Here is a 56,333-nt window from a genome sequence, read left to right on the forward strand (position 1 = left end):
CTTGTCCAGCATCTGGCGGGCGCGGGTGGTGTCGTCGGCCTTGATCAGGCAGCGGATCAGCCCGGCATAGGCGGCGGCGTTCTCCGGCTCGGCCTGCAGGATCTCGCCGTAGATCTCCGACGCGGTCTGCACGTCGCCGGCCTCCAGCGCCTCCCTGGCGTGGGCCAGCGCCTCCTCCAGCATGTCGCCCTCGCCGCCGCCGGCCGAGCCGGCCAGCTTGACCAGCCGTTCGACGAAGGTCTTCACCTGCGACTCCGGCAGGGCGCCCATGAAGCCGTCGACCGGCCGGCCCTGGAAGAAGGCGTAGACCGCCGGGATCGACTGCACGCGGAGCTGCGAGGCGATCATCGGGTTCTGGTCGGTGTCGATCTTGACCAGCCGCACCGCGCCCTTGGCCGCCAGCACCACCTTTTCCAGGATGGGGCCGAGCTGCTTGCAGGGGCCGCACCAGGGCGCCCAGAAATCGACGATCACCGGAACCGACCGCGACGCCTCGATGACGTCGGCCATGAAGGCCCGGTCGGAGCTGTCCTTCACGAGGTCACCGGCACCGGCGGAAGCGGCGGCGGCGGACTTGGGGGCATTGGCGGGCGGAATGGAAAACATGGCGTGTTCGGTCCCGTTCAAGACAGCATCTCGGTCGTGCGGTCATAGATGAGCGTCAGCCGCGTCCGAAGCAAGCGTTCCCTGCGACTCCCCGTCCCGGCCGAACTCGGCCACCGCCGGTTCGTGGCCGCAGGCGCGGATGAAGCGCAGCAGGTCGTCGCGCCGGATGGCGGTGGTGCGGTCGTTGACCAGCGGGTGGTAGTTCAGCAGCTCGTGCTCCATCATCGCCTGCTGCAGCACGACGCGGACCTGCCGGCCGGTGTCGTTGACCAGGGCGAAGGGCGTCACCGAGCCGGGCCGCACCCCCAGGTACCGCCACAGCCGGTCGGCCGAGGCGAAGGACAGCCGGGCGGAGCCGATCACGCGGTCGAGCCGGTTCAGCTCGACCCGCGCATCCTCCAGCGCCACCACCAGCCAGTGCCGGTCCTTCTTGTCCTTCAGGAACAGGTTCTTGCAATGGCCGCCGGGCAAGGCGCCGCGCAGCGCCTTGCTCTCCTCCACCGTATGGAGCGGCGGATGGCGGTGGGTCACGGTGTCGATCCCCAGCTCCCGCAGTCGCGCGAGGAGCTGGTCGGGCGTGGTCGGCGGCTCGGCCGGGCCGGAGGTGTCGATCCTGTCCATGGGACTCCTTCTATGCGAGGGACCGCGTCCCGTCCAGACGGGCGGAGGGGGAGGCCGCGCCGGGGATTTCCGGACCCCGAAAATTTTTTGAACATGACGCTTGCATTGCGTCCGCCGATGAGTATAGTCCGCCGCACGCCGCCGGACGGACCGGCCGCCGAAGCAAAAAGCGTCGCGAAAGCGCAGCGGACAGCATCGGCAACCGGTTGAAACGGCAGCAGGAGCGCGGGCGTAGCTCAGGGGTAGAGCACAACCTTGCCAAGGTTGGGGTCGAGGGTTCGAATCCCTTCGCCCGCTCCATTCACCCTCCGGTCCGGCTGGACCGAGGAAGACAAGCGAACCAAAGGGCCGGGCCGAAAGGCGCCGGCCCTTCGCTTTTTCCGGCCTGCCGCCACCGCTTCCCTCCCCCGCGGATTTGCACCGTCCGGTTCTGCGGCGCGGTGACGCAGCGTTGTCGCAGTTGAGTTGCAAAAGCGTCATACCGACCACGACGGTATGCATTCCCGCTGAAGATTCCGTGACCTGTGGTTGCTTCGCGCACGGTTACGGCAAGTGTTCCCCCTCGACTTGCGCCCGCAAACCGGTTGCGACTCCTTACCTTTACCCGGTTTACGCACACATTTGTGGGCGACATCAGGCGCGCGGAGCGCCAATCGACGCGAGTTAAATTTACGGTTTGGCAACCTACTTGCGTATGACCGGCCATTTGGCTAAGCTTCAAATACGAAACAAATCATACGAACCCTTCCGGGAGTTGTGCGAGTGACCAGAACATCCGCGTGCGCGCGGGCCTGACCAGACGCCGTTCCCGGTAGAGGAGCGGCGCCACCGCCGCCTGCTCGCCGCCACCGCGCGCGAGACGGCGGCGAGACCCGATTCCGCCCGAACCGTCCCATCCGGCCGCCATCCGCCAGCCATCCCCCGGGGGGAGCGGCGGCCGGACATACGACCGACCCCCTTTCAGCCAACGCCGGCACACGAGGTTCCCCCATGGCCATGCAACGCGTATTGACCGATTTCCCGAGGCTCTCGTCCGATGTGCTCGACAAGTGGCGCAGCGTGCCGAGCAGCGTCGCTTCCGATTCGCAGAACCGCTGCCAGAGCATGGATGCGCGGATCAAGCCGATGGTTCCCGGCATGCGCATCTGCGGACAGGCCCGCACCGTCGTGCCGATGCCCGCCGACAACAGCATGGTCCACCACGCCGTGAGCTGCGCCGATCCCGGCGACGTGATCGTGGTGGCGGGCGGCGGCCTGGAGGACGTGGCCATGGCCGGAGAGTGGGTGGTCCGGTGCTGCAAGCGCCGCAATCTCGGCGGTCTCGTCGTCGACGGCACCGTGCGCGACCTGCACGAGATCCGGTCGCTCGGCGTGCCGGTGTTCGCCAAGGGCGCCGTCCCGCGGGGGCCGCACAAGAACTTCGGCGGCAAGATGGACGTCACCGCCTCGGTCGGCAACGTCCCGGTCAATCCCGGCGACATCATCCTCGGTGATGAGGACGGCATCGTCGTCGTGCCGCTGGCGCTCGCCGAGGAGACTCTCGCCCGGTCGCTGGCCCTGCTGGAGCGTGAACGGCAGTGGACTGCCGAGATCGAGGCCGGCCGCACGCTGGTGGAAGTGCTGGGCGTCCCGCCGCTGGAGATCATCGAGCGCGACCGCGCGTGACGAGGCGGCGGGCAGGACCGTTTCCCCGCCGCCTCACGCAGACCTTATCCGCGCCCAACAGCCCCGGACCACGGTAAGCCGCATGTCGCTCATCTTCCAGATCGTGTTGCCGATGTTCGCCCTGATCGCGCTCGGCTTCTGGGCCGCCCGCTATCGCGGCTTCAGCAACGCGATGGTCCAGGGGCTGTCCCGCTTCCTCGGCATCTACGCTCTGCCGGCACTGCTGTTCTCCAACATGGTGAAGGCGGACATACCGGAGCCGCTGGAGTGGGGATTCCTTGCTTCCTTCTACATCGCGGCCCTCGCCGTCTTCGCGTTCGGCAGCGCCGGCGTCTGGATGGCCGGCCGGCGCGAGTCCATGGCGCCGGTCGGCCTTGCGGGCTCCTTCTCCAACATTGCCCTGCTCGGGACGCCCGTGATCATGGAGGCCTACGGCCCGTCGGTGGCCGTGCCGGTCCTCCTCCTGATCGTCTTCCAGTCACCGCTCCTGTTCACGGTTGCGACGCTGCTGGCGGAATCCCAGCGTTCCTCCGGCGGACGGCCCATCCAGGCGGCGGTGACGGCGGTCAAGGCCACGGCGATGAGCCCGCTCGTCGTGTCCGTCCTGCTCGGGCTGGCGGTCAACCTCATCCACCTGCCGATGCCGGCGATGGTGATGAAAGGTCTGGGCCTGATGGCGCAGACGGTCCTGCCCTGTGCCTGCTTCACGCTCGGCGCCACTCTCGCCTTCAGCCCGGCCGGCGGCAGCGTGCTGCCGGCCCTCGTCGTTTCCGTGATGAAGACGGCCGTCCACCCGGCGTTGACCTGGCTCCTCGCCACCTATGTCTTCGATCTCCCACCGGACTGGGTGGCCCCGGCCGTCACTGCGGCCAGCCTGCCGATCGGCGTGAACGCCCATGTCTTTGCCGAACGCTACCAAGCGGGCCGCGACATCGTTTCGATGTCGCTGCTGATCTCCACGCTGCTCTCGCCGATCTCGATCTCGGTGGCGTTCATGGTCGCCCACGGCTGAGACTTCCGGCGCGCAGCGCTTATCCGAATACTGCCCGATACCGCACATCGACCATACGAGAGTGTGCGGCCATTTGGCGTTCTGCGGCTGATTGGTGGCCGATTGCAGCCCGTGCCCCCAGCGCCCCACGGCGCCTCCGGGCCACGGGATCGACGACGTTCGGGAGCATCCGACCCGTTTACGGCGATTGATACGCGATATGCGTCCTGATAGCCTCTACCTCCAGGACACGGGTCAACGGATCGTGAGTCCGGATAGGGGCGCCACGAACCGCTACGCCCCATGCCGCCGCCTCACCCTGCCCGTGCGGGCAGGACAGAACATCATCCCCGCACCTCTATGGTCGGGGCGACATATTCAAGTATGTAGCCAATCTTCCTCTATGGTCCACGAGTCATATTTAGGTATGCGACAATATCCCTCACCGCCGTCTCCTGCATTTGTTAATGATTGGCTGCTATACAACCGACGGACTTCCCACGCCCGCAGGATGAGCCTCGCCTGGGGAAAACCCGGCATCCGACCGGGGGAGGGGCAGGCGGACCCACCGATCTGGCAGAAAAGATAGAGAGAGCCGATGATCACTCGCAGCAAGTTCCTGGCAATCGCCGCCGGCGCGGTGGCGCTGGTCGCGCTCGGCACCGGAACCCCGGCCCAAGCCGCGTATCCCGAGAAGCCGATCACCCTCCTCGTCGCCTACGACGCGGGGGGGTCGACGGACGTGACGGCGCGCATACTGGCGCCCTTCATCGAGAAGTATCTCGGCGGCGGTACCCGCATCGAGGTCGTCAACAAGCCCGGCGCCGGCGGCGAGATCGGTTTCGCGGCCTTGGCGGACGCGGCGCCCGACGGCTACACCATCGGCTTCATCAACACGCCGAACGTCATCACGATCCCGATCGAGCGGCAGGCCCGCTTCAACATCGACCGGATCGATCCGCTGGCCAACATCGTCGACGACCCCGGCATCTGGACCGTTCACGCCGAGAGCCCCTTCAAGACGGTCAAGGACGTGATCGAACATGCCACCGCCAACCCGAACACGGTGACGGTCGGCAGCACCGGCGTGGGCTCCGACGACCAGCTCGCCATGCTGGTGGTGCAGCGCCAGGCCAAGGTCGCCTTCACCCACGTTCCCTTCTCCGGCTCCGCCGCCAACCAGAAGGCGATGCTGGCGAAGAAGATCCAGATCTGCGCGCAGAACCTGGGCGAGGGGTTGCGGGCGATGCAGACCGAGCCGGTCCGCATCCTGGGCGTGATGAGCAAGGAGCGCTGGAAGGCCGCCCCCGACCTGCAGACTTTTGCCGAACAGGGCTACCCGGCGCAGATGGCGTCGCTGCGCGGCATCGGGGCGCCGAAGGGCCTGCCGCCGGACATCCGGGCGAAGCTGGTGGAGGCGATCCTGGCCGCCGCCAAGGATCCGGAGTTCATCGCCAAGGCGGAGGCCAAGGAGACCTTCCAGCCCCTGCGCGTGCTGAACACCGAGCAGTTCGCCGCGGAGCTGAAGCAGATCGACGCCGACATGCGCAAGCTGTGGGCGGAGTCGCCCTGGCTGAAGTGACGCGCGCTTCGGCCGCGTCATGAGACCTGCCGCCGGCCCAGCCGGCGGCATCTTTCCGGTTCCCCGTTTCCGAGGCGCTCGCCAAGCCGCGCAACCTCTCCGGTTTCCGCTTCGATGCCACACCCGGCGGCCGTCGGTCGCCCAACGGCAGATGCAGGTGCTCCTATGACTCTCCTCAATCACTTCCACATCCCCACCAAGATGGGGATCCCGGCGGCCACGGCGATCATCGGGATGCTGGTGATCGCCATCCTCGGCTGGTCCGCCATCGGCGAGCAGTCCCGTCTGCTGGACACGCTGTTCAACCGGTCCTTCACGCGGGAAGCGGAGGTGCAGGCCCTGACGGACACCCTGACGGTGGCCCATGCGGGAATGTACCGGACGGTGATCCTGAGCAACGCCAACGCCTCCCCCAAGGCGGTCGAGGACGAGTCGAAGACCCTCACCTCCTTTCTGGCCAAGCTGAAGACCCAGGCCGACACGCTGAAGCAGTCCACCTCGGAGACCGACGAGGAGCGCAAGTTCCTGGAGCGGTTCGGCTCCGACACCGGCACCTATCTCGCCAAGGTCAACAGCTTCATGGACCTGCTGAAGATGGGGGTCGATCCGCTCGACTTCCTGCAGGAGGTCCAGGCCGCCTACACCCGGCTGCACGCCACCAGCCGCGAATACCTCGCCTATCAGCGCGGCCGATCCAACGACGCCTACAACCTGGTCAACGAATCGGTGGACAAGCTGACCCAGGCCTTCGCCATCGTGGCGGCGGCGGCCCTGGTCGTCACAATCGGCGTCGCCCTGTTCATCGGCATGAACATCGCCCGCCCGATCGTCCGGCTGACCGGGATGATGGAGGCCCTCGCGAAGGGCAACCTGGCGGTCGATATCCCGGGGGCCGACCGCGGCGACGAGATCGGCCAGATGGCCCGCACCGTCCAGGTCTTCAAGGAGAACGCGGTGCGCGTCCAGGAGCTGTCGCGCGAGCAGGAGATGCTGCGCGAACGCAACGAGCAGGAACGCCGCGCTGCCATGAACTCGCTGGCCGCCGACCTCGAAGCGTCGGTCAAGGCGATGATGGGCGAGGTGGTCCGCTCCGCCACCTCGATGCGCAACGAGGCCAACTCCATGGCCGAGAATGCCCGCCAGACCAGCCACCACAGCGACAGCGTCGCCCATTCGGTGCAGGAGGCGACGAGCGAGGTGGAGAGCGTCGCGGCGGGGGCCGAGCAGCTCCGCGCCTCGATCGACGAGATCACCCGCTCCATCACCCAGTCGGCGCAGCTCGCGCGCGGCGCGGTGGAGGAGGCCGGGCGCACCGACTCCATCGTCCAGGGCCTGAGCGAGGCCAGCCGCAAGATCGAGGAGGTCGTCGGGCTGATCCAGTCGATCGCCGGCCAGACCAACCTGCTGGCGCTGAACGCGACGATCGAGGCGGCCCGCGCCGGCGAGGCCGGAAAGGGCTTCGCCGTGGTGGCGCAGGAGGTGAAGAGCCTCGCCAACCAGACCGCCAAGGCCACCGAGGAGATCGGGGCGGAGATCGCGGCGGTGCAGGGGGCCACCCATGCGGCGGTCGCGGCGATCCGCGCCATCGTCGGCACCATCCGTCAGGTGGACGAGTCGCTGGGCACCGTCGCCGCCGCGGTGGAGGAACAGGACGCCGCCACCCGCGACATCTCCAAGCGGTCGCAGCGCGCCGCCTCCGACACCATGGCGGTCATGCAGGAGATGCGGCTGGTCCAGCAGGCGGCCGAAACCACCGGCCATTCCGCCGGCGCCGTCCAGACCACCACCGAGGAGCTGTCGCGCAGCTTCAACCGGCTGGACCAGGAGATCGAGGCCTTCATCGGCCGCATCACCGCGGCCTGAGGACGCGGCCGGAGCGGCCCGCAGCCGGGGCCGGGGCCGGTGGTCGAGAAACGGCGATCGAGAAATGGCGGTCGAGAGACGATAAACGGGAGAAAGAGAAACCCCCGCCTCCGAAGAGGCGGGGGTTTCCTGTTTCGGCGCTGCCGGCCGCCCGTCACTTCAGCCAGGGATTCTCGCGCCACAGGGCACGGAACGCGACGTCGAGCTGCTTCAGCTCCGCCGCGAAGGGCTCGGGGGCGACGATGCGCAGAGGCTGGAAGGTCTCCTTGGCCTTGGTCTGGAACTCCGGATCCTCGGCGGCCCTGGTGATGGCTTCGATCAGCTTGGCGCGGATGTCCGGCGGCAGCCCCTTCGGCGCGCCGATGCCGCGCATCGAGACCATGGTGATGTCGTAGCCCTGCTCCTTGAAGGTCGGGAGGTCCGGCGCCATCGCCCAGCGCTCCTTGCTCATCACGCCGAGGATGCGGACGGCATCGCCCGCCGAGCGGCCGCGCAGCCCCTCGCCCAGATTCTGGCCGCAGACCTGCGTGTGGCGGCCGAGCATCGACCGGTAGTTCTCGGCGCTGCCGGGAAAGGGGATGTGGGTGAAGCGGACCTCGGCCTGCCGCTGCAGCAGGAGCATCGCCAGATGGTCGTCGGAGCCCACGCCGGTGCTGCCCACCGTGACGGTGTTCGGGTTGGCCTTCGCCTGCTTGACGAGGTCCTCCAGCGTCTTGAAGGGGCTGTCGGCATGGACGGTCATGATGCCGGGATCGTCGATGACGTTGACCAGCGGATCGATCCGGTCGATGTTGAAGCGGGCCTGCCGCTCGATCGGGATCGTGATGACGTTCGGCGTGTTGATGAAGCCGATCGTGTAGCCGTCGGGCGGTGCGTCCGCGATGGCGGCGAAGCCGATCTCGCCCCCCGCGCCGGCCCGGTTCATCACCACGATGCGGGCGCCGCCGCCGAGATACTTCTCGATGAAGGGCGCCAGCATGCGCGCCGTCACGTCGGTCGAGCCGCCGGCGCCATAGGCGACGATCATCGTGATGGGCTTTTCCGGATAGGCTGCCGTCGCAGCCGGGGCCATGGACAGCAGGCCGGTCATGACAAGTGCGCCCGTCAGGGCGCGGCTGAGGTGTCGTGCGATCATGATCCTGTCCGCTCGCTCTGCGTTGCGGCCTTGACGGCCATTTTAGGAAAAACTGAACAAAACCCTGGGAGAAATACAGTTCGCAGTCCATCCCGTCTGTCGCCGCTCCGCCATCCTACAGCGATTCCGACACCAGAAGGAGCGGACAGAGGTGACCCAATCATGATTCGGCAAGGAAATCCATAACCAGCATCTCCCAAAGAGAGTGGGATGCGCTTATTACACTCGACATGGGGACCGCGGGAACGGATAATACAACCGCTAGCCTATCCTGATATGCATACGCACGGTCCGTATTCAGGGACATCCGGCCCTGCCCGCGGGCGTGCGATGCCGTCCGCGACGGCTTGACCGGATCAACTTCATGATCGTCCCAGACCTGCCATGACACATATCACCCGATCGCCGCCTGTGCGCGTGCGGTCGCCGCGGGAGCTTGCCGCGGCCTTTCTCATCAGTGCCATCGCGCTTGCCGGGCTGTGGATCGGCCGGGATTGGGAAACGGGAACGCTGGCCATGGTGCAGGCCGGCTTCTTTCCCCGCCTGATCTGCGTCCTGCTGCTCGCCACCGGGCTGGCGACGCTGGCCGGGGCGCTCGCCGCCACCGACGGGACCGGATCGGGCTGGGCGTGGCGGCCGGTCGCCGCGATCACCGCATCGGTGCTCAGCTTCGCCGCCCTGCTCGACCGGATCGGGCTGGTGCTGGCGATCCTCGCCCTGATCGTCATCGGCGGGCTGGCGGGCCGGCCGCTGCGCCCGGTTCCGCTGGCCATGCTGTGGGCCGTCCTTGCCACGAGCTGCGTGGCGCTCTTTTCCTGGGGGCTCGGCCTGCCGCTGCCGATCTGGCCATGACCGACATCTTCGCGAACCTGCTGCACGGGCTGGCGGTCGCCGCCCTGCCCGCCAACCTGTTCTATTGCTTCGCCGGCGCCCTGATCGGCACGCTGATCGGCGTGCTCCCGGGAATCGGGCCGGTGGCGACGGTGGCGCTCCTGCTGCCGATCACCTTCTACCTGCCGCCGGTCGGCGCGCTGATCATGCTGGCCGGCATCTTCTACGGCGCCCAGTATGGCGGCTCGACCACCGCCATCCTGGTGAAGCTGCCGGGCGAATCCTCCTCGGTCATGACCTGCCTCGACGGGCATGCCATGGCGCGCGAGGGGCGCGGCGGCGTGGCGCTTGCCGTGGCGGCGCTCTCCTCGCTGTTCGCCGGCGTCGTGACGATCCTGGTGATCGCGGTCGCCGGCCCGCCGCTGGCCGGGATGGCGCTCGCCTTCGGGCCGGCGGAGTATGTGGCGCTGATGGTGCTGGGGCTGATCGGGGCGGTCACCCTGGCCCATGGCTCGGTGGTCAAGGCGGTGGCGATGATCCTGGTCGGGCTTCTGCTGTCGATGGTCGGCACCGACGTCAGCTCCGGCCAGATGCGCTTCACCTTCGGCATTCCGCAGCTCTATGACGGGCTGGATTTCGTGCCGCTGGCGATGGGCCTGTTCGGCCTCGCCGAGATCGTCCTCAACCTGGAGGAGACGGAGGGCAAGGGCATCGCCCCGGCCCCCATCCACCGGTTGTGGCCCAGCCTGCAGGATTTCCGCGAGGCGTGGCCGGCCGCCGTGCGCGGCACCGGGCTGGGCGCCCTGCTCGGCATCCTGCCGGGCGGCGGCGCCACGCTCAGCGCCTTCGCCGCCTATGCCCTGGAAAAGCGCGTGGCGCGCGATCCCGGCCGCTTCGGCCGCGGCGCCATCCAGGGCGTGGCCGGGCCGGAGGCGGCGAACAATGCCGGCGCCCAGGCCAGCTTCATCCCCATGCTCAGCCTCGGCATCCCGTCCAACGCGGTGATGGCGCTGATGATCGGGGCGATGATGATCCATGGCATCACCCCCGGCCCGCAGATCATGACCAAGCAGCCGGACCTGTTCTGGGGCATGATCGCCAGCATGCTCGTCGGGAACGTGATGCTGGTGGTGCTGAACCTGCCGCTGATCGGGCTGTGGGTGCGGCTGCTGCGGGTGCCCTACGTCTATCTCTTCCCGGCGATCCTCGTCTTCTGCTGCATCGGCACCTACAGCCTGAAGAACGAGGTGTTCGACGTGGTGACGATGGCCGTCTTCGGCGTCTTCGGCTACCTGCTGCGCAAGCTGGAGTTCGAGCCGGCGCCGCTCCTGCTCGGCTTCGTGCTCGGCCCCCTGCTGGAGGAGAATCTGGGCCGCGCCCTGCTGCTCTCGCAGGGCGACCTGACGGTGTTCGCCACCCGGCCGATCAGCGCCGGCCTGCTGGCCGTCGCCGCGGTGCTGCTGGTGCTCGTCCTGATCCCGTCGGTGCGCCGCACGCGCGAGGTCGCCTTCAGGGAGTAGCCGGCAAGGGGTCTCCCTGTCGGGACCGGCCCGGACAGGGACGCTCCGCCATTGGCGTCACACGCCATTCCGTGTATCACTGTCACAAAACATCAACCGGCGGGAGTCTCTCCCGCCGACCCCGCACGCGGCCGGACGGCTCTCCCGTTCCTGGTCGCGTCGGCGTGCGCAGCGAAGGCCCCAGACGCCATGACCGTGAACCGCGACTTTCCCCGTCCCGACGCCGCCCTGCTGGAGGCCTACCGCGGCCAGGCCGCCGCCACCCTGCATGAGGCGATGGGCAAGCGCGGCGCCATGTCCTTCCCGATCAAGCCGCTCTATGCCGGCATGACGGTCTGCGGGCCGGCGCTGACCGTCCGCTGCGCGCCGGGCGACAACCTGATGGTCCATGCCGCCATGGCGATCTGCCGGCCGGGCGACGTTCTGGTGGTGGATTTCCACGGCAACACCGAGGCCGGCCCCTGGGGCGACGTGCTGACCGCCGCCGCGCTCGGCCGCGGGCTCGCCGGGCTGGTGATCGACGGCTGTGTGCGCGATGCGGCGCAGATCCGCAGGATGGGCTTCCCGGTCTTCGCCCGCGGCACCAACATGAAGGGCACCACCAAGACGATCCCGACCCCGACCTCGCCACCCCCGTGGTCTGCGGCTCGGTGCTGGTCAATCCCGGCGACATCGTGGTGGGCGACGACGACGGCGTCGTGGTCGTCCCGCTGGCCGAGGCGGCCGCCGTGCTGGAGAAGGCGCGCGACCGCGACCGGATGGAGGACGAGATGGTCGCCCGCATCCGCGACGGCGCCACGACCGTCGAGGTGCTGGACCTCGCGAAGTACCTGAAGGCGGGCGGGATCGAGCTTTAGCCCCCGCCCCCCGGTCTCACCTCATCGTCTCACATCATCTCGGCCCGGCGGCCGAACAGGGCGCGCAGCTTGCGCCCGATCAGGCCGCCCAGCATGCCGGGGCCGCCGTTGCCGGGCTTGGGGAACCAGCCGGGATCCTCGGCCTGGAAGCGGCGCACCACCTCGACGAAGGCCTCGACCACCACCGGGTCGAAATCCTTGCCGGCCCGGCCGGTGACCCAGGAGATGGCCTGCTCGACGCTCCAGGCGTCGCGGTACTGGCGGGGGGTGATCAGCGCGTCGAACACGTCGGCCACCGCCATGATGCGGGCACCGATCGGGATGGCGTCGCCGCGCAGCCCCTCCAGATAGCCCGAGCCGTCATAGCGCTCGTGGTGGTAGCGCGCGATCTCCGCCGCGATGGACAGCAGCGACCGGCCGCGCAGCGGCACCGCCGCCTCCGCCAGGATGCGGTGGCCGATCTCGGTGTGGCGCTGGATCATCTGCATGTCGTTGGAGGCCAGCTCGCCCGGCACCCCCAGCGTCTCGTCCGACACGCTCAGCATGCCGACGTCGTGCAGCAGGCTGGCCAGCCCGACCTTCTCCACATAATCCCCGTCCAGCTCGTCGGAGAAGCGGCCGCGGCGCAGCAGCTCGCGCGCGATCTCCCCCACCAGCCTCTCGATGCGGTGCAGGTGGCCGGCCGCGGCATTGTCCTTGTATTCGGCGAGCGAGGCCATGGCGAGCACCGTCGCCTTCTGCGAGGTGTTCAGCTCCTCGATCAGCAGGGCGTTCTCGAAGGCGATGGAGCATTTGTTGCGGAACAGCTCCAGAAGCTGCCATTCGCGCGCCGTGCCGTCGTTGCGCCCCTCGACGTAGATCATGCCGGTGATGCCGCCGTTGGCCCGCAGGCGGAGCGCGCAGTAGTCCGGCTCGACGATCGTCTCGCTGCTCGGCGACAACCGCTCCATCGCCGCCTCGACCCGCGGCTCGCCGAGTTCCGAGACCTCGACGTCCTTCCATCGCGCGAAGCGGCCGGTGGAGGCGCGCACGCGGAACTTGCGGTCGCGCGGCAGCGTGTCGCCCTGGATGCACAGCAGCGCATGGTGGCCGATGCCGAGCAGCCCGACGACGCGCGGCAGGATGTTGGGAACAGCACGTCGGGGGTGCGCATCTCCAGCAGGCCGGTGGTCGCCACCAGCATCCTGGCCAGCCCCTTGCGCCCGGCCGCCAGCGCCTGCTGGCTGGCGAAGGCGCGCAGATGCCCGATCACCGCGGTGCGCAGCGTGCGCGGGGTCAGCGCGTCCTTGGTGCGATAGTCGCTGGCCTCGTGCTCCTCCACCGCCGCCTGCTCCGGCACCAGGTCGGGGCGGCCGGTGCAGACGATGATGACGGTGCGCTGGTTGCCCAGCTCGCTGCGGATGTGGCGGACCAACCCCAGCCCGGCCCCCTCGTCCTCCAGCGCCAGCTCCAGCAGCAGGATGGCGGTGTCGGGGTTCTGGTACAGCAGCTCGCGCGCCTCGGCGGCGGAGGCCGCGGCAAGGAAGGACAGCCCGGCGCCGTCCAGGCTGTAACCGTCCAGCGCCTCGCGCGCCATCGCCAGCAGGGCGGGGTCCGGATCGACGACCAGGATCTTCAGGGGGGCTTGCCGGGCGGAGTCGCGGCGGGCTGGTTCGGGCTGGCCCCATCGGGCCGGGCATCATGTGAGGACATGCGGATCCCAGTGGTTGCGCGTGGCCGTCGCGCCACGGCAGAAAATACTCCCGTATTGTCGGTCATTCAACTTTTATGCATTTGCGTGATCGTCGCACCGTCCGCCGCGCACCCGCCATGGCCCGGAATACCGGTTTCTTTGGGGTTGCGGCCGGATCGCCGGCGCCGGGCCGGTTGCCGTCCGGTCCGGATCGACTACCCTTAGCTTGACCGGCCGCCCAAGGCCGGCACCAGGACCGACAGGGGAAGGAAGCGGGCGATGGCTCTGCGGGCGGAACAGCTCAAGGACGAACTCACCGAGGACATCGTGCGGCAGGTGCGCGACCGGCTGGACCGCGCCCGGGCCCGGACGGCGGAGCGCTTCGTGCGGCAGTTCTACGCCAACGTCCCGCCGGACGACATCCTGCAGGCCTCCTCGGAACAGCTCTACGGGGCGGCGCTTGCCATGTGGCAGTGGGGCCAGCAGCGCCAGCCGGGCAAGGCGCGCGTGCGCGTCTACAATCCCCGGATGGAGGAGCATGGCTGGCAGTCGAACCGGACGGTGGTGGAGATCGTCAACGACGACATGCCCTTCCTGGTCGATTCCGTGACGGCGGAGCTGAACCGCCGCGGCCTGACCGTCCATCTGGTGATCCATCCCGTCGTCCGCGTCGCCCGCGATGCCGCCGGGCAGCTCACCGCGCTGGCCGACCCTGCCCTGCCCGACGCCTCGCGGCCGGACGCCGCCGATCCCGGCGCCCCGATCCCGGTGCCCCCGATCCCGGCGCCCCCGATCCCGGCGAAGGAGGGACGGCCCGCGAATCCTTCATGCATGTCGAGGTCGGCACCGTCAGCGGGGCGGAGGTGCTGGCCGGCATCCGCGACGGGCTGGAGCGCGTGCTGGCCGACGTGCGCGCCGCCGTGCAGGACTGGCCGGCGATGCGCGACCGCGTGCGCGCCGCCATGGAGGAGGAGGAGGCCGCCGGCCGCTCCCTTCCCGCCGACGAGGTGCAGGAGGCCGAGGAGTTCCTGCGCTGGATCGACGACGACCACTTCACCTATCTGGGATACCGCGAGTACCGCTTCACCGAGACCGGCCGCGGCGAACTGGCGCTGGCCCTGGTGGAGGGCAGCGGCCTCGGCATCCTGCGCGACGACACGGTGACCGTCTTCGACGGCCTGCGCAACTTCGCCGCCCTGCCGCCCGACGTGCGCGAGTTCCTGCGCACCCCGCGCGTCGTCATGGTGTCCAAGGGCAACCGCGACTCGCCGGTCCACCGCGCGGTGACGCTGGACGTCATCCTGATCAAGCGCTTCGACGCCGATGGCCGGATCGTCGGCGAACGGCTGCTGACCGGCCTGTTCACCTCCGGCGCCTACAACCGCAGTCCGCGCAAGATCCCGTTCCTGCGCCGCAAGGTGGCAGCGGTGATGGAACGCGCCGGCTTCGACCCGCAGGGGCACGACGGCAAGGCGCTGCTCAACATCCTGGAGACCTATCCGCGCGACGAGCTGTTCCAGGTCGGCGCCGACGAGCTGTTCGACAGTGCGCTCGGCATCCTGCACCTGCAGGAACGCCAGCGCCTCGCCCTGTTCGTCCGGCGCGACCCGTTCGAACGCTTCGTCTCCTGCCTGATCTACGTCCCGCGCGACCGGTACGAGACCAACCTGCGCCGCCGCCTGCAGGCCCTTCTGGAGGCGGCCTACAACGGCACCTGCACCTCCTATTTCACCCAGCTCTCGGACAGCACGCTGGCGCGTCTGCACGTGATCATCCGGACCGAGCCGGGGCATGTGCCGGCGGTCGACGTGGCGGAGCTGGAGGCGCGGCTGGTCCAGGCGGCGCGCGGCTGGGGCGACCGCCTCAAGGACGCGCTGATCGAGGCGCACGGCGAGGAGACCGGCGCCGCCCTGCTGCGCCGCTACGCCGACGCCTTCCCGGTCGGCTACCGCGACGCCTTCACCGCCGAGACCGCGCTGCACGACATCGACCGCATCGAGCAGACGTTGGCCTCCCGCCGCCTCGCCATCGCGCTCTTCCGCCCGCTCGAGGCCGAGCCCGACGAGCTGCACGTCAAGATCTACCACCCCGGTCGCCCGGTGCCGCTCTCCGACGTGCTGCCCATGCTCGAGCACATGGACCTCAAGATCGTCACCGAGCAGCCCTACGAGGTCACCCCCGCCGGGGCCGCCGACGGCGTCTGGATCCACGACTTCACCGCCCGCACCCAGAGCGGCGCCCCGGTCGGCGCGGCCGGGACCAGCGACGCCCCCGCCGCCCCCGCCGACGCCGCCGTCGACCCGGCGCGTATCAAGCAGACCTTCCAGGAGGCCTTCGCCGCGGTGTGGGACGGCCGCATGGAGGATGACGGCTTCAACCGCCTGATCCTGCGCGCCGGCCTCGACGCCCGCGCCGTCACCGTGCTGCGCGCCTACGCCAAGTACCTGCGCCAGGCCCGCTTCGCCTACGCCCAGGACACCGTCGAGGCCACCCTGGCCGCCCATCCCCGCACCACCCGCCTCATCGTCCGCCTCTTCCACGCCCGCTTCGCGCCAAACAGGGGGGATGTGGCCGGCGAGGATGTGGCCGGCGGGGACGAGGCGGCGCTGCTCGCCGCCATCGACGCGGCGCTGGACGCGGTGGGCAACCTCGACGAGGACCGCATCCTGCGGCGCTTCGTCAACCTGGTGCGCGCCACCCTGCGCACCAACGCCTTCCAGCGCGGCCCCGACGGCCAGCCCAAGCCCTACCTCTCGCTCAAGCTCGACAGCCGCGCGGTGGAGGAGCTGCCGCTGCCGCGCCCCTGGGTCGAGGTCTTCGTCTACAGCCCGCGCATGGAGGGCGTGCATCTGCGCGGCGGCAGGGTGGCGCGCGGCGGCATCCGCTGGTCCGACCGCCGCGAGGACTTCCGCACCGAGATCCTCGGGCTGATGAAGGCCCAGATGGTCAAGAACACCGTCATCGTCCCGGTCGGCTCCAAGGGCGGCTTCGTCGTCAAGCGCCCGCCGCCCGCGGCGGCCGGCCGCGAGGCGCAGCTCGCCGAGGGCATCGAGTGCTACAAGACGCTGATGCGCGGCCTGCTCGACCTCACCGACACGCTCGACGCCGAGGGGCGCGTGCTGCCGCCGCCCGACCTGGTGCGCCACGACGGCGACGACCCCTATCTGGTGGTGGCGGCCGACAAGGGCACCGCGACCTTCTCCGACATCGCCAACGCCGTCTCGCTCGACTACGGCTTCTGGCTCGGCGACGCCTTCGCGTCGGGCGGCTCGGCCGGCTACGACCACAAGAGGATGGGCATCACCGCCCGCGGCGCCTGGGAGAGCGTGAAGCGCCACTTCCGCGAACTCGGCACCGACATCCAGACCACCGGCTTCACCGTGGTCGGCGTCGGCGACATGTCGGGCGACGTCTTCGGCAACGGCATGCTGCTGTCGCGCCACATCCGCCTGCTCGCCGCCTTCGACCACCGCCACATCTTCCTCGACCCCGATCCCGACCCGGCGGCGAGCTGGGCCGAGCGCAAGCGGCTGTTCGACCTGCCGCGCTCCTCCTGGGCCGACTACGACCGGGCGCTGCTGTCCAGGGGCGGCATGATCGTCGAGCGCACGGCCAAGACGGTGGAGCTGACGGCGGAGGTGCGCGCCCGCTTCGCCATCGAGGCGACCAGCATCGCGCCGGCCGAGCTGATGCGCCGGCTGCTCGCCGCCCCGGTCGACCTGCTGTGGTTCGGCGGCATCGGCACCTACGTCAAGGCGAGCGGCGAGAGCCAGGCGGAGGCGGGCGACAAGGCCAACGACGCGCTGCGCATCGACGGGCGCGACATCCGCGCCCGGGTGGTCGGCGAGGGCGCCAACCTCGGCGTCACCCAGCGCGGCCGCATCGAGGCGGCGCTGGCCGGGGTGCGGCTGAACACCGACGCCATCGACAACTCGGCCGGCGTCGACACCTCCGACCACGAGGTGAACATCAAGATCCTGCTGGGCGACGTGGTCGGGCGCGGCGACATGACGACCAAGCAGCGCGACCGGCTGCTGGCCGGGATGACCGACGAGGTGGCCGGTCTGGTGCTGGCCGACAACTACCGCCAGACCCAGGCGATCAGCGTGGCGCAGGCGCAGGGGGCCGACCTGCTGGAGGCGCAGGCGCGCTTCATCCGTTCGCTGGAGAAGGCGGGGCGGCTCAACCGGGCCATCGAGTATCTGCCGGACGAGGAGGAGCTGGCGGCGCGCATGGCCGACCGCCGCGGCCTGACGCGGCCGGAGCTGGCGGTGCTGCTGGCCTATGCCAAGATCACGCTGTACGACGAGCTGCTGGCCTCGGACCTGCCGGACGATCCCTTCATGGCGGAGGACCTGCTGCGCTACTTCCCGCAGCCGCTGCAGCAGCGCCATGGCGAGGCGATCGCGCGGCACCGGCTGCGGCGGGAGATCGTGGCGAGCTCGGTGACCAACAGCCTGGTCAACCGGCTGGGGCCGACCTTCGTGAAGGAGACGGTGGAGAAGACGGGCATGGGTCCGGCGGACGTGGCGCGGGCCTACACCATCGTGCGCGACGTCTACGGTCTGCGGGCGCTGTGGGCGGGGATCGACGCGCTGGACACGCTGGTCCCGGCGGCGCTGCAGACGGGGCTGGTCCTGGAGACGGTGCATCTGATGGAGCGGGCGGTGAACTGGTTCCTGGCGCATGCCGGGCACCCGCTGGACATCGCGGCGGAGACGGCGGCCTACCGTCCGGGGGTGGAGGCCCTGCTGGCGGGTCTCGACGGCTTCCTCGACGCCGAGGAGGCGGGGCGTCTGGCGGCGCGGGTGGCGTCCTCGACCGGGCAGGGGGTGCCGGAGGATCTGGCGCGGCGTCTGGCGGCGCTTCCGGTTCTGGCGGCGGCGCCGGACCTGGTGCGGATCGCCGGGCGGACGGGCCGGGCGGTCGAGGCGGTGGGGTCGGTCTATTACGGCCTGGGCCGGCGCTTCGGCCTGGAGTGGCTGCGCGACCGGGCGGCGAGCGCCAAGGTGGACAACCACTGGCAGAAGCAGGCGGTGGGGGCGATCATCGACGACCTGTTCGCGCACCAGACGGCCCTGACGGTGCGGGTGCTGGAGGCGGGGGGCGAGGACCCGGTGGAGGGCTGGATCGCCCAGCGCCGCCCGGTGGTCGAGCGGGTGGAGCAGCTCCTGTCGGAGCTGCGCACCCAGCCGGCCGTCGACCTCGCCATGCTCGCCGTCGCCAACCGCCAGCTCCGCGGCCTCACCGCAGGGTGAGCAGCATCGGCACCTGGGGGAAAGCGGGGGAACGCCGTAACGTTCTTGTTTCGTTTGCGGCTTTCCGCTACCCTGCGGCCATCATCCGCACCGCCATGCCCATCCCCCCGCGCCGCGGTCCCGCCTGCGCCGCCGGTTCGCCGCGGCCGTTGGGCGCCGGCCGCACAATGGAGGCATGCGAACGGACCTGCCAACTCCTTGACCTTGCACCGAAAGGTCCGCCTGCACCCCATTGTGCACGGGAAGAACGCTGCACAACGTGCTGAACGGCGCCCGGTCCCTCTCCGCCGCTCCCCACCCGTCATCCCCTGCCCGCCGGAAACCGGAGGCGATTGCGGCGGGCCGAGCGAAGCGGTTGCTTGCGGCGGTCGCAGCGAATTGATACCACACGAGTCATGTCCCTGACCGTCCAGCCGCAGGCCGCCGGACATCCGGCAGTCCACCCCACGCGTGTCGAAGCGTCGGCCGTTCCCTCCCTTCCCGTCGGGCGGGGGTGAGCGGGATGTCGGGCGTGCGCGGCACCTTCGGACGGATCAAGGACGGCGTGACGCAGATCGCCTACGGCAATCCGCTCTATGCGCTGATGCTGGGCGGACGGGCGCCGACGACGCTGGCCGTGGTTCCTCCCGATCCCTGGCCGGGCGACGCGACCGACGGATCCGCCCTGCTGGCCGGCGTCCTGCGATTCGCCGGCCAGACCATCGCCATCGACCCGACCGCGGAGCCGCGCTGGCGCCCCCAGGGGGCGACCCGCCGCTGGATCGACGATTTCCACCGCTTCGACTGGATGCGCGACCTGCGGGCGGTCGGCGGCGACATGGCGCGGCGGCGGGCCCGCGTGCTGGTGTGGTCCTGGCTCGACCACAACGGAGGCTGGAACGCGCAGAGCTGGGCGCCGCCGGTGCTGGGGGCGCGCATCGCCAACTGGATCGGGCTTCACGACTTCTACTGCGCCTCGGCGGACGACGATTTCCGGGCGCGGGTCTTCGACAGCCTCGCCCGGCAGGTCCGCCACCTCGCCCGCGTCGCCCCCGGACCGCTCGACGGGGAGGAGCTGATCGCCGCGCTGAAGGGGCTGATCTATGGCGGCTTCTGCCTGCCCGACCACGAGAAGGCCGGCTACGAGGCGCTGAAGCTGCTGGAGCGCGAGCTGCCGCGGCAGATCCTGCCGGACGGCGGCCATGTCGAGCGCAACCCCTCCATCCAGCTCCGCGTGCTGCGCGACCTGATCGACATCCGCGCCGTGCTGCGGGTCGCCAAGGTCGAGGTGCCGGAGTCGCTGCAGCACGCCATCGACCGGATGACGCCGGCGCTGCGCTTCTTCCGCCACGGCGACGGCGGGCTCGCCCTGTTCAACGGCGGGCGGGAGGAGGAGACGGCGCTGGTCGACACGGTGCTGGCCCAGGCCGACGCCCGCGGCCGGCCGCTGAAGAGCGCGCCGCACACCGGGTTCGAGCGGCTGATCGCCGGCCGCACGCTGGTCCTGCTCGACACCGGGGCGCCGCCGCCGGCCGGCCTCGACGAGCTGGCCCATGCCGGCACCCTGTCGATGGAGGTCTCGGTCGGCAAGGAGCGGCTGATCGTCAATTGCGGCAGCCATCCCTCGCGCACCGGCCCCTGGCGGCGGGCGCTGGCCGGCACCGCCGCCCACTCCACCGTGGTGATCGCCGACACCAACTCCGCCGAGGTGCTGGAGGAGGGCGGGCTCGGCCGCCGCCCCTCGCATGTGAGCTGCGAGCGGCAGGAGGCGGACGGCGCCATGCTGGTGGTCGCCACCCACAACGGCTACAGCCGCGGCTTCGGCTTCATCCACCGGCGGCGCGTCTACCTCGCCGACAACGGCGAGGACCTGCGCGGCGAGGACATGCTGGAGCCGGTGATCGGCGCCAGCCCGACCGGCCAGCCCTTCGCCATCCGCTTCCACCTGCATCCCGGCGTCCAGGCCTCGCTGATCCAGGGCGGGGCACAGGTCCTGCTGCGGACGGCGGGCGGCGCCGGCTGGCGCATGCGGGCGACCGGCGCCCTGCTGGAGCTGGAGGAGAGCATCTACATGGGCAGCGGCGACGAGCCGCGCCGCAGCACGCAGATCGTGATGAACGGGCATACCGGACCCGAGGGGCTGACGGTCAAATGGGCCTTGCGCCGGGAGCGGAAGGCGGCGTAGATCCCGCGCATCCGCGGTGGCCGGCCCCGTTCGTGCGCAGACGCCCGTTCGAATGCGGATGAAGGGGGCGGAGACCAGGGTTCAGGCCAGGAATGCGCACGGATGGAGAGCCGGCTTCGTCCGTGCTTTTCTTATTCCGCGGTCCGTCCTCGTCTTCGTCGCGCTCTCGCGGTCCTAGCAACTGCAGCGATCAGGATCACGCCATGAGCCCGCCCAAAGCCAACCACGGTCCCGCCCCCGACAAGGTCCGCATCACCCGCGCCCTGATCTCCGTCTCCGACAAGGCGGGGCTGGTCGAGCTCGGCAAGGCGCTCGCGGCCCGCGGCGTCGAGATCCTCTCCACCGGCGGCTCCGCCCAGCGGCTGGCCGAGGCCGGCGTGCCGGTCAAGGAGGTCTCCGACCACACCGGCTTTCCGGAGATCATGGACGGCCGCGTCAAGACGCTGCACCCGCGGGTCCATGGCGGCATCCTCGCCCGCCGCGACATCCATGCCGCCGCGATGGCCGAGCACGACATCCCGCCGATCGACCTGGTGGTGGTGAACCTCTACCCGTTCGAAGCGACGGTCGCCAAGGGCGCCTCCTACGACGACTGCGTGGAGAACATCGACATCGGCGGGCCGGCGATGATCCGCGCCGCCGCCAAGAACCACGACTTCGTCACCATCGTCACCGAGCCGTCCGACTACGAGGCGGTGATGGACGAGCTGGCGACCAACGACGGCTGCACCACGCTGGCGCTGCGCCGCCGGCTGGCCCAGCGCGCCTATGCCCGCACCGCCGCCTATGACGCCGCCATCTCCACCTGGCTGGCCGGCCGGCTCGGCGAGACCTTCCCGCCGCGCGTCACCCTGTCGGGCAGCCTGGCGCAGACCCTGCGCTACGGCGAGAATCCGCACCAGCAGGCCGCCTTCTACGTGACCGGCGAGGCGCGGCCGGGCGTCGCCACCGCGGTCCAGCTCCAGGGCAAGGAGCTGTCCTACAACAACCTGAACGACACCGACGCCGCCTTCGAGCTGGTCGCCGAGTTCGAGCAGCCGGCCGTCGCCATCATCAAGCACGCCAACCCCTGCGGCGTCGCCCAGGGCTCCTCGATCCTCGAGGCCTACAAGGCGGCGCTGCTCTGCGATCCGGTCAGCGCCTTCGGCGGCATCATCGCCGTCAACCGGACGCTGGACGCCGAGACCGCCGAGGAGATCTCCAAGCTCTTCGCCGAGGTGGTGATCGCGCCGGAGGCCGACGAGGCCGCCCGCGCCGTGCTCGCCACCAAGAAGAACCTGCGCGTCCTGCTGACCCGCGACCTGCCGGACCCGGCGGCGCCCGGCATGATGATCAAGCACCTGTCCGGCGGCTTCCTGCTGCAGAACCGCGACAGCGGCCGCGTCGACCCGGCCGGGCTGAAGGTGGTGACCAAGCGCGCCCCGACCGCGCAGGAGCTGGCCGACCTGCTGTTCGCCTTCCGCGTGGCGAAGCACGTCAAGTCGAACGCCATCGTCTATGCCAGGAACGGCGCCACGGTCGGCGTCGGCGCCGGCCAGATGAGCCGCGTCGACTCGGCCCGCATCGCCGCCATCAAGTCGGGCGAGGCCGCCAAGGCCGCCGGCCTGCCGGAGCCGCTGACCAAGGGCTCGGTCGTCGCGTCGGACGCCTTCTTCCCGTTCGCCGACGGCCTGCTGGCCGCGGCCGAGGCCGGCGTCACGGCGGTGATCCAGCCGGGCGGCTCGATCCGCGACAACGAGGTCATCGCCGCCGCCGACGAGAAGGGTCTGGCGATGGTCCTCACCGGCATGCGCCACTTCCGGCACTGAGCCGGTTCAGGGCGCACGGACCGTGCGGAGGCCCCTTCCCTCACCCGGGAAGGGGCTTCTGCTTGCCGGCGTGTGGATCGGGAAGGCCGCCGCGTCAGCCGCGCGGCCGGAACATTCCGCCCCACAGCGCGCCCGGCAGCTCCGCGCCGAGAGCCGAGGCGGGCAGCCGGCCCGTGGCGACCAGCGCCATCATCAAGGCGGGATGGGCGGCCGGGCGGTGGGCGCCCTCGGGCGTCTTGCCCTGGGCGTCATCCGTCTCCGGGTCGTTGGCGGCGAGCGCCTCGTTGATATGGGCGAAGGCCTCGATATCCTTGATGTGCAGCATGGTGCGTGTGTCCCCTCTGCTCGACGGTCCTGTCGGGCCATTGTGCGTCGCAGCAAAACCAGGGTAACAGTCGCGGGCCGGAAAATCTCAGGTGCTGGCGGCATGCCGCCCATGCGCCGGCTCGCGCACGGTCAGCATAAGCCCAAACCCGACGACAAAGAAAGCCACGACCGACGCCATGCCCGCACGCTGGCTCCCGAAGGCGGCGGTGGCGAGCGAGAAGGCCAGCGGCCCGAAGAAGCCGACGAAGCGGCCGGTCAGGCTGTAGAGCCCGAACATCTCCCCCGTCATGCCGGGCGGGGAGAGGCGGGCCATCAGCGACCGCCCCGCCGCCTGCGCCGGCCCGAAGAAGACGCCGAGGCCGAGCGCCAGCACCCAGAACCACGCCTTGTCGGTCGCCAGCAGGAGCGGGACGCCGAAGGCGGTCATCGCGGCAAGGCTGAGCAGGATCACCGGCTTGGCACCGGCCCGGTCGTCCATCCAGGCGAAGCCGATGGCCCCGGCGCCGGCCACCACGTTCAGCGCGATGGCGAACAGCACGATCTCCTCGAAGCTCATGCCGAAGGCCCCGGCGGCGAACAGCCCGCCGAACAGCGTGATGGTGTTGATGCCGTCGCGGTAGAAGGCGCTGGCGATCAGGTAGCGCAGGATCTCGCCGTAGGAGCGCGCCTCGGCCAGCGTGCGGCGAAGGGTCGCGAGGCCCTCCCGCACCGCCTGCCCCAGCGGCCGGCCGCTCGCCGGCTCGTCCGGCACCCAGAGGAAGAACGGCAGGGCGAACAGCCCGTACCACAGGGCTGCCAGCAGGGCGGTGGCGCGGATGTTCGCCTGCTCGCCCCAGTCGGCCCAGGCGAGCCCGAGCAGCCCGAACAGCGGCGCCTCGGCCTTCACGAAGCCGAACAGCGCGATGACGAGACAGGCCAGCCCGCCGAGATAGCCGACGCCCCAGCCCCAGCCGGAGATGCGGCCCAGCATGGCCGGCGGTGCCAGCCCCGGCAGGCTGGCGTTGTAGAAGACGTTGCCGAGTTCGAAGGCCACGGTCGCGACCACCACGCAGACCAGGGCGAAGCCGGCGAAGGCCGGGTCGGGCCTGACCCACCACAGGGCGGCGGTGAAGAGGACCGTGACGCCGGTGAACAGGGCGAGCCAGGGCTTGCGCCGGCCGCTGCGGTCGGCGATGGCGCCGAGCACCGGGCTCAGCACCGCGATGGCGACGCCCGCCACCGTCATGGCCGCACTCCAGCGCGCCGGCCCCTCGACCGGGTCGCCGACCACGCCGCGGGCGAAATAGACCGCGAAGACGAAGGTGGTGATGATGGTGTTGTAGGCGGAGTTGGCCCAGTCGTAGAGGCACCAGGAGAGAACCGCGCGGCGGTCGGGGGCGGCCGGCCTCCCGCTCATCCCACCGACCCGCCGATGATCCCGTCGCCGCTGCCGCCGGTGACCCCGAAGGAGATCTGGTTGTTGTCGTAGCGGGCGACGATGCGCAGCCGGTCGCCCGGCAGCACCTTGATCGGCGCGTCGAGGAAGGTCATCGCCTGCTTCCAGTGGTTGGTCCGCGACCGGCTGCCGGAGTGATAGACGACCTCGTCGTCCATGAAGAGGTCGAACCAGAAGGCGATGCCGTGGCAGGTGCCGGCGGCGGTGACCGTCACCTCGATCTCGCGCTCGCCGGTCTCCGGCATGTTGCGCGTGAAGTCGAAGTCGAGCGCCGCGAAGCTCTGCGACAGCGGGACATGGGCGTCGGCGGCGAGGTCGATCTGCTGATAGCCGGGGGAGCGGAAGACGTCGAAGGTCGACATGTCGAAGCCGGCGACCTGCCCGACCGGGTTGATGCGCGCCAGCTCCGGCGTCTCCACCAGCATGGCGTGGACGGTGGAGGCGCGCGGGATGATGGCGCCGTCGGGCTTCACCAGATGGGTGCGGGCATGCTGCAGGACCGAGAGCATGCGGGGGGCGAGCATGCCGATGTTGATCAGCTCGGACACGAAGACGTCGGCCTTCTCCGGCAGGTCGCCGCCCTCGCCGACGCCGAGCTGGGTCGACAGCTTCGGCACCACCGAGATGCGGTCGCCGTAGCCGTTGTTGGCCACCGTCTCCCTGGCGACGCGGGCGAGGATGGGGTTCACCTCGCAGGTCACCACCTGCTTCGCCCCGGCGCGGGCGGCCATCATGGCGACGATGCCGGAGCCGGTGCCGATCTCCAGCACCAGCGAGTCGGGCTTCACCGCGCGCTTCAGCGCCGCCTCGTAGGCGTCGTTGCGCTCGAAGTCGTTGATCATCGGCAGGTGCCAGCCGGGCACGGCGTTGGAGTAGATCAGCCGGCGGGTGAACTGGACCAGCGGATGGTCGGGGGCGATGGCCCGCGCCTCCTCGATGGCGTCGATCGCCTCGTTGGCGCGGTCGAGGCTCTGCAGCACGTGCGCCAGCCCGACGCGGGCCGGGATGAAGCGGGGAGCCGCCTCCAGCACGATGCGGAAGGCCTCCTCCGCCTCGGCCAGCAGGCCGCGGGTGGAGAGCAGCTCCGCCAGGTTGTAGCGGGCGTCGAGATAGTCGGGCGCCAGCTCCAGGGCCCGGGCGAGATGGCCCTGCGCCTCCTCCAGCCGGCCGAGGTCGCGCAGGGTGGCGGCGAGGAAGTTGTGCATCTCCGGCGCCTCGGCCTTGAGGGCCAGGGCGGCGCGGAACGCCTCCTCCGCCTCCTCCAGCCGGGCGAGCGCCTTCAGCGCGTTGCCGAGGTTGCCGTGCAGCTCCGGCAGCCGGTCGTTGACGGCGAGGGCGGCGCGGAACGCCTCCTCCGCCTCGCCGGCCCGGCCGAGCTGGAAGAGCAGGCTGCCGCGGCTGTTGTGGAAGGAGGGGTCGGAGCCGTCCTCGGCGATCGCCTGGGCGAACAGGTCGAGCGCCGCATCGGCGTGGCCGGTGTGGGCGGCGACGAGGCCCAGCAGGTGGAGCGCCCCCGCGTTGTCCGGGTCGGCCGCCAGCAGCGCCCGGCAGGCCGCCTCCGCCCCCGGCAGGTCGTTGGCCCGGAACAGGCGGATGGCGTCGGACAGGCTGGGCTGGGTATCGGACATCGCTTCGGCTCCGGAGCGTCGGGAACGGTCTCTATCGCAGACTCTTCGTCGCACCATTGCGGGAATTGCGCAACCTTTCCAGGGGCCTCCGGGCGGTTTCGGGCCGGGCGGGCGATCTGCGCCATTGCACCGGGGAGATTATGCCGCCATGGTTTCCCGTAAAGGCTGTATCCGGGGGATGATGGACCATGACGATTCGCGGCATGACGATTCGCGGCCGCAAGGGGCGCGGCCGGGCGGAACGGGGGCTGCGCGGCTCCGTGCTGGCGCTTCTCCTGCTGGGTGGCTGCGCCACCGCCGGCGGCGGCGCGGCGGTGGACGACACGGCCTCGGCCGGCGGGGCCGCGGCGCGGCGGCTGGAGGCGGTGCGCCACAGCCCGCCGGAGCTGCGCGCCTTCCTCGCCCGCATGCCCAAGGGGGCCGACCTGCACAGCCACCTGACCGGCGCCGTCTATGCCGAGACCTATGTCGCGGTCGCGGCGGCGAACAAGCTCTGCTTCTCCCGGACGACCCAGTCGCTGACCCCGCCGCCCTGCAGGACCGCCGACAAGGAGGTGTCGCTGGAGGGGGTGGAGACCAACCCGACGCTCTACGCCCAGGTGGTCAACGCCCTGTCCACCCGCAACGCGCTGCCGGTGTCGGGCTTCAGCCTACATGACCAGTTCTTCGTCACCTTCGGCCGCTTCCGCGCCGCCAACGACGACGTCGGGCTGCTGCTGGCCGAGGTGGTGGACCGCGCCGGGCGCCAGGGCGTCCAGCATGTCGAGCTGATGGTGTCCTTCGGCACCGGCGACGCCGGCAAGGTCGGCACCGCCACCCCCTGGACCGGCGACCTGCCGGCCACCGCCGACGCGCTGACGCCGAAGCTCGCCGCCCTGGTCCCCACGGCCCGCGCCGGCATCGACTCGGCGGAGGCCCGCATGCGCGCCCTGCTCGGCTGCGGCACCCCGGCGGCGAAGCCGGGCTGCGGCGTCTCCGTCCGTTACCTGCAGCAGGTGACGCGCACCATGCCGCCGGGGCCGGTCTTCGCCCAGACCCTGTTCAACGCGCTGCTCGCCCAGGCCGATCCGCGGGTGGTCGGGCTGAACTTCGTGGCGCCGGAGGATTATCCGGTGGCGCTCGCCGACTATGACCTGCACATGCGGATGATCGCAGAGGTCCGCCGCCGCCTGCCGCAGACCAACGTGGCGCTGCATGCCGGCGAACTCACCCTCGGTCTCGTCCCGCCGGAGGAGCTGCGCAGCCACATCCGCAAGGCGGTGGAGGTCGCCGGCGCCAGGCGCATCGGCCACGGCGTCGACGTGATGTACGAGGACGACCCCCAATCGCTGCTGCGCACCATGGCCGAGCGCAAGGTGGCGGTGGAGATCAACCTGACCAGCAACGACGTCATCCTCGGCGTCGCCGGCAAGGCGCACCCCTTCCCGGTCTACCGCGCCGCCGGCGTCCCCACCGTCATCTCGACCGACGACGAGGGCGTCAGCCGCATCGACCTGACCCACGAGCTGGGCCGGGCGGTGACCGAGTTCGGCCTGACCTACGCCGACCTCGTCGCGCTGGCCCGCAACAGCCTGGAGTACAGCTTCCTGCCCGGCGCCAGCCTGTGGCGCGACGGCGGACGCCCGGTCGAAGCCTGCGCCGTCCCGCCCGCCGCCCAGGTTCCGCCGGCCTGCCGGACCTTCCTCGACGGCAGCGAGAAGGCCCGCGTGCAGTGGCGCCTGGAGCAGGCGCTGGCCGCCTTCGACCGTGAGGTCGCAACCCAGGATCCGTGAGGTCGCGGCGGGCCGGCCGCAGGACCGCCCCGGGCATGGCACCGCCTTGGGCAATTGTGCGGCCGGTTTCCGCCGCACAATTGCCGCGACGGCCGATCCTCGATGCGGAACAATGGGTTGAGCCGATGCGCCCAGGACCATTGGTGTGCAAATGATGCACAATCCGGGCACGCTTCGGCCGGGCACACTCCGGCGGTCGACGGAATGAGTTTAGGCGCACCCGCCGGTGGCCGCAACGATCGCCGGAAACGGACCCGGCCCCGGCACCGCCCCGTGTGCGGGCGCCCTACTCCGCCTTCCGGCGCAGGCGGGCGACGAAGAAGCCGTCGACGCCGCCGAGGTCGGCGAGCATGCCGGGCAGCGAGCGGACCTCGCCGCGGTCGTTGACGATCTCCGTCAGGCCGCCCAGTTCGTCGGGCGTGACGGGGTGACGCTCGACGCGCTCGTCCCTGGACAGCAGGCGGTCGATCTGCGCCTCGCCCTCCTCCGGCTGGATGGAGCAGGTGCAATAGACCAGCGTGCCGCCGGGCTTCACCAGATCCACCGCATGGGCGAGCAGCCGGCTCTGGGCACGGGCGAGCTTGGCGATGTCGTCGGGGGTCTTGAGGCGCAGGATGTCGGGATGGCGGCGGATCGCGCCGGTCGCCGAGCAGGGCGCGTCGAGCAGCACGGCGTCGGCCGGCTCCTCCGCCGTCCAGGTCGCGGCGTCGGCGGCCAGCACCTCCGCCTCCAGATGCAGGCGGGACAGGTTCTCCGCCACCCGCTCCAGCCGCCGGGCGGACCGGTCGAGCGCCACCACCCGCGCGCCCTGGGCGGCGAGCTGCGCGGTCTTGCCGCCGGGCGCGGCACAGAGGTCGAAGACGCGCCTGCCCCGCAGGTCGCCGAACAGCTTGGCGGGCAGCGACGCGGCCAGATCCTGCACCCACCACACCCCTTCGGCGAAGCCCGGCAGCTCGGTGATCGACCCGCCGGAGGGACGGCGCAGCGTGCCGGTGGGCAGCAGCCGGGCCTGCAGCCGCTCCGCCCACAGCTCCGGATCGGCCTTGACGGTGAGGTCCAGCGGCGCCTCGTGCAGGTGGGCCTCGACGATGCCGCGGGTGCGGCCGGTGCCGTAGGCGGTGCGCCAGGACAGCCACAGCCAGTCCGGCGTGTTCAGCCGCCCGGCGTCCTGCTGGTCGGCCATCGCCTTGCCCTCGCGCCCGATCCGGCGCAGCACGGCGTTGATCAGCCCCTTGTAGGGCGCCGCGCCGCGCGCCTCCGCCAGCTCCACCGCCGTGTCGACCGCGGCATGGGCGGGCGTGCCGAGGAAGACGAGCTGCGCCGTGCCGAGCCGCAGGATGTCGTGCACCGTCGCCTTGGGCAGCCCGGGCTTGGTCAGGCAGGCCAGGACCAGCGCATCGATCTGGCCCAGCCGCCGCAGCACGGTCGCGACGAGCAGGCGGGCGAAGCTGCGGTCGCGCGGATCGAGCCCCGACAGCTCCGGATGCGCATCGAAGGCGTCATCGAAGGGGACGGACTTGCGCAGCACGTCGCGCAGCAGGTCGAGCGCGACGCCGCGGGCGGCGATGGTCGTTTCGGTCATGATGGGGATGTAGCGCGCCTGACGCCGGGTGTCGATGGGGCGTGTGCGCACGGCAGGGCACGACGGAGCGTCATGCCGCCAGCGCGACGTCCTCCACCACATAGACCGGCCCCCTGCGGTCGCGGTCCAGGCGCAGGATGAAGCGGTTGCGGCCGCCGGCCTTCATGGTCCACAGCCTGCCCTCGTAGCCCGGCAGCGAGCGGAGGTCGAGTTCGGGCGGGACCGGGTTTCCGCCCAGCCGCTTCAGCGTGCGGTCGGCGCGCACCCGCTCGTCGGGCGGCAGGGCGGCCAGAGCGCGGGCGTCGTAGCGGTCGCTCTTCACATAGCGGGTGCCGTGGCCCTGGATCGGGCTGGACGGGCCGCCGGGATCGGCGAGCGCGCGCGCCGCCAGCAGCGACCAGCGCGCCTCGCCGCACAGCGCGGAGGCCTCCTCGTGCACCGCCTCCACCCGGTCGAGCAGGCCGGGGAAATGCGGCATCAGCTCCCGCCGCTTGAAGGCGATGGCGCGCATCGTGTGCTCCACCGCCGCCCAGGCGGCCTTGCCGGCCTGCGGGAACTCCTCCGTCTCCGCCCGCAGCAACGGGCCGATCCAGCGCGCCTCGCCGCCGGCGGCCAGGACGGCCAGCTCGGCACGCAGCCCGGCCAGCGCCCGGTCCAGCCCCAGCTCCGCCGCCGCGATGGCGGCCTCCGCCGCCGCGGCCGTGACATCGGGGGTGAAGGGGGCCAGCCAGCCCTCGTCGAAGAGGCTGCGGGTCGCGAAGGTCATCGGGAGCCTGCCGGGGACGCTGTAAAGGAAACGGTCAGCCGTCCGTTTGCATACGGGCGACGATCGCCTCCAGTACCGCGTCGGCCTTGTCGTTGTCCACCTGGCAGGTGCCGGCCGCCTCGTGCCCGCCGCCGCCCTGTTCCAGCATCAGCAGGCCGATGTTGGTGCGGGAGCTGCGGTTCAGGATGGACTTGCCGCAGGCGAGCACGGTGTTCTGCTGCTTCAGCCCCCACATCACGTGGATCGACACGTTGGCCTGGGGGAACAGCGCATAGATCATGAAGCGGTTGCCGGCATAGATCGTCTCCTCCCGCCGCAGGTCGAGGACGACGACGTTGCCCCGCTGGGTGGCGCAGCGGTCGATCTGGTCGAGGAAGTAGCCGGTGTGCTGCTGGTAGAGCTCCACCCGCTCCTTCACGTCGGGCAGGTCCAGGATCTGCTCGATGGTATGGTTCCGGCAGTAGTCGATCAGATCCATCATGAGCTGGTAGTTCGACACCCGGAAGTCGCGGAAGCGGCCGAGCCCGGTGCGCGCGTCCATGATGAAGTTCAGCAGGGTCCAGCCTTGCGGGGCCAGGATGTCCTCGCGGCTGTAGCGGGCGGAGTCGGCCTGGTCGACCGCCGCCATCATCTCGTCGGAGATGGTGGGGAAGCGCTGCTTGCCGCCGTAGTAATTGTAGACGACGCGGGCGGCGGAAGGGGCGGCGGGGTCGATGACGTGGTTGTCGCGCCGGCCGACCCGCACCGTCTCCGACAGGTGGTGGTCGAAGACGAGGTGGGCGCCCTCGACATAGGGCAGGTTGGTGGTGATGTCGCGGCCGGTGATCTCGATCTTGCCGTCCTGCATGTCCTTGGGATGCACGAACTTGATCTCGTCGAGGATGCCCAGCTCCTTCAGGAGCACGGCGCACACCAGCCCGTCGAAGTCGGAGCGAGTGACGAGACGGTACTTCTCGTGGTCGGACATGGAACCTTCCCTGCCATCCGTTCGGGTTGCGCTGTGCCGGAGGATGGACGACCGATCCCCCGGCACGCAACCCCTATCGAACGGAACCCGTCGGGCGGGAAGGCTCAGCCCCAGGGGCCGCGGGGGCGCTGCGGCGGAACGTCGCCGGGCCGGGTCCAGCCGCCGCTGCTGCGGCTGCCGCCGCCATTCCAGCCACCACCACCCCGGCCGCCGCCCCAACCGCCGCCAAAGCCGCCGCCGGAGCCGGCCATCACCTGCAGGCGGTGGACCCGCTCCTCCATCGACGGGTGGGTGGAGAACAGGTCGGCGAAGCTGCGGCCATGCAACGGGTTGGCGATGAACAGGTGCGCGGTCGCCGGATGCACCTCGGCCTGCGGGTTGGGGATCTGGTTGGCGTAGCCGTGGATGCTGGCCAGCGCGTCGGCCAGCCAGAGCGGACGGCCGCAGATCTCGGCACCGATGCGGTCGGCCTCGAACTCGCGGGTGCGGCTGATCGCCATCTGGACGACCATCGCGGCGATCGGCGCGAGGATCGCCACCAGGATGCCGCCGACGACGCCGAGCGGGCTGCCGCCGCGTTCGTCGTTGCTGCCGCCGCCGAAGAACAGGCCGAAGTTGGTGAGCATGGAGATGGCGCCGGCGATGGTCGCCGTCACCGTCATGATCAGGGTGTCGCGGTTCTTCACATGCGCCAGCTCGTGCGCCATGACGCCGGCGATCTGCTCGGGCGTCAGCATGCGCAGCAGGCCGGTGGTCGCGGCGACCGCGGCGTGCTCCGGGTCGCGGCCGGTGGCGAAGGCGTTGGGCTGGTCGGTCTCGATGATGTAGACGCGCGGCATGGGCAGGCCGGCGCGCTCGGCGAGCTGGGCCACGATCGCGTGGAATTCGGGGGCCGTGTAGCCGTCGACCTCCCGCGCCCCGTACATGGACAGCACCATGTCGCCGGAGTTCCAGTAGGAGAACAGGTTCATCGCCATCGCCACCAGGAAGGCGACGATCAGCCCGCCCTTCCCGCCCAGCAGATAGCCGACCCCCATGAAGAGGGCGGTCAGGCCGGCGAGGAGGACTGCGGTCTTGAAATAGCTGGTCATGGTCCGTCTTGCGTCGTCGTCACGCCCGCGGCGCGGGTCTTCCCGCCGGGCGTTACCGATGATATGGGCTTGCCGGGAGACCCCGTTCAAGGCGGCGATCCGCCGCTGCAATCCCCCGCCCGCCGTCCCATATGATTGCCATGACCGACAAGACCCCCACCCCCGCCACCACTCCGCCCGCCGATCCGCAGGCGGATCCGAACCCTGCGGCCAAGGACGCCGCCGAAGCCGTGCCGGCCGGCACCCTGACGGGACCGGAGCAGAAGCCGGGCGAGATCGGCGGACCCAAGGGACCGGAACCGACCCGCTACGGCGACTGGGAGTTCAAGGGCCGCTGCTCCGACTTCTGAGATCCGGCCCCTCGGCCGGGCGCCGGGCGAAGCGGGCGAGATCCTGCGGATCGTGGGAGCAGAACAGCCGGACCTCGCCGCCATGGTCGCGGACGAGGCCGCGCAGCCTGTCCTGGTTGGCGAGACGGGCGGCCCGGTCGCTGTCCATCATCCGCTGATAGGCCCGTGCTCCCGGCGGGCACCAGGGGCGGTCGGGATCGACCTCGCGATGGAAGAAATAGGCGTCGCCGGCGTGGAGCAGCCAGCCCCCGCCGTCGCGCACCGCGACGCCGCAATGGCCCCAGGTATGGCCGACCAGCGGCACCAGCAGGATGTCCGGCGGCAGCCCCTTGAGGTCGCGCACCGCGTCGAAGCCGAACCAGGGCTCGCCGCCGGCCTCGTAGGCCTGCCAGTTCACCCCCTCGTCCCACTGGAGCGGGCGGTAGCGCCGCGACCCGGTAAAGCCCTGCCGCCGGGTCCGCGCCGCCTCCAGCTCGCGGCCGAAGACGTGGACGGTGGCGTTGGGGAAATCTTCGATCCCGCCGGCATGGTCGAAGTCCAGATGGGTCACCACGATGTGCCGCACGTCGGCGGCGTGGAATCCCAGCCGCTCCACCGCGCGCAGCGCCGTGTCCTCCTCGCGCAGGCGGATGCGGTCGAGCGCCAGGAAGAAGGCGCTGAGCCGCGGCAGCGGCCGGCGGACGTCGCCCAGCCCGAAGCCGGTGTCGACCAGCACCAGCCCCTGCGCCGTCTCGATCAGCAGGCAATGGCAGACGAGATGGGCCGACACTCCGCGGCTGGTGCCGTCCATCAGCCAGCCGCCGAACGGGCACATCGTCCCGCAGTTCAGATGATGGATGCGCATGTCCACCCGCCCCGTTGTCCGCAGTCCAGACGAGAACAGCGGCCGGGGACGGCCATTCCCGGGGATGGCCGTTCCAGGTGGGCTTTGCCGTGGGCCATGGCCATGGTAAGGTCGCGGGCAAGGAGGTGACGCGCCGTCCGGGCTCCTGAGGTGGGGCCGGTTTCCCGACCCCACCCTTGCGGTTCCTAGCTGTCCCCGGTCCTGTTGAAGCCGGCTTCGAACTCGATCTTCAACCGGAACCAGAAACGGCGGAACCACTTCAGGTAGCTTTTCAAGCGCGTCACCTCCTTTCGCGTCGTCCGGGAACGGCCCGTCCGACCGGAGCAGGATATTGGGGCGGCCGGCCGCGGGCCAGCCGGAAAAGAGTACATCCGCGTGTCGACTCGCGCTTGTGGACGCGTGCCGGGCGGTGGAGTTCGCCCGGTTCTCCGCGCCCCCCCCGCAAGTGGTGGCGGACGCCCCTGGGGAGATTCGACGGACGGGCAGACCCGCGCGTCAAATCGATTCCGATTTCGCGCGATCCGCTCTAGGGTTGCCGGCATGATCGTTCTTGGACTCGAAACGAGCTGCGACGAGACGGCGGCCGCGGTGGTGACCGACGCGCGGGAGATCCGCGCCGACGTCGTGCTCTCCCAGCTCGACGACCACACCCCCTATGGCGGCGTGGTGCCGGAGATCGCGGCCCGCGCCCATCTGCAACATCTCGACGGGCTGATCCGCCGCGCCATGGCCGATGCCGGAATCGGCTTCGGCGACCTCGACGCGGTGGCGGCGACCGGCGGGCCGGGGCTGATCGGCGGCGTGATCGTCGGGGTGATGACCGCCAAGGCCATCGCCGCGGCGCGCGACCTGCCCTTCGTCGCGGTCAACCATCTGGAAGGCCATGCGCTGACCGCCCGGCTGACCGACGACGTGCCCTTTCCCTACCTGCTGCTGCTGGTGTCGGGCGGCCATTGCCAGCTCCTGGTGGTGGAGGGGGTCGGGCAGTACCGGCGGCTCGGCACCACCATCGACGACGCGGTGGGCGAGGCGTTCGACAAGACCGCCAAGCTGCTCGGCCTCGGCTATCCCGGCGGGCCGCTGGTGGAGAAGGCGGCGGCCCGCGCCGCCAACCCCGGCCGGTTCGAGCTGCCGCGCCCGATGATCGGGCGGCCGGGCTGCGACTTCTCCTTCTCCGGCCTGAAGACGGCGGTGCGCCGCCATGTCGAGGAACTGGGCGGCCGGCTGACCGACGCCGACCGCGACGACCTCGCCGCCGCCTTCCAGGCGACGGTGGCGGAGGTGATGGCCGACCGCTGCGCCCGCGCCATGAGACTGTTCCGGCAGGCCCACCCGCAGGGCGGCGCGCTGGTGGTGGCCGGCGGGGTCGCCGCCAACAAGGCGCTGCGCGCCCGGCTCGCGTCGCTGGCGGAGCGGGAAGGGATGCCCTTCGTCGCGCCGCCGCTGCGGCTGTGCACCGACAACGCGGCGATGATCGCCTGGGCGGGGATCGAGCGGCTGCGCCGCGGCGAGACCGACCCGCTGAGCTTCGCGCCGCGCCCGCGCTGGCCGCTCGACCCCTCCGCCGCGCCGGTGATCGGCCGGGCCGGGGTGGGGTCGGGCGTGAAGGCCTGACGGGGGCGGCGATGACCGGGACCGGCGCCCTGCGATTCCGCGTGGCCGGGAAGGCCGACCTGCCGGCGCTGGTGCGGCTGATCGCCGACGATGCCCTGGCCACCGGCGGCGACGTTTATGGTGAGCCGCTCGACCCCGCCTATGCCGAGGCCTTCGACCGCATGGCAGCCCAGCCGGGCAACCGCTTCGTCCTGGCGGAGATCGCGGGCGAGGCGGTCGGCTGCTTCCAGGTCACCGTGACGCACGGGCTGTCGCGCCGTGGCGCCGCGCGGGCGACCATCGAGTCGGTGAAGGTGGCGAGCGGCCGGCGCGGCCAGGGCATCGGGGCGGCGATGATGCGCCATGCCATCGCGCTGGCCGAGGCGGAGGGCTGCGCCCTGGTGCAGCTGACCACCCAGACGGCACGCGCCGACGCCCACCGCTTCTACGAGAGGCTGGGTTTCCGCGCCACCCATCTGGGCATGAAGCTGGCACTGCCCGCGAAAGGCTGAGCCGCGCGCTTGCAGTCGACATATCGCTTTGCCTAAACAGGGCCGGCTTATCCGGATCGGCAGCAAGGGCATTCCCATGACTGAGTCCCAGCGGGCGGCATTCCAGTTCCGGCGCATCGGCGTCATCGGTGGCGGGGCCTGGGGCACCGCGCTGGCCCTGGCGGCCCTGCGCGCCGGCCGCGAGACCCTGCTGTGGGCCCGCGAGCCGGCGGTGGTCGAGGCCATCCGCGCCACGCGGGAGAATCGCGACTATCTGCCCGGCGTGCCGCTGCCCGAGGCGCTGGAGGTCACCGACGATCTTGCCGGCATCGGCGCCTGCGACGCCGTGCTGCTGGTCAGCCCGGCGCAGCACGCCCGCGCCGTGTCGGCCCGGCTCGCCCCCCATCTGCGGCCCGGCGTCCCGGTGGTGATCTGCGCCAAGGGGATCGAGCTGGACAGCCACGCCCTGATGAGCGAGGCGGTGGGCGCCGCCCTGCCCGCCGGCCAGCCGGTCGCCGTGCTGTCCGGCCCGACCTTCGCGGCGGAGGTGGCGCGCGGCCTGCCCACCGCGGTGACGCTGGCCTGCGCCGACACGGCGCTGGGCACCGCGCTGGTCGAGGCGCTGGGCAGCCGGACCTTCCGCCCCTACCGGTCCGACGACGTGGTCGGCGCGCAGGTCGGCGGGGCGGTGAAGAACGTGCTGGCCATCGCCTGCGGCGTGGTGGAGGGGCGCCGGCTGGGCGACAACGCGCGGGCGGCGCTGATCACCCGCGGGCTGGCCGAGATCACCCGGCTGGCGCTGGCGCTGGGCGGCCGGGCGGAGACGCTGATGGGGCTGTCGGGGCTGGGCGACCTCACCCTCACCTGCTCCAGCCTGCAGTCGCGCAACATGTCGCTGGGGGCGGCGCTGGGCGAGGGCAGGACGCTGCAGGACATCCTGGCCGCCCGCCGCTCGGTGGCGGAGGGCGTCTACACCGCCGCCGCCGTGGTCGGGCTGGCGGCGAAGCGGGGGGTCGACATGCCGATCTGCCAGGCGGTCGACGCCACGCTGAACCACGGCGCCCGGCTGGAGGAGACGATCGACGGGCTGCTGTCCCGCCCCTTCCGCGGCGAATGGCACTGACGGGCCGGGGGTGATCCGCGTGCTTCCGCCCCGGCCGCGGCTGCGCTAGGCTCCCCCTCCATCGATCGGGGAGGAGACGTCCCATGCTCTACATGTTCCATTGCACCGACAAGGCCGGCGCCGCCGAGATCCGGCAAACCAACCGCGCCGCCCATCTGGCCTATCTGGAGGCCAGCGCCGCCCGCATCTTCGCCGCCGGCCCGCTGCTGTCCGACGACGGCCAGGGCATGGTCGGCAGCCTGCTGGTCGTGGAGTGCGCCGACGCCGCCGAGGCGCAGCGCTTCGCCGACGAGGACCCCTATGCCAGGGCGGGCCTGTTCGAGAGCGTGGTGATCCGGCCCTGGCGCCGGGTCTACCCGAAGGGCTGAGCGGGGAGCGGTCGCGCCATGGCCCACTGGCTGGTCAAGTCGGAGCCCGTCAAGTACTCCTGGGACCGCATGGTCGCGGACGGCGTCACCCATTGGGACGGCGTGCGCAATCACCAGGCCTCCAACAATCTGAAGGCGATGCAGGTCGGCGACCGCGCCTTCTTCTACCATTCGAACGAGGGGCTGGAGGTGGTCGGTGTCGTCGAGGTCGCCCGCACCTACTATCCGGACCCCAGCGACCCCGCCGGCCGGTTCGGCATGGTGGACATGCGGGCGGTGATGCCGGTGCAGACCCCGGTCACGCTGAAGCAGATGAAGGCCGACCCGCTGCTGCAGGGCATGGCGCTGGTGCGCCAGTCGCGCCTGTCGGTCTGCCCGGTGACGGACGAGGAGTGGGCCCGCGTCTGCGAGCTGGCGGGGATCGAAGCCTAGGACGGGAAGAGCGGCCGGGCCGCGGCGGCTTTGCCGGTCGCTCCGCGGCCGCTCACTCCACGGGTTGCGGGGCCGGCCGGGAGGCCGCCTGCGCGCCCGGCGCATCCTGCATGGCGGCGCGGAAGTCGCGCGTGGCCTGGAGCATGCGGCGCGCCATCGCCGCCACCTGGGCGGCGCCATCGGCGTCGCCCGTGGGATGGGGGCGGTCGGCCTCGCCGCCGGGGACGGCGCGCAGAACCGTGTCGATCGCCATCAGGCAGCTTCGGTTGGCGATCAGGGCCATGCGGTCGCACGCCTCGCCGCCGAACCCGTCATCGACCCCATCGAGCGTATTATTTCCAGCCATGCCGCCGACACCACCGCAAGGACGTCCCGCCCCTGCACGCTAGTACCGGTGCGTTAATGGCCGGTTAAGCTGGACAAGCAAAGCCTGGGCCGCGGCCAGTCATCGCGGCAAACCGTCGCATCGCTGACGTCGCGGAAGGTTTGTGCGACGCAGAATTGACACCTTGGCCCTTCAGAAGAGCGAACTCAACCCTACAATGGTCGGGGTGCTGGAGACCCGAATTGCTTGTGACCCCTCGTATATGTGTGGATAATGCACGCCAATTCGGGCGGCGGCCCGCCGCCTTCAAACCTGCTGGAACCAGCAGAAACTCAGGGGGATACGCGCAGCAATGACCGACAACACCTATTTTCCGGTGAAGCCCGAGGTCGCCCAGGCCGCGCACGTGGACGAGGCGGCTTACGCCCGCATGTACGAGCAGTCGGTCAAGGACCCGGAAGCCTTCTGGGGCGAGCACGGCAAGCGCCTGGACTGGATCAAGCCCTATTCCAAGGTGAAGGACGTCGACTACACCGGCGACGTGCACATCCGCTGGTTCTATGACGGCACCCTGAACGTCTCCGCCAACTGCATCGACCGCCACCTCGCCACCCGCGGCGACCAGACGGCGATCATCTTCGAGGGCGACGATCCGTCCGTCTCCAAGCACATCACCTACAAGGACCTGCACGAGCAGGTCTGCCGCCTCGCCAACGTCCTGAAGAAGAACGGCGTCAAGAAGGGCGACCGCGTCACCATCTACCTGCCGATGATCCCCGAGGCCGCCTATTCGATGCTGGCCTGCGCCCGCATCGGCGCCATCCATTCGGTGGTCTTCGGCGGCTTCTCGCCCGACAGCCTGAAGGACCGCATCGTCGACTGCGACAGCCACTTCGTCATCACCTCGGACGAGGGCCTGCGCGGCGGCCGCAAGGTCCCGCTGAAGGCGAACGCCGACAAGGCGGTGGCCGGCGCGCCGGGCGTCAAGCATGTCCTGGTGGTCAAGCACACCGGCGGCGACGTCGCCTGGACCGAGGGCCGCGACCTCTGGTACCACGAGGAGGTCGCCTCGGTTTCCGCCGACTGCCCGCCGGAGGAGATCAACGCCGAGGATCCGCTGTTCATCCTCTACACCTCGGGCTCGACCGGCAAGCCGAAGGGCGTGCTGCACACCTCGGGCGGCTATCTCGTCTACGCCTCGATGACGCACGAGTACGTCTTCGACTACAAGCCGGGCGAGATCTACTGGTGCACCGCCGACGTGGGCTGGGTCACCGGCCACAGCTACATCGTCTACGGCCCGCTGGCCAACGGCGCCACCACCCTGATGTTCGAGGGCGTGCCGACCTACCCGGACGTGTCGCGCTTCTGGCAGGTGGTCGACAAGCACAAGGTCAACATCTTCTACACCGCCCCGACCGCCATCCGCTCGCTGATGCGCGAGGGCGAGGCGCCGGTGAAGAAGACCTCCCGCGCGAGCCTGCGCGTCCTGGGTTCGGTCGGCGAGCCGATCAACCCGGAAGCCTGGCTGTGGTACTACAATGTGGTGGGCGACGCCCGCTGCCCGATCGTCGACACCTGGTGGCAGACCGAGACCGGCGGCATCCTGATCACCCCGCTGATCGGCGCCATCGGCCAGAAGCCGGGCTCGGCGACCAAGCCCTTCTTCGGCGTCCAGCCGGTGGTGGTGGACAACGAGGGCACCATCCTGGACGGCGAGACCGAGGGCAACCTGTGCATCGCCGACAGCTGGCCCGGCCAGATGCGCACCGTGTTCGGCGACCACGAGCGCTTCGTCCAGACCTACTTCTCGACCTTCCCCGGCAAGTACTTCACCGGTGACGGCTGCCGGCGCGACGCCGACGGCTATTACTGGATCACCGGCCGCGTCGACGACGTGATCAACGTGTCCGGCCACCGCATGGGCACCGCGGAGATCGAGAGCGCGCTGGTCGCCCACCCGAAGGTGGCGGAGGCGGCGGTCGTCGGCTATCCGCACGACCTGAAGGGCCAGGGCATCTACGCCTACGTCACGCTGAACGCCGGCGAGACGCCGTCGGAGGAGCTGCGCAAGGAGCTGGTGAACTGGGTCCGCAAGGAGATCGGCCCGATCGCCTCGCCCGACCTGATCCAGTGGGCGCCCGGCCTGCCGAAGACCCGCTCGGGCAAGATCATGCGCCGCATCCTGCGCAAGATCGCCGCGAACGAGCACGAGAGCCTGGGCGACACCTCGACGCTGGCCGACCCGACGGTCGTCACCGAGCTGATCGACAACCGCATGAACCAGGCCTGATCGGGCCGGGACCGAAGCAACCGGGGCTGACCGCCCCCTTCATCGACGACGCTGCGGCCGGGGGCCTTCCGCGAGGAGGGTCCCCGGTTTTCTTTCGCCCCCGCCGCGGTCGCACGGACGCGGGGTTGCGAGGCCCGCCGCCCTGCCCTGTCCGCCGGCCGGGCTTGACGGATACCATCCGACTTAACATTTCCGGGGCTAGCCGTTATGCCTAGCGCCGCTTCCTCCCCAGTCAAGGGTCCTGCGACCGTGGCCGTTCATACCCGCCCCCTCGTCATTGCCATCGATGGTCCCGCCGCGTCGGGCAAGGGCACGCTCGCCAAGCGCGTCGCCGCCGCCTATGGCTTCGCCCATCTCGACACCGGCTCGCTCTACCGCGCGGTCGGCGTCGCGGTCCTGCGGGCGGGCGGCGATCCGGCCGATCCCGCGGCGGCGGGCCGCGCCGCCCGCGACCTGCATCCGGAGGACGGCATCCTGGCCGACCCGGATCTGCGCACCGACGAGGCGGCGCAGGCCGCCAGCAAGGTGGCCGCGGTGCCGGAGGTGCGCGCCGCCCTGCTGGAGTTCCAGCGCCGCTTCGCCGAACAGCCGCCGGGCGGCGCCCCGGGGGCCGTGCTCGACGGGCGGGACATCGGGACCGTCGTCTGTCCCGGCGCCGACGCCAAGCTGTTCGTTACCGCTTCGGTAGAGGTGCGGGCCGACCGCCGACTCAAGGAGTTGCAGGGACGGGGGATTCCGGCTATACCGTCCGACGTCCTGGAGGACATGAAGGCTCGTGACGCGCGCGACAGCCAGAGAGCGGTAGCCCCGCTCCGTCCGGCTGCCGACGCTTTTGTGCTTGATACGTCCGCCCTCGACGCCGACCAGGCGTATGCAGCGGCGATCGCCCATATCGGTTCGAAGACCGGTCTCGGCCCAAAGGCCTGAGCGGCGCGTCCCGGGGCTTCCTGCTCTCCACGGAACCATTCAACCAAGTCGTCGGGCGTGGTGCCCGGCGCGGCGGTCCGTCGAGGTCCCCTCCGTTTTGCCGCGGGGGCGACCGGGATGGGCCGTTTCTGGCCAACCTTAGGAGTTTCAATGGCACAAGCTATGGCCCGGACCGGCGAGAAGGAAAGCTTCGCGGCTCTGCTCGAGGAGTCGCTCGGTGCGGCTGAGTCCCTGGAAGGCACCGTCGTCAAGGGGCGTGTCGTCTCCGTCGACAACGACATGGTCACCATCGACGTCGGCCTGAAGTCCGAGGGCCGCGTCCCGCTGAAGGAATTCGCCGTCGCCGGCCAGCCGCCCGAACTGAAGGCGGGCGACACGGTCGAGGTGTACCTGGAGCGCATGGAGGACAAGAACGGCGAGGCGATGCTGAGCCGTGAGAAGGCCAAGCGCGAGGAAGCCTGGGCGCTGCTGGAGAAGTCCTTCCAGGACCAGACCCGCGTCACCGGCGTCATCTTCGGCCGCGTCAAGGGTGGTTTCACCGTCGACCTGTCGGGCGCCGTGGCGTTCCTGCCGGGTTCGCAGGTGGACATCCGTCCGGTCCGCGACATCTCCCCGCTGCTGGGCACCCCGCAGCCCTTCCAGATCCTGAAGATGGACCGCTCGCGCGGCAACATCGTGGTGTCCCGCCGCGCCGTGCTCGAGGAGAGCCGTGCGGAGGCCCGTTCGGAGCTGGTGGCCAACCTCAAGGAAGGCCAGGTCCTGCAAGGTGTGGTCAAGAACATCACCGACTACGGCGCGTTCGTGGATCTGGGTGGTGTCGACGGCCTGCTGCACGTCACCGACATCGCGTGGCGCCGCATCAACCACCCGTCGGAGGCCCTGCAGATCGGCCAGACCGTCACGGTGCAGGTCATCCGCTTCAACCCGGAGACCCAGCGCATCAGCCTCGGCATGAAGCAGCTCGAGGCCGATCCGTGGGAGGGCGTGGAAGCCAAGTACCCGGTCGGCGCGAAGTTCAAGGGTCGCGTCACCAACATCACCGACTACGGCGCCTTCGTGGAGCTGGAGCCGGGCATCGAGGGTCTGGTCCACGTCTCCGAGATGTCCTGGACCAAGAAGAACGTCCATCCGGGCAAGATCGTGTCGACTTCGCAGGAAGTCGAGGTCATGGTCCTGGACGTCGATCCGCAGAAGCGCCGCATCAGCCTGGGCCTCAAGCAGTGCCTGGACAACCCGTGGGAGACCTTCCTCGACAAGTTCGGCCCGGGCACGGAGCTGGAAGGCGAGGTCAAGAACATCACCGAGTTCGGTCTGTTCGTCGGTCTGCCGGGCGACATCGACGGCATGGTCCACATGTCCGACCTCGACTGGAACAAGTCGGGTGAGGAGGCCATCGCCGAGTACAAGAAGGGCGACCGCGTCAAGGTCAAGGTCCTGGACGTGGACGTCGAGAAGGAGCGCATCAGCCTCGGCATCAAGCAGCTCGCGAGCGATCCGTTCGAGACTGCCGCTGCCGGCCTGAAGAAGAACGACGTCGTCACCTGCACCGTGACCCAGGTCACGGACGGCGGTATCGAGGTCGCCGTCGGCGAGGGCTTCACCGGCTTCATCCGCAAGTCGGACCTGTCCCGCGACCGCTCGGAGCAGCGTCCGGACCGTTTCGCCGTCGGCGAGAAGGTCGACGCGAAGGTCACCCAGATCGACCGCGGCTCCCGCCGCATCTCGCTGTCCATCAAGGCCCGCGAGATGGAGGAGGAGAAGCAGGCGATGGCCGAGTACGGCTCGTCCGACTCGGGCGCCTCGCTGGGCGACATCCTGGGCGCCGCTCTGAAGCGCAAGCAGCAGAACGACGAGTAATCCTTCGTCCCCTCCCCCGCCCTCCGGCCTGGCCGGCGGGCGGGACGGGCATGGACCTCAGGGTAAGGAAAAGGCCGCTTCCCATCGGGAGGCGGCCTTTTTCGTCGGCGGGGCCTGACGTCTTCCGTCGCCTCCCCGGAGGCGTTCCCGGTGGCCTCCCCGGTAGCGTTCCCGGCTCCGCGGTATCAGTCGGCGACCAGGGCGGCCAGCACTTCGGAGGCGAGCAGCGCCGGCTTGATCGGCTTGCTGATCACCCGGCGGATGCCGAGCTTGGCGAAGGCGGCGGCGGTCAGGTGACTCGGCACGCGCTCGTCGATGGCCGACAGGACGATGATGCGGATGCCGGGACGCAGGTTGCGGGCGGCCTGCACCATCTCGAACCCGTCATGCTCGGGCATGATGATGTCGGTGACCAGCAGGTCGAACTCGACGAAGGACAGGGTTTCGATCGCCTGCAGCACGCCGGAGCAGGCGGTGACCTCATGCCCTTCCTTCTTCAGGATGGCCTCGACGAGGCCTCGCGACACCGGATCGTCGTCGACGACGAGTAGTTTTGCCATGACCGCACGCTCCGGCTGTTCAAGGTCGGGGCGATAGCACAGACCCCGGCCGGAATCCATTGGGGATGAGGGCCGATCCCGCGAAAAAGCCTCAATGGTCGATCGCCGGCAGCTCCAGCACCGCCAGCAGCCCGCCGGACGGCGCCGGCTCCAGCCGCAGCGCCCCGCCATAGAGCGTGGCGAGGTCCTGGACGATGGCAAGGCCGAGGCCGCTGCCCGGAACGCTCTCGTCCAGCCGGACGCCGGGGGCCAGCACCTTGCGGCGCTGGTCGGCGGGCAGGCCGGGGCCGTCGTCCTCCACCCGCAGCTCCAGCCGCCCGGGAGCCTTGCGGCGCACCGTCACGCGCACGCCGCGCGCCGCCCATTTGCAGGCGTTGTCCAGCAGGTTGCCCAGCATCTCCTCGAAATCCTGGCGGTCGCCGCGGAAGACGGCATCCGGCGGCACCTCGGCCACGATGTCGAGCGCGCGGTGGTCGTAGAGCCGCTCCAGCGTGCGGACCAGCCGGGCGACCGCGTCGGGCAGCGGGGTCGCCACCCCCGGCACGCCCGACGAGGCGGCGGCACGGGCGCGGGCCATGTGGTGGTCGATGTGGCGGGTCATCACCGCCACCTGCGCGGCGATGCGCGGGCCGATGGTGGCGGCCGTCCCCGGCGTCAGGCCGTCCGCCTCGTTGCCGAGCACCGCGAGGCTGGTCTTCAGCGCATGGGCGAGGTTGCCGGCCTGGATGCGGGCGCGGGTCACCACCTCCTCGTTGTGGTCGAGCACGGCGTTCAGGTCGTCGACCAGCGGGCTGACCTCCGCCGGCATGCCGCCGGGCAGGCGCCGCGCCCGGCCGCGGCGGATTTCGGCGAGCTGGCGGCCCAGCCGGGCGAGCGGGCTGAGGCCGACCTGCACCTGCACCAGCGCCGCGCCGATCAGGGCCGCCGCCAGCACCAGCAGCGACAGGGCGAGCGTCCGGTTGAAGCTGGTCTCGGCGGCGGCCAGCTCCGCCTCGTCGCCCGCCACGGCCAGCCGCAGGGGGGCGCCGTCCGGCAGGACGACCGTGCGCTCGCGCACCGTCAGCCGCTGCCCCTCCGGCCCGGCCATGCGATGGGTGTGGATGACGCCGTCGGCGAGCCGGTCGGGCGGCAGCGCCAGCGCCCGGTCCCACAGCGAGCGCGAGCGCACCGCCTCCCCCGCCGCCCCTTCCACCTGCCAGTAGAGGCCGGAGAGCGGGCGGCGGAAGCGCGGGTCGCTGAGCGGGGTGCGCACCAGCGGCGCGCCGTCCGGCCCGCGTTCCAGCGCGGCGGTGAGCTGGTCGAGATGGGTGGTCAGCTCCGCCTCGAAGCGGGCGCGGACATGGGTGCGGAACAGGTCGGCCAGCAGCAGCCCGGCCAGGGCCAGCGCCAGCGTCACCCACACCGCCGCCCCGGCGAGCAGCCGGAAGCGCAGCGACCCGGCGAAGCGGCGGACGGCCGCGGGAAGGGCCGGACGCGGTCTCACGGCTCGTCGATCCGGTAGCCGAGCCCGCGCACGGTGCGGATGGCCTCCACCCCCAGCTTGCGCCGCAGCCGGCCGACGAACACCTCGATCGTGTTGGAATCGCGGTCGAAGTCCTGGGCATAGACATGCTCGGTCAGCTCGGTGCGCGACACCACCTGCCCCTTGCGGTGCATCAGGTAGGCGAGCACGCGGTATTCGAAGCTGGTCAGGTCGACCACCCGGCCGTCCACCGTCACCCGGCCGCTGCGGGTGTCGAGCAGGATGGGACCGCAGGCGATCTCCGCCGCCGCATGGCCCTTGGCCCGGCGGATCAGGGCGCGCAGCCGGGCCTGCAGCTCCTCCATGCGGAAGGGCTTGGCGAGATAGTCGTCGGCCCCGGCGTCGATGCCCTCCACCTTGTCGTGCCAGTGGTCGCGGGCGGTCAGGATCAGCACCGGCACCGCGATCCCCTGGCGCCGCCAGCTACGCAGCACGGTCAGCCCGTCGACCTTCGGCAGGCCGAGGTCGAGCACGACGGCGTCGTAGGGTTCCGTCTCGCCGAGGAAGCCGCCCTCCTCGCCGTCCGGCGCGGTGTCCACGGCGTAGCCCTCCGCGGTCAGCGTGTCGCGGAGCTGCCGGGACAGGGTCGGATCGTCCTCCACCACCAGGATGCGCATGGCCCGGTCCTACTCCTTGCGGTCCTGTGGCCTGTCGGAGGGCGGCCGGCCGTGATGGCCGGACCTGCGGCCACGGGCGGCCAGCAGTTCGCCGCTGGCGGCGTCGTAGACCAGCTTCATGATGCGGCCCCCCGGCGTCAGCAGCTTGATCTCGTAGACGAAGGGGGGCAGGTCGGGATCGTCGTCGTCGTCGTGGTCGTGCTCCTCGATCTCCACGTCGAGCACGGTGCCGCCGAACGTCGCCACCGCCTTGTCGACGATGCCCTCCAGCGGCAGGATCCGGCCGGCCCGCAGCGCCTCGCGCGCCCGGTCATGGTCCTCGCGGTCGGCCCGCGCCGCGCCGGGCAGGACCAGCAGCCCGGCGAGGATCAGGACGACAGACGGAACCAGGCGGAACGGCAGGCGGAGCATGGGCGGGCACCGTCTTGGGAAAGGGAGGAGGCCGCGGCGAACGATGGCCGCTGCCCCCTCCGGCGTCAATGCGCGTCGATGCGCGGGATCAGCGCTGCTGGTGACGGGCGAGGACGGAGCCGTCCGCGCGGATGATCTGGCGGGCGTCGAACTCGTCGCCGTCATCGTCCATGTGGCCGATCACGGTGACGGTGTCGCCCGGCTTCAGCCCGGCGGCGTCCTTCGTCTTGTTGTCGATGTCGATCCGGCGCACGCCGTCGCTCAGCACGAAGTCCTCCTCGTCCATCGACAGGATGGTGCCGACGATGGTGCCGGCCCCGGTCCGCGCGACCTCGTCGATGCTCATGGGGGCGGTGGCGACCTGCTGCCAGCCGCGGTGCCGTTCGCCGGCGAGTGCGGTTCCGGCCACGGTTCCGATCAGGACGACAAGGGCGGACGTGACGATGGTGGGAGTGCGCATGGAGTGGATTCCTTTGGCGAGAGGGAGATGGACGACAGCGCCGTCCGTCATGGGCGCCACTCTGCCCTCCCCTGCCTGAACCGGGCCTGAGCGGCGCGTTCAGATGCCGTTCAGCTTTGCGGATTGATCCGGGCAGATTGATCCCGGCGGATTGATCTGGCCCCTTGCCTCCGCCGGCCGCAGCCGCCAGGGTGGAACCGTTCCAACCCCGGGGGAATGAGGAGAAGAGCCGCGTGCGCCGGAGCCGCATCGACGCCGCCAGGCTGGGCACCGCCCAGTGCCGCAGTTGCGCCATCCGCGACCTCGTCCTGTTCGGCGACCTGCAGGAGGGCGATTTCGACCTCATCCACCTGCCGATCGACGAGCTGCGGCTGGCGCCGGGGGCTGCGCTCTACCATGCGGGCGAGGAGGGAAGCGCCCTCTTCACCATCCGCAGCGGCCTCGTCAAGCTGGTGCAGTTCCTGCCGGACGGCACGCAGCGGATCGTCCGGCTGCTGCGCCGCGGCGCCGTCGCCGGGCTGGAGGTGATGGTCGGCCGCCCCTACGAGCACACCGCCATCGCGCTGCAGGAGGTGGAGGCCTGCCGCCTGCCGCGCGAGGTGGTGGAGCGGCTGAGCCGCGAGACGCCGCGCCTGCACGGCCGGCTGATGGAGCGCTGGTACCAGTCGCTGCATCAGGCCGACGAATGGCTGACCGAGCTGTCCACCGGCAGCGCGCGGCGCAGGCTCGCCCGGCTGTTCCTGAAGCTGGCGGCCGACGCGCCGGACGAACCGGTGCTGCTGTCCGGCCGCGAGGATCTCGGCGCCATGCTCGGCATCGGGATGGAGACGGCCAGCCGCACCGTCGCGGAGTTCAAGCGCTCCCGCCTCGTCCGCGAAACCGCGCCCAACGTCTTCCTCTGCGACCTGCCGGCCCTGGAGGCGGTGGCGACCGAGGGCTGAAACGGCTTGCACCTCGCCTGCGACATAGCGGCGCTACGGCCGGTACCCGCCGCCCGGCGCCTGCAGGCTTTGCGGATTCGCAAGGCGAAGAACCGCGCCCGTCACTAGCGTGGCCCATCCCCGGCAGCGGGGTGGTGCACCATGGACGAGTGACGATGACCGTTTCCAGCCTCGCCGAAAAGACGGACCGGAACGGCGACGGGGCCCAGGCCGAGCCCCCGCGCCGCACCTCCTACTTTGCCGAACACCAGAAGATCCATCCCAAGTCGGTCCGCGGGACCTTCCGCCGGCTGAAATGGGCGGCGCTGATCCTTCTGCTGAGCCTCTATTACGTGACGCCCTGGATCCGCTGGGACCGCGGGCCGAACGCGCCGGACCAGGCGGTGCTGGTCGACATGCCGGGCCGCCGCCTCTACTTCTTCTTCGTCGAGCTGTGGCCGCAGCAGATCTATTACCTGACCGGCGTGCTGATCCTGAGCGCCGTCGGCCTGTTCCTCGCCACCGCGCTGGCCGGCCGCATCTGGTGCGGCTACGCCTGCCCGCAGACGGTGTGGACCGACCTGTTCATGTGGGTCGAGCGGCTGGTGGAAGGCGACCGCAGCGAGCGCATCCGCCTCGACAAGGCCCCCTGGTCCTTCGGGAAGCTGCGCAAGCGCGCGACGAAGCACGCCGTCTGGCTGCTGATCTCGCTGGCGACCGGCGGCGCCTGGATCTTCTACTTCAACGACGCCCCGACGCTGGTCGGCGAGATGCTGCGCTTCGAGGCGTCCGGCAACGTGCTGTTCTTCATCGGGCTGTTCACCGCCACGACCTATCTTCTGGCCGGCATGGCCCGCGAGCAGGTCTGCATCTACATGTGCCCCTGGCCGCGCTTCCAGTCGGCGATGATCGACGAGGAGAGCCTGGTCGTCACCTACGAGGCCTGGCGGGGCGAGGGGCGCGGACCGCTGCGCAAGTCCCAGTCGGCGGAGGAGCGCAAGGCGGCCGGCCTCGGCGACTGCATCGACTGCGGCGCCTGCGTCCATGTCTGCCCGACCGGCATCGACATCCGCAACGGGCCGCAGCTCGCCTGCATCGGCTGCGGGCTGTGCGTCGACGCCTGCAACGACGTGATGGCCCGCATCGGCCGCCCCGGCGACCTCGTCCGCTTCGATACGCTGAACGCCCAGGTCGCACGCACCGCCGGGGAGTCGCCGAAGTTCAAGCTGATCCGCCCGCGCACCATCATCTATTCGCTGATCCTGCTGGTGGTCGGCGGGGCGATGGTCGCCGGGCTGGTCTTCAAGCCGGCGCTGGACGTCAACATCCTGCGCGACCGCGCCCCGCTGTTCGTGCAGCTTTCCAACGGCGATCTCCAGAACGCCTACACCATCAAGATCCTGAACATGACCCGCGAGCCCCGCGACTACCGGCTGGAGTTCACGGGCCTGGCCGGCGCCAGCCTGTCGGTCGCCGGGGCGGAGGGCGCGGCCGGACAGACGGCGACCGTCCATGCCGATCCCGACAGCGTCGCCACCCACCGCATCCTCGTCCGCGTGCCGCGCGGCAACGTGACCCGGCCCTCCACCGACACCGAGTTCATCCTGACACCACTCGGCGGCGGGTCCCCGGTGCGCCACGGCACCGTCTTCCTCGGCCCCTGACGGGCCACCTCACCACGGGAGAGCAGCCATGAACTTCGACACCACCACCTACATCGCGCTCGCCGGGGCCGTCAGCGTCTTCGCGGTCACCATCGGGGTGTTCGTCTTCCTGCTGACCCGCGGCGGCAAGTAAGGCCCCGCCCGGCGCTGCGGGACCGCCGCATATACGCCTCCTATATGCGGCGACCGCCCCGGCCCCCATCGTTTTTATATGCGGGCCGGGTGCACTCTTGATCCTGCCAGCCCCGCCGCCCCGGACGATCCTCCGGACGGCGGGGCGCCGGTTCAGGAGGAATGAACATGCTGGACATCATCGTGCTGGCGGTCGCCGGGGCCTTCTTCGGCCTCGCCGTCGCCTACGTCTACGCCTGCGACCGGCTATAGGGAGCGGGCGGCCATGATGATCGACCTTCTGCTGAGCGGCGCGGTCGCCGCCGGGCTGCTCGGCTATCTCGTCTACGCCCTGGTCCGGCCGGAACGGTTCTGAGGAGACATCCCCATGACCGTGAACGGCTGGATCCAGATCCTGCTTTTCGTCGCCCTGGTGGCCGCCCTGGCGCGGCCGCTCGGCGGCTACATGACACGCGTCTTCACAGGCGGGCGCACCCTCCTCTCCCCCGTCCTGCGCCCGGTCGAACGGGGCCTCTACCGCCTCGCCGGCGTCGAGGAGGCGGAGGAGCAGCACTGGACGACCTACGCCGTCGCCATGCTGCTGTTCAACCTCGCCGGCCTGCTGCTGCTCTATGCGCTGCTGCGGCTGCAGGCCGCGCTGCCGCTGAACCCGCGGGAGATGGCGGCGGTGCCGCCCGACCTCGCCTTCAACACGGCGGTCAGCTTCGTCACCAACACCAACTGGCAGAACTACGGCGGCGAAACCACGCTCGGCCACCTCGTGCAGATGGCCGGGCTGACGGTGCAGAACTTCGTCTCCGCCGCCACCGGCATCGCGCTGGCCCTGGCGCTGGTGCGCGGCTTCGCGCGGGAGACGGCGCGGACCGTCGGCAATTTCTGGGTCGACCTGACCCGCGCCACCCTCTATGTGCTGCTGCCGCTCTCGCTCGTGCTGGCGCTGGCGCTGGTGTGGCAGGGCGTGCCGCAGACGCTGGCCGGTTCGGTCGAGGCGACCACGCTGGAAGGGGCGAGGCAGACCATCGCGCTCGGCCCCGTCGCCTCGCAGGAGGCGATCAAGATGCTGGGCACCAATGGCGGCGGCTTCTTCAACGTCAACTCCGCGCATCCCTTCGAGAACCCGACGGCGCTGACCAACCTGCTGGAGATGCTGGCGATCTTCGCCATCGGCGCCGGGCTGACCAACCTGTTCGGCCGCATGGTCGGCGACGAGCGGCAGGGCTGGGCGATCCTCGCCGCCATGGGCGTGCTGTTCGTCGCCGGCGTCGGGGTCGCCTATTGGGCGGAGGCCCAGGGCAACCCGGCGCTGGCCGCCCTCGGCGTCGATCCGGCCGCCGGCAACCTGGAGGGCAAGGAGACCCGCTTCGGCGTGGCGCTGAGCGCCCTGTTCGCCACGGTGACCACCGCGGCCTCCTGCGGCGCGGTCAACGCCATGCACGACAGCTTCACGCCGCTCGGCGGCATGGTGCCGCTGGTCAACATGATGCTGGGCGAGATCATCGTCGGCGGCGTCGGGGCCGGGCTCTACGGCATGCTGCTGTTCGCCATCGTCGCCCTGTTCGTCGCCGGGCTGATGGTCGGCCGCACGCCGGAGTATCTCGGCAAGAAGCTGGAGGCGAAGGAGGTCAAGATGACCATGCTCGCCGTGCTCTGCCTGCCGCTGATGATGCTGGGCTGGACCGCGCTCGCGGTGGCGACGCCCGCCGGCACCGCCGCGCTGGCCAATGCCGGCCCGCACGGCTTCACCGAGGCGCTCTACGCCTATGTCTCGGCCGCGGCCAACAACGGCAGCGCCTTCGCCGGGCTGGGCGGCAACACGCTCTGGTACAACCTGACGCTCGCCGTCGCCATGCTGGTCGGCCGCTTCTTCGTCATCGTGCCGATGATGGCGATCGCCGGATCGCTGGCGGGCAAGCGGCGCGCCCCGGCCTCGGCCGGCAGCTTCCCCACCCATGGCCCGCTGTTCGTCGGGCTGCTGGTCGCGTCATCCTGATCGTCGGCGGCCTCACCTTCTTCCCGGCCCTCGCCCTCGGCCCGCTGGCCGAGCATCTGGCGATGGCGGCCGGCACCCTCTATTGATCGGGAGCTTTCCGATGAAAGCCCACAAGACGCGCAAGGCCGCTTCCGGCCGGCGCCGCTCGGCCGCCACCCTGCTGGACCCGGCCATCCTGGGGCCGGCGGTCGGCCAGTCCTTCCGCAAGCTCGATCCGCGGATCATGATCCGCAACCCGGTGATGTTCTGCGTCGAGGTGGTGGCCGCCCTGACGACCCTGCTGTTCCTGCGCGACCTCGCCGCGGCTGTTCCTGCGCGACCTCGGCGGGCACGGCGCAGAACCCCGGCTTCGCCCTGCAGATCATCCTGTGGCTGTGGTTCACCCTGCTGTTCGCCAACTTCGCCGAGGCGGTGGCGGAGGGCCGCGGCAAGGCCCAGGCCGCCACGCTGCGCCGGACCAAGACCGAGACCAGCGCCCGGCTGCTGGCGGCGGACGGTTCGGTCGGCGTCGTCCCCGCCACCGCCCTCAAGCCCGGCGACGTCGTGCTGGTGGAGGCCGGCGACCTGATCCCGTCGGACGGCGAGGTGGTGGAGGGGGTGGCCTCCGTCAACGAAGCGGCCATCACCGGCGAGTCCGCCCCGGTCATCCGGGAATCGGGCGGCGACCGCTCGGCCGTCACCGGCGGCACGCAGGTGATCTCCGACTGGATCAAGGTGCGGATCACCGCCGCCCCCGGCTCCACCTTCCTCGACCGCATGATCTCGCTGGTGGAGGGCGCGCAGCGCCAGAAGACGCCGAACGAGATCGCGCTGAACATCCTGCTGGCCGGCATGACGATCATCTTCGTCATCGCCGTGGCGACGGTGCCGAGCTTCGCCGCCTATGCCGGCGGATCGGTCGGCGTGCCGGTGCTGGTGGCGCTGTTCGTCACGCTGATCCCCACCACCATCGGCGCGCTGCTGTCGCCATCGGCATCGCCGGCATGGACCGGCTGGTGCGCTTCAACGTGCTGGCCATGTCCGGCCGCGCGGTGGAGGCGGCCGGCGACGTCGACACGCTGCTGCTCGACAAGACCGGCACCATCACGCTGGGCAACCGGCAGGCGGCGGAGTTCATCCCGCTGGCCGGCGTGACGGAACGCGACCTCGCCGACGCGGCGCAGCTCGCCTCGCTGGCCGACGAGACGCCGGAGGGTCGCTCCATCACCGTGCTCGCCAAGGAGAGATACGGCATCCGCGGGCGGGCTGGCGGAGCGCGGCGGAGCGGCACGCCACCTTCATCCCCTTCTCGGCCCAGACCCGCATCAGCGGGGTGGACTGCGACGGGATGGTGATCCGCAAGGGGGCGGTGGACGCCGTGCTGGCCCATGTCAGGGAGGCGGGCCGCCGCCCCGCCACGGCGGAGCGCGAGCTGCAGGCCGTCGCCGAGCGGGTCGCCAAGTCCGGCGGGACGCCGCTGCGGTGGCGAAGGACGGCCGGCTGCTCGGCGTCATCCACCTGAAGGACATCGTCAAGGGCGGCATCCGCGAGCGTTTCGCCGCACTGCGCCAGATGGGCATCCGCACGGTGATGATCACCGGCGACAAACGCCATGACCGCCGCGGCCATCGCGGCGGAGGCCGGGGTGGACGACTTCCTCGCCCAGGCGACGCCGCGAGACCAAGCTGCAGCTCATCCGCGACGAGCAGGCGAAGGGCAAGCTGGTCGCCATGTGCGGCGACGGCACCAACGACGCCCCGGCGCTGGCCCAGGCCGACGTCGGACGTGGCGATGAACACCGGCACCATGGCGGCGCGCGAGGCCGGCAACATGGTCGACCTCGACAGCGACCCGACCAAGCTGATCGAGATCGTGGAGATCGGCAAGCAGCTCTGATGACCCGCGGCGCCCTGACCACCTTCTCCATCGCAACGACGTGGCGAAGTACTTCGCCATCATCCCGCGATGTTCCTGGCGGTCTACCCGCAGCTCCAGTCGCTCAACGTCATGGGGCTGAAGAGCCCGGAAAGCGCCATCCTGTCGGCGATTCATCTTCAACGCGCTGATCATCGTGGCGCTGATCCCGCTGGCGCTGAGGGGCGTGCGCTACCGCCGCGTCGGCGCGGCCGCCCTGCTGCGCCGCAACCTGCTGGTCTACGGCCTCGGCGGGCTGCTGGTGCCCTTCCTCGGCATCAAGCTGATCGACCTGCTGATCACCGCCGCCGGCCTCGTGTGAGGAGCCCTTCCATGCTGAAGCAACTGCGTCCCGCCCTGACCCTGATCGTCGCGATGACGGTGCTGACCGGCTGGCCTATCCGGCTGGCGGTCACCGGGCTCGCCCAGCTCGCCTTTCCGCGGCAGGCCAACGGCAGCCTGATCGAGCGCGGCGGCACGGTCGTCGGCTCCGCCCTCATCGGGCAGTCCTTCGCCGGCCCCGGCCGGTTCCACCCGCGCCCCTCCGCCACCGCCGGCCAGCCCTACGACGCGGCATCCTCCGGCGGCTCCAACCTCGGCCCGACCTCCGCCGCCCTGGCGGAGCGGGTGCGCGGCGACGTCGCGGCGCTGCAGGCGGCCAATCCCGGCCGGCCGGTGCCGGCCAATCTCGTCACCGCCTCGGGCAGCGGCCTCGACCCGCACATCACGCCGGCCGCCGCCGCGTATCAGGTCCCCCGCGTCTCGCGCGAGCGCGGCATCGCGGAGGCGGAGCTGCACGCCCTGGTCCGGGCGCACACCACCCCGCGGCTGCTCGGCGTGGTGGGCGAGCCGGTGGTCAATGTGCTGACGCTGAACCTTGCCCTGGACGAGGCCGCCGCCAGGCGGTAACGAGCCGGAAGGATCCCGAAGGGAAGCGCCGATGAAGTCCGACCGCCTCGACCGTCCCTCGCCGGAAGCCCTGCTGCGCCAGGCGGAGCGGAGGAGCGCGGGCGGCTGAAGATCTTCCTCGGCGCCGCCCCGGCGTCGGCAAGACCTACGCCATGCTGCAGGCGGCCCATGCCGGCTGGGCGAGGGCGCCGACCTCGTGGTCGGGGTGGTGGAGACCCATGGCCGGGAGGAGACCGGCCGGCTGCTCGCCGGGCTGGAGCAGGTGCCGCGGCGCCGGGTTCCCTACCGCGGCCATCTGCTGGACGAGATGGACCTGGACGCCATCCTGGCCCGCCGGCCGAAGATCGCGCTGGTCGACGAGCTGGCCCACACCAACGCCCCCGGCAGCCGCCACGCCAAGCGCTACCTCGACGTCGAGGAACTGCTGGCGGCCGGCATCGACGTCTACACCACGCTGAACATCCAGCATCTGGAGAGCCTGAACGACGTCGTCGCCAAGATCACCGGCGTCCGGGTGCGCGAAACGGTGCCCGACTCGCTGCTCGACCGCGCCGACGACATCGAGGTGATCGACCTCACGCCGGAGGACCTGATCCAGCGGCTGAAGGAGGGCAAGGTCTATGTCCCCCGCACGGCGGAGCGGGCGATCGTCCATTACTTCTCCCCCGGCAACCTGACGGCGCTGCGCGAGCTTGCGCTGCGCCGCACCGCCCAGCGGGTGGACGAGCAGTTGCTGACGCACATGCAGGCCAACGCCATCCGCGGCCCCTGGGCGGCGGGCGAGCGGCTGCTGGTCTGCGTCAACGAGCATCCCAACTGCGCCGCGGTGGTCCGCTACGCCCGCCGGCAGGCGGAGCGGCTGCGCGCCCCCTGGACCGCCATCCATGTCGAGACCACCGCCACGCTGCGGCTGGGCGAGGTGGAGCGCGACCGCATCGCCGACGCCCTGCGGCTGGTGGAGCGGCTGGGCGGCGAGGCGGTGACCATCCCCGGCCGCGACGTGGCGGACAGCGTCGTCGACTACGCCCAGGCCAACAACATCACCCACATCGTCATCGCCAAGTCCGGCCGGCCCCGCTGGTCGGAGATGCTGCACGGATCGGTCGCCCATACCCTGATCCGCCGCGCCGGCGACATCAGCGTCCATGTCATCGCCGCCGACTCCGGAGAGCCGATCCCGGCCAAGACCGTCCGCACCGCGCCGCCACGCCGCCACCGCATCGACGGCTGGCCCTTCCTCGCCGCCGCCGCCTATGTCGCGGTGGCGCTCGGCGCCGGGCTGCTGCTCGAGATGGTGCTGGAGGTCGGCAACATCGCGCTGGTCTTCCTGATGGCCGTGCTGGCGAGTGCGGTGACCGGCGGCCTCGCCGTGTCGCTGTTCGCCAGCCTCGCCAGCGTGCTGGCCTTCAACTTCTTCTTCCTGCCGCCGCTCCACACCTTCACCATCGCCGACCCGGAGAACATCGTCGCCCTGTTCTTCTTCGCGGTGGTGGCGGTGATCGCCAGCAACCTGACCGCCCGCATGCGCGCCCAGGCGCTGGCCGCCCGCCAGAGGGCGAAGACGACGGAGGACCTGTATCTATTCAGCCGCAAGCTGGCGGCCGTGGTCACGCTGGACGACCTGCTGTGGGCGACCGCCTACCACATCGCCGCCATGCTGACGGTGCGCGTGGTGCTTCTGCTGCCGGAGGGCGAGGGCATCGCGGTGCGCGCCGGCTATCCGCCGGAGGACATGCTGGAGGAGGCCGACCTCGCCGCCGCGAGATGGGCGTGGGACCACAACCACCCGGCCGGCCGCGGCGCCGACACGCTGCCCGGCGCCAAGTGGCTGTTCCTGCCCATGCGCACCGGCCGCGGCGCGGTCGGGGTGGCGGGAATCGACGGCGGGCGGTCCGGCGCGCTGCTGACGCCGGACCAGCGGCGCCTGCTCGACGCGCTGCTCGACCAGGCCGCCTCGGCGATCGAGCGGATCAACCTCGCCGCCGACCTCGACAGCGCCCGGCTGGCGGCGGAGACGGAGCGGCTGCGCTCGGCCCTGCTCACCTCCATCTCGCACGACCTGCGCACGCCGCTGGCCTCCATCCTGGGGTCGGCGACCAGCCTCAACAGCTACGGCCCGATGCTGGACGACGAGCAGCGCCGCGAGCTGACCACCACCATCCAGGAGGAGGCCGAGCGGCTGAACCGCTTCATCGCCAACCTGCTGGACATGACGCGGCTGGAAGCCGGCGCCATCCGGCCGGACAGCGGCCCGGTCGACCTCGGCGAGATCGTCGGCAGCGCGCTGGAGCGCACCAGCCGCATCCTGGCCGGCCATCGGGTCGAGGTCGACCTCGCCCGCGACCTGCCGATGCTGAAGGTCGACTCGGTGCTGTTCGAGCAGGTGCTGTTCAACCTGCTGGACAATGCGGCGAAATACGCCCCGCCGGGCTCGCTGGTCGAGCTGCGGGCCTGGCGGGAGGGAGAGGGCGTGCGCATCGAGATCCGCGACGAGGGGGACGGCATTCCCCC

49 protein-coding genes, 1 tRNA gene and 2 pseudogenes (2 of these 52 only partly in view) are annotated in these 56,333 nt (G+C 70.8%); 34 read left to right on the plus strand and 18 right to left on the minus strand.

The window, feature by feature from the left end; all coding sequences use genetic code 11:
* Together DEW08_RS17005 and DEW08_RS17010 are read right to left on the minus strand one after the other, a co-directional pair.
* On the minus strand, window positions 1-606 hold the 5' portion of the coding sequence (locus tag DEW08_RS17005; protein WP_109329088.1) for a thioredoxin family protein. It extends 342 nt beyond the left edge of the window; the window shows 606 of its 948 coding nt (coding positions 1-606); the start codon lies at window positions 604-606; its stop codon lies beyond the left edge, outside the window.
* 42 nt (window positions 607-648) lie between these two features.
* Complete coding sequence (locus DEW08_RS17010; protein ID WP_109329091.1) at window positions 649-1,227, minus strand: prolyl-tRNA synthetase associated domain-containing protein; 579 nt, start codon at window positions 1,225-1,227, stop codon at window positions 649-651.
* A gap of 225 nt (window positions 1,228-1,452) precedes the next feature.
* On the opposite strand from DEW08_RS17010, the gene DEW08_RS17015 reads away from it, so the two are divergent.
* The 5 genes from DEW08_RS17015 (at window position 1,453) to DEW08_RS17035 (ending at window position 7,328) form a co-directional block, all read left to right on the plus strand.
* Window positions 1,453-1,527, plus strand: a tRNA-Gly gene (locus DEW08_RS17015).
* Window positions 1,528-2,217: 690 nt separating this feature from the next.
* Complete coding sequence (locus tag DEW08_RS17020; protein ID WP_109329093.1) at window positions 2,218-2,892, plus strand: RraA family protein; 675 nt, start codon at window positions 2,218-2,220, stop codon at window positions 2,890-2,892.
* Window positions 2,893-2,974: 82 nt separating this feature from the next.
* Entirely contained in the window at window positions 2,975-3,904 is a 930-nt protein-coding gene (locus DEW08_RS17025; protein WP_109329095.1) for an AEC family transporter, read from the plus strand.
* Between the two features lie 577 nt (window positions 3,905-4,481).
* Window positions 4,482-5,465, plus strand: a complete 984-nt coding sequence (locus DEW08_RS17030; RefSeq protein WP_109329097.1) for a tripartite tricarboxylate transporter substrate binding protein — start codon at window positions 4,482-4,484, stop codon at window positions 5,463-5,465.
* A gap of 165 nt (window positions 5,466-5,630) precedes the next feature.
* Window positions 5,631-7,328, plus strand: a complete 1,698-nt coding sequence (locus tag DEW08_RS17035) for a methyl-accepting chemotaxis protein (RefSeq protein ID WP_109329099.1) — start codon at window positions 5,631-5,633, stop codon at window positions 7,326-7,328.
* 154 nt (window positions 7,329-7,482) lie between these two features.
* On the opposite strand, the gene DEW08_RS17040 is transcribed toward DEW08_RS17035, so the two are convergent.
* Window positions 7,483-8,463, minus strand: coding sequence for a tripartite tricarboxylate transporter substrate binding protein (locus tag DEW08_RS17040; protein WP_109329101.1), 981 nt, complete (start codon window positions 8,461-8,463; stop codon window positions 7,483-7,485).
* A 384-nt stretch (window positions 8,464-8,847) separates the two neighbouring features.
* Between DEW08_RS17040 and DEW08_RS17045 the strand changes: the two genes are divergently transcribed.
* The 4 genes and pseudogenes from DEW08_RS17045 to DEW08_RS33840 all read left to right on the plus strand — a co-directional run bounded on the left by DEW08_RS17045 (window position 8,848) and on the right by DEW08_RS33840 (window position 11,671).
* Complete coding sequence (locus DEW08_RS17045) at window positions 8,848-9,315, plus strand: tripartite tricarboxylate transporter TctB family protein (RefSeq protein WP_109329103.1); 468 nt, start codon at window positions 8,848-8,850, stop codon at window positions 9,313-9,315.
* Window positions 9,312-10,814, plus strand: coding sequence for a tripartite tricarboxylate transporter permease (locus tag DEW08_RS17050; RefSeq protein WP_109329105.1), 1,503 nt, complete (start codon window positions 9,312-9,314; stop codon window positions 10,812-10,814). The genes DEW08_RS17045 and DEW08_RS17050 overlap by 4 nt, the downstream gene beginning before the upstream one ends.
* 294 nt (window positions 10,815-11,108) lie before the next feature.
* Window positions 11,109-11,360 (plus strand): annotated as a pseudogene (locus DEW08_RS33835) (RraA family protein); the annotation flags it as partial.
* A gap of 104 nt (window positions 11,361-11,464) precedes the next feature.
* Window positions 11,465-11,671 (plus strand): hypothetical protein, encoded by a 207-nt coding sequence (locus DEW08_RS33840; RefSeq protein WP_425429104.1) that lies wholly within the window; start codon window positions 11,465-11,467, stop codon window positions 11,669-11,671.
* Window positions 11,672-11,700: 29 nt separating this feature from the next.
* On the opposite strand, the gene DEW08_RS17060 is transcribed toward DEW08_RS33840, so the two are convergent.
* Window positions 11,701-13,353 (minus strand): HD domain-containing phosphohydrolase, encoded by a 1,653-nt coding sequence (locus DEW08_RS17060; RefSeq protein WP_342760752.1) that lies wholly within the window; start codon window positions 13,351-13,353, stop codon window positions 11,701-11,703.
* Window positions 13,354-13,622: 269 nt separating this feature from the next.
* On the opposite strand from DEW08_RS17060, the gene DEW08_RS33530 reads away from it, so the two are divergent.
* From DEW08_RS33530 to purH, 4 genes are all read left to right on the plus strand, one after another.
* Window positions 13,623-14,507: a hypothetical protein gene (locus DEW08_RS33530; protein WP_342760753.1), complete on the plus strand. Its 885-nt coding sequence runs from the start codon at window positions 13,623-13,625 to the stop codon at window positions 14,505-14,507.
* A 266-nt stretch (window positions 14,508-14,773) separates the two neighbouring features.
* Window positions 14,774-18,601, plus strand: a complete 3,828-nt coding sequence (locus tag DEW08_RS17065) for an NAD-glutamate dehydrogenase (protein ID WP_342760777.1) — start codon at window positions 14,774-14,776, stop codon at window positions 18,599-18,601.
* A gap of 502 nt (window positions 18,602-19,103) precedes the next feature.
* Complete coding sequence (locus DEW08_RS17070) at window positions 19,104-20,765, plus strand: heparinase II/III family protein (protein WP_109329107.1); 1,662 nt, start codon at window positions 19,104-19,106, stop codon at window positions 20,763-20,765.
* Window positions 20,766-20,968: 203 nt separating this feature from the next.
* Entirely contained in the window at window positions 20,969-22,573 is a 1,605-nt protein-coding gene (gene purH, locus DEW08_RS17075; protein ID WP_109329109.1) for a bifunctional phosphoribosylaminoimidazolecarboxamide formyltransferase/IMP cyclohydrolase, read from the plus strand.
* A 94-nt stretch (window positions 22,574-22,667) separates the two neighbouring features.
* On the opposite strand, the gene DEW08_RS17080 is transcribed toward purH, so the two are convergent.
* From DEW08_RS17080 to DEW08_RS17090, 3 genes are all read right to left on the minus strand, one after another.
* Complete coding sequence (locus DEW08_RS17080; RefSeq protein ID WP_109329111.1) at window positions 22,668-22,898, minus strand: hypothetical protein; 231 nt, start codon at window positions 22,896-22,898, stop codon at window positions 22,668-22,670.
* 87 nt (window positions 22,899-22,985) lie between these two features.
* Window positions 22,986-24,296, minus strand: coding sequence for an MFS transporter (locus DEW08_RS17085; protein WP_109329113.1), 1,311 nt, complete (start codon window positions 24,294-24,296; stop codon window positions 22,986-22,988).
* The gene (locus DEW08_RS17090; RefSeq protein WP_109329115.1) at window positions 24,293-25,963 is read right to left on the minus strand and encodes a tetratricopeptide repeat protein; all 1,671 of its coding nucleotides are present in this window, start codon (window positions 25,961-25,963) and stop codon (window positions 24,293-24,295) included. The genes DEW08_RS17085 and DEW08_RS17090 overlap by 4 nt, the downstream gene beginning before the upstream one ends.
* Before the next feature lie 188 nt (window positions 25,964-26,151).
* Between DEW08_RS17090 and DEW08_RS17095 the strand changes: the two genes are divergently transcribed.
* On the plus strand, window positions 26,152-27,735 hold the full coding sequence (locus DEW08_RS17095) for an adenosine deaminase family protein (RefSeq protein WP_245986364.1): 1,584 nt from the start codon (window positions 26,152-26,154) through the stop codon (window positions 27,733-27,735).
* A 286-nt stretch (window positions 27,736-28,021) separates the two neighbouring features.
* Here the strand turns inward: DEW08_RS17095 and rsmB are convergent, their stop codons facing one another.
* From rsmB to htpX, 4 genes are all read right to left on the minus strand, one after another.
* Window positions 28,022-29,317: a 16S rRNA (cytosine(967)-C(5))-methyltransferase RsmB gene (gene rsmB, locus DEW08_RS17100; protein ID WP_109329929.1), complete on the minus strand. Its 1,296-nt coding sequence runs from the start codon at window positions 29,315-29,317 to the stop codon at window positions 28,022-28,024.
* Window positions 29,318-29,387: 70 nt separating this feature from the next.
* Complete coding sequence (locus DEW08_RS17105) at window positions 29,388-30,083, minus strand: hypothetical protein (RefSeq protein WP_109329119.1); 696 nt, start codon at window positions 30,081-30,083, stop codon at window positions 29,388-29,390.
* Window positions 30,084-30,117: 34 nt separating this feature from the next.
* Window positions 30,118-31,050 (minus strand): exopolyphosphatase, encoded by a 933-nt coding sequence (locus DEW08_RS17110; RefSeq protein ID WP_109329121.1) that lies wholly within the window; start codon window positions 31,048-31,050, stop codon window positions 30,118-30,120.
* Window positions 31,051-31,154: 104 nt separating this feature from the next.
* Complete coding sequence (gene htpX / locus DEW08_RS17115; protein ID WP_109329123.1) at window positions 31,155-32,141, minus strand: zinc metalloprotease HtpX; 987 nt, start codon at window positions 32,139-32,141, stop codon at window positions 31,155-31,157.
* A gap of 140 nt (window positions 32,142-32,281) precedes the next feature.
* Here htpX and DEW08_RS17120 point away from each other — a divergent pair, with 140 nt between their 5' ends.
* The gene (locus DEW08_RS17120; protein WP_109329931.1) at window positions 32,282-32,491 is read left to right on the plus strand and encodes a DUF1674 domain-containing protein; all 210 of its coding nucleotides are present in this window, start codon (window positions 32,282-32,284) and stop codon (window positions 32,489-32,491) included.
* Here DEW08_RS17120 and DEW08_RS17125 read toward each other — a convergent pair.
* Window positions 32,466-33,335 carry an MBL fold metallo-hydrolase gene (locus tag DEW08_RS17125; protein WP_109329933.1) on the minus strand — a complete coding sequence of 290 codons (870 nt, stop codon included), beginning with the start codon at window positions 33,333-33,335 and terminating at the stop codon, window positions 32,466-32,468. The two genes, DEW08_RS17120 and DEW08_RS17125, sit on opposite strands and share 26 nt — an antisense overlap.
* A 540-nt stretch (window positions 33,336-33,875) precedes the next feature.
* Between DEW08_RS17125 and tsaD the strand changes: the two genes are divergently transcribed.
* The 5 genes from tsaD to DEW08_RS17150 all read left to right on the plus strand — a co-directional run bounded on the left by tsaD (window position 33,876) and on the right by DEW08_RS17150 (window position 37,342).
* Window positions 33,876-34,949: a tRNA (adenosine(37)-N6)-threonylcarbamoyltransferase complex transferase subunit TsaD gene (tsaD, locus tag DEW08_RS17130; protein ID WP_109329125.1), complete on the plus strand. Its 1,074-nt coding sequence runs from the start codon at window positions 33,876-33,878 to the stop codon at window positions 34,947-34,949.
* Window positions 34,950-34,960: 11 nt separating this feature from the next.
* Entirely contained in the window at window positions 34,961-35,440 is a 480-nt protein-coding gene (locus DEW08_RS17135) for a GNAT family N-acetyltransferase (RefSeq protein WP_109329127.1), read from the plus strand.
* A gap of 76 nt (window positions 35,441-35,516) precedes the next feature.
* Window positions 35,517-36,542 carry an NAD(P)H-dependent glycerol-3-phosphate dehydrogenase gene (locus tag DEW08_RS17140; protein ID WP_109329129.1) on the plus strand — a complete coding sequence of 342 codons (1,026 nt, stop codon included), beginning with the start codon at window positions 35,517-35,519 and terminating at the stop codon, window positions 36,540-36,542.
* 83 nt (window positions 36,543-36,625) lie between these two features.
* Window positions 36,626-36,910, plus strand: a complete 285-nt coding sequence (locus DEW08_RS17145; protein WP_109329131.1) for a YciI family protein — start codon at window positions 36,626-36,628, stop codon at window positions 36,908-36,910.
* A gap of 18 nt (window positions 36,911-36,928) precedes the next feature.
* Window positions 36,929-37,342, plus strand: coding sequence for an EVE domain-containing protein (locus DEW08_RS17150; protein WP_109329133.1), 414 nt, complete (start codon window positions 36,929-36,931; stop codon window positions 37,340-37,342).
* A gap of 52 nt (window positions 37,343-37,394) precedes the next feature.
* Here the strand turns inward: DEW08_RS17150 and DEW08_RS17155 are convergent, their stop codons facing one another.
* Window positions 37,395-37,688 carry a hypothetical protein gene (locus DEW08_RS17155; protein WP_146214710.1) on the minus strand — a complete coding sequence of 98 codons (294 nt, stop codon included), beginning with the start codon at window positions 37,686-37,688 and terminating at the stop codon, window positions 37,395-37,397.
* A gap of 331 nt (window positions 37,689-38,019) precedes the next feature.
* On the opposite strand from DEW08_RS17155, the gene acs reads away from it, so the two are divergent.
* The 3 genes from acs (at window position 38,020) to rpsA (ending at window position 42,744) form a co-directional block, all read left to right on the plus strand.
* Window positions 38,020-39,960 carry an acetate--CoA ligase gene (acs, locus tag DEW08_RS17160; RefSeq protein ID WP_109329137.1) on the plus strand — a complete coding sequence of 647 codons (1,941 nt, stop codon included), beginning with the start codon at window positions 38,020-38,022 and terminating at the stop codon, window positions 39,958-39,960.
* A 249-nt stretch (window positions 39,961-40,209) separates the two neighbouring features.
* Window positions 40,210-40,887, plus strand: coding sequence for a (d)CMP kinase (gene cmk / locus DEW08_RS17165; protein WP_245986366.1), 678 nt, complete (start codon window positions 40,210-40,212; stop codon window positions 40,885-40,887).
* Window positions 40,888-41,037: 150 nt separating this feature from the next.
* Window positions 41,038-42,744, plus strand: coding sequence for a 30S ribosomal protein S1 (gene rpsA / locus DEW08_RS17170; RefSeq protein ID WP_109329141.1), 1,707 nt, complete (start codon window positions 41,038-41,040; stop codon window positions 42,742-42,744).
* A 185-nt stretch (window positions 42,745-42,929) separates the two neighbouring features.
* Here the strand turns inward: rpsA and DEW08_RS17175 are convergent, their stop codons facing one another.
* The 5 genes from DEW08_RS17175 to DEW08_RS17195 form a co-directional block, all read right to left on the minus strand.
* On the minus strand, window positions 42,930-43,304 hold the full coding sequence (locus tag DEW08_RS17175) for a response regulator (RefSeq protein WP_109329143.1): 375 nt from the start codon (window positions 43,302-43,304) through the stop codon (window positions 42,930-42,932).
* Window positions 43,305-43,395: 91 nt separating this feature from the next.
* Window positions 43,396-44,787, minus strand: a complete 1,392-nt coding sequence (locus tag DEW08_RS33220; RefSeq protein ID WP_109329145.1) for a sensor histidine kinase — start codon at window positions 44,785-44,787, stop codon at window positions 43,396-43,398.
* Window positions 44,784-45,443 carry a response regulator gene (locus DEW08_RS17185; RefSeq protein ID WP_109329148.1) on the minus strand — a complete coding sequence of 220 codons (660 nt, stop codon included), beginning with the start codon at window positions 45,441-45,443 and terminating at the stop codon, window positions 44,784-44,786. The genes DEW08_RS33220 and DEW08_RS17185 overlap by 4 nt, the downstream gene beginning before the upstream one ends.
* Window positions 45,444-45,452: 9 nt before the next feature.
* A complete protein-coding gene (locus DEW08_RS17190; RefSeq protein ID WP_109329150.1) occupies window positions 45,453-45,854 on the minus strand; it encodes a PepSY domain-containing protein in 402 nt (133 codons plus the stop codon).
* An 88-nt stretch (window positions 45,855-45,942) separates the two neighbouring features.
* Complete coding sequence (locus tag DEW08_RS17195) at window positions 45,943-46,314, minus strand: hypothetical protein (protein ID WP_109329152.1); 372 nt, start codon at window positions 46,312-46,314, stop codon at window positions 45,943-45,945.
* Window positions 46,315-46,547: 233 nt separating this feature from the next.
* Here DEW08_RS17195 and DEW08_RS17200 point away from each other — a divergent pair, with 233 nt between their 5' ends.
* The 11 genes and pseudogenes from DEW08_RS17200 to DEW08_RS17230 all read left to right on the plus strand — a co-directional run.
* A complete protein-coding gene (locus tag DEW08_RS17200) occupies window positions 46,548-47,255 on the plus strand; it encodes a Crp/Fnr family transcriptional regulator (protein WP_109329154.1) in 708 nt (235 codons plus the stop codon).
* A gap of 155 nt (window positions 47,256-47,410) precedes the next feature.
* Window positions 47,411-48,898, plus strand: coding sequence for a cytochrome c oxidase accessory protein CcoG (gene ccoG, locus DEW08_RS17205; protein WP_109329156.1), 1,488 nt, complete (start codon window positions 47,411-47,413; stop codon window positions 48,896-48,898).
* A 397-nt stretch (window positions 48,899-49,295) separates the two neighbouring features.
* Window positions 49,296-49,385, plus strand: coding sequence for a K(+)-transporting ATPase subunit F (gene kdpF, locus DEW08_RS17210; RefSeq protein ID WP_109329158.1), 90 nt, complete (start codon window positions 49,296-49,298; stop codon window positions 49,383-49,385).
* 12 nt (window positions 49,386-49,397) lie between these two features.
* A pseudogene (gene kdpA / locus DEW08_RS17215) lies at window positions 49,398-51,106 on the plus strand (potassium-transporting ATPase subunit KdpA).
* 325 nt (window positions 51,107-51,431) lie between these two features.
* Window positions 51,432-52,154, plus strand: coding sequence for a P-type ATPase actuator domain-containing protein (locus DEW08_RS33845; protein ID WP_245986367.1), 723 nt, complete (start codon window positions 51,432-51,434; stop codon window positions 52,152-52,154).
* Window positions 52,037-52,354, plus strand: coding sequence for an HAD family hydrolase (locus DEW08_RS33850; protein ID WP_211107144.1), 318 nt, complete (start codon window positions 52,037-52,039; stop codon window positions 52,352-52,354). Before DEW08_RS33845 ends, DEW08_RS33850 begins: the two co-directional genes overlap by 118 nt.
* On the plus strand, window positions 52,348-52,521 hold the full coding sequence (locus DEW08_RS33855; protein WP_245986369.1) for a hypothetical protein: 174 nt from the start codon (window positions 52,348-52,350) through the stop codon (window positions 52,519-52,521). Before DEW08_RS33850 ends, DEW08_RS33855 begins: the two co-directional genes overlap by 7 nt.
* On the plus strand, window positions 52,482-52,895 hold the full coding sequence (locus DEW08_RS33860) for an HAD family hydrolase (RefSeq protein WP_245986371.1): 414 nt from the start codon (window positions 52,482-52,484) through the stop codon (window positions 52,893-52,895). The genes DEW08_RS33855 and DEW08_RS33860 overlap by 40 nt, the downstream gene beginning before the upstream one ends.
* Before the next feature lie 175 nt (window positions 52,896-53,070).
* Window positions 53,071-53,235, plus strand: a complete 165-nt coding sequence (locus DEW08_RS33865) for a hypothetical protein (protein ID WP_245986372.1) — start codon at window positions 53,071-53,073, stop codon at window positions 53,233-53,235.
* 11 nt (window positions 53,236-53,246) lie between these two features.
* On the plus strand, window positions 53,247-53,822 hold the full coding sequence (gene kdpC, locus DEW08_RS17225; RefSeq protein ID WP_109329160.1) for a potassium-transporting ATPase subunit KdpC: 576 nt from the start codon (window positions 53,247-53,249) through the stop codon (window positions 53,820-53,822).
* A gap of 196 nt (window positions 53,823-54,018) precedes the next feature.
* Window positions 54,019-56,333, plus strand: the 5' portion of a protein-coding gene (locus DEW08_RS17230) for a sensor histidine kinase (RefSeq protein ID WP_245986373.1). The gene runs 232 nt beyond the window's last position; only the first 2,315 of its 2,547 coding nucleotides appear in the window; it begins with the start codon at window positions 54,019-54,021; the stop codon falls past the right edge of the window.

The sequence above is a fragment of the Azospirillum thermophilum genome (assembly GCF_003130795.1).
GTDB lineage: Bacteria > Pseudomonadota > Alphaproteobacteria > Azospirillales > Azospirillaceae > Azospirillum > Azospirillum thermophilum.

Excerpts from the sequence above, each read along its gene's own strand:
- DEW08_RS17010 (WP_109329091.1), bottom strand. The coding sequence starts at position 1,227 with ATGGACAGGATCGACACCTCCGGCCCGGCCGAGCCGCCGACCACGCCC.
- DEW08_RS17020 (WP_109329093.1), top strand. The coding sequence starts at position 2,218 with ATGGCCATGCAACGCGTATTGACCGATTTCCCGAGGCTCTCGTCCGAT.
- DEW08_RS17025 (WP_109329095.1), top strand. The coding sequence starts at position 2,975 with ATGTCGCTCATCTTCCAGATCGTGTTGCCGATGTTCGCCCTGATCGCG.
- DEW08_RS17030 (WP_109329097.1), top strand. The coding sequence starts at position 4,482 with ATGATCACTCGCAGCAAGTTCCTGGCAATCGCCGCCGGCGCGGTGGCG.
- DEW08_RS17035 (WP_109329099.1), top strand. The coding sequence starts at position 5,631 with ATGACTCTCCTCAATCACTTCCACATCCCCACCAAGATGGGGATCCCG.
- DEW08_RS17040 (WP_109329101.1), bottom strand. The coding sequence starts at position 8,463 with ATGATCGCACGACACCTCAGCCGCGCCCTGACGGGCGCACTTGTCATG.
- DEW08_RS17045 (WP_109329103.1), top strand. The coding sequence starts at position 8,848 with ATGACACATATCACCCGATCGCCGCCTGTGCGCGTGCGGTCGCCGCGG.
- DEW08_RS17050 (WP_109329105.1), top strand. The coding sequence starts at position 9,312 with ATGACCGACATCTTCGCGAACCTGCTGCACGGGCTGGCGGTCGCCGCC.
- DEW08_RS17060 (WP_342760752.1), bottom strand. The coding sequence starts at position 13,353 with ATGATGCCCGGCCCGATGGGGCCAGCCCGAACCAGCCCGCCGCGACTC.
- DEW08_RS33530 (WP_342760753.1), top strand. The coding sequence starts at position 13,623 with ATGGCTCTGCGGGCGGAACAGCTCAAGGACGAACTCACCGAGGACATC.
- DEW08_RS17065 (WP_342760777.1), top strand. The coding sequence starts at position 14,774 with ATGGAACGCGCCGGCTTCGACCCGCAGGGGCACGACGGCAAGGCGCTG.
- DEW08_RS17070 (WP_109329107.1), top strand. The coding sequence starts at position 19,104 with ATGTCGGGCGTGCGCGGCACCTTCGGACGGATCAAGGACGGCGTGACG.
- purH (WP_109329109.1), top strand. The coding sequence starts at position 20,969 with ATGAGCCCGCCCAAAGCCAACCACGGTCCCGCCCCCGACAAGGTCCGC.
- DEW08_RS17080 (WP_109329111.1), bottom strand. The coding sequence starts at position 22,898 with ATGCTGCACATCAAGGATATCGAGGCCTTCGCCCATATCAACGAGGCG.
- DEW08_RS17085 (WP_109329113.1), bottom strand. The coding sequence starts at position 24,296 with ATGAGCGGGAGGCCGGCCGCCCCCGACCGCCGCGCGGTTCTCTCCTGG.
- DEW08_RS17090 (WP_109329115.1), bottom strand. The coding sequence starts at position 25,963 with ATGTCCGATACCCAGCCCAGCCTGTCCGACGCCATCCGCCTGTTCCGG.
- DEW08_RS17095 (WP_245986364.1), top strand. The coding sequence starts at position 26,152 with ATGACGATTCGCGGCATGACGATTCGCGGCCGCAAGGGGCGCGGCCGG.
- rsmB (WP_109329929.1), bottom strand. The coding sequence starts at position 29,317 with ATGACCGAAACGACCATCGCCGCCCGCGGCGTCGCGCTCGACCTGCTG.
- DEW08_RS17105 (WP_109329119.1), bottom strand. The coding sequence starts at position 30,083 with ATGACCTTCGCGACCCGCAGCCTCTTCGACGAGGGCTGGCTGGCCCCC.
- DEW08_RS17110 (WP_109329121.1), bottom strand. The coding sequence starts at position 31,050 with ATGTCCGACCACGAGAAGTACCGTCTCGTCACTCGCTCCGACTTCGAC.
- htpX (WP_109329123.1), bottom strand. The coding sequence starts at position 32,141 with ATGACCAGCTATTTCAAGACCGCAGTCCTCCTCGCCGGCCTGACCGCC.
- DEW08_RS17120 (WP_109329931.1), top strand. The coding sequence starts at position 32,282 with ATGACCGACAAGACCCCCACCCCCGCCACCACTCCGCCCGCCGATCCG.
- DEW08_RS17125 (WP_109329933.1), bottom strand. The coding sequence starts at position 33,335 with ATGCGCATCCATCATCTGAACTGCGGGACGATGTGCCCGTTCGGCGGC.
- tsaD (WP_109329125.1), top strand. The coding sequence starts at position 33,876 with ATGATCGTTCTTGGACTCGAAACGAGCTGCGACGAGACGGCGGCCGCG.
- DEW08_RS17135 (WP_109329127.1), top strand. The coding sequence starts at position 34,961 with ATGACCGGGACCGGCGCCCTGCGATTCCGCGTGGCCGGGAAGGCCGAC.
- DEW08_RS17140 (WP_109329129.1), top strand. The coding sequence starts at position 35,517 with ATGACTGAGTCCCAGCGGGCGGCATTCCAGTTCCGGCGCATCGGCGTC.
- DEW08_RS17145 (WP_109329131.1), top strand. The coding sequence starts at position 36,626 with ATGCTCTACATGTTCCATTGCACCGACAAGGCCGGCGCCGCCGAGATC.
- DEW08_RS17150 (WP_109329133.1), top strand. The coding sequence starts at position 36,929 with ATGGCCCACTGGCTGGTCAAGTCGGAGCCCGTCAAGTACTCCTGGGAC.
- DEW08_RS17155 (WP_146214710.1), bottom strand. The coding sequence starts at position 37,688 with ATGGCTGGAAATAATACGCTCGATGGGGTCGATGACGGGTTCGGCGGC.
- acs (WP_109329137.1), top strand. The coding sequence starts at position 38,020 with ATGACCGACAACACCTATTTTCCGGTGAAGCCCGAGGTCGCCCAGGCC.
- rpsA (WP_109329141.1), top strand. The coding sequence starts at position 41,038 with ATGGCACAAGCTATGGCCCGGACCGGCGAGAAGGAAAGCTTCGCGGCT.
- DEW08_RS17175 (WP_109329143.1), bottom strand. The coding sequence starts at position 43,304 with ATGGCAAAACTACTCGTCGTCGACGACGATCCGGTGTCGCGAGGCCTC.
- DEW08_RS17185 (WP_109329148.1), bottom strand. The coding sequence starts at position 45,443 with ATGCGCATCCTGGTGGTGGAGGACGATCCGACCCTGTCCCGGCAGCTC.
- DEW08_RS17190 (WP_109329150.1), bottom strand. The coding sequence starts at position 45,854 with ATGCTCCGCCTGCCGTTCCGCCTGGTTCCGTCTGTCGTCCTGATCCTC.
- DEW08_RS17195 (WP_109329152.1), bottom strand. The coding sequence starts at position 46,314 with ATGCGCACTCCCACCATCGTCACGTCCGCCCTTGTCGTCCTGATCGGA.
- ccoG (WP_109329156.1), top strand. The coding sequence starts at position 47,411 with ATGACCGTTTCCAGCCTCGCCGAAAAGACGGACCGGAACGGCGACGGG.
- kdpF (WP_109329158.1), top strand. The coding sequence starts at position 49,296 with ATGATGATCGACCTTCTGCTGAGCGGCGCGGTCGCCGCCGGGCTGCTC.
- DEW08_RS33850 (WP_211107144.1), top strand. The coding sequence starts at position 52,037 with ATGTCCGGCCGCGCGGTGGAGGCGGCCGGCGACGTCGACACGCTGCTG.
- DEW08_RS33855 (WP_245986369.1), top strand. The coding sequence starts at position 52,348 with ATGGTGATCCGCAAGGGGGCGGTGGACGCCGTGCTGGCCCATGTCAGG.
- kdpC (WP_109329160.1), top strand. The coding sequence starts at position 53,247 with ATGCTGAAGCAACTGCGTCCCGCCCTGACCCTGATCGTCGCGATGACG.